The following is a 55,079-nucleotide window of genomic DNA, read 5'->3' on the forward strand; positions in this document are numbered from 1 at the left end:
GGTATCAGGAAGACACGGGCCTGGTGGCCATCGTTGGGCGCAAGCTCTTGAGCGACAAATACTTCCCGCTGGTGAACACCAAGCAGGCGCCCACGGAAACCCTGGCGGCCGACATCATCCTCAGCCAGAAACGCATCGGCGGCTTGCCGGCGGTACGCGTGCCCTACTTCCCGGACAACGCCATCCTGATTACCCGCTTCGACAATCTGTCGATCTACTTCCAGGACGGTGCGCGCCGCCGCCGCGTCGAGGATAAGCCCTCGCGCGACCGCATCGAGAACTACGAGTCGTCCAACGACGCGTATGTCATCGAAGACCTGGGCCTGGCCGCGCTGGTCGAGCACATCGAGCTGAAAGCCTAAGCCATGGGCAACCTGTCTCCTGCCCTGCGCCACCGCGCGCGCATGCTGGCCGAGCGCACGGCCGGCGCCGCCGAGCCGCAGGGCGTGACCACCGGCAGCGCGTATGAGCTGATGCTTTATAAATTGTCCGACGACCGCCGCCGCCTGAAATCCATTCAGTCAGTCGAGCGCAAGATCGAGGTCAAGGCCACCATGCTGGCGACCTATGCGCAATGGATCGACGGCGTGCTGGCCGGCGGCAAGGGCGCGCAAGACGATGTCGTGGCCACCATGCTCGTATGGCACATCGACACGGGAGAATATGACCGTGCCCTGGTGATTGCCGCCTACTGCATGGAACACCGCTTCACCCTGCCCGATGGCTACAGCCGTGACATTCCGACCATGATGCTGGACGAGTTTGCCGCCGCCTACCTGCAGGGCAAGCTGGGCGATGATCCGCAGCATGCCGTGGCCGTGCTGGGCGCCGTCGAAGCCATGACGGCCGCCAGCGACGCGCCTGACCAGGCGCGCGCCAAGCTGCACAAGGCCATTGGCCTGGCCATGGTGGCCGTACTGGACCAGCAGGACGCGACGGACATTGCCCCTGCCCTGCTGGAACAAGCTGGCGTGGCCATGGCGCAGTTGCAGCGCGCGCGCGCCTTGTCCGAATCCGTCGGCGTCAAGAAAGACATGGAACGGCTGGAGCGGCGCATCAAGCGCGCGGCTGATTCCAGCTAAAGAGCAGCCCCCGGCGCACAGGCGGCACGGGGGGATTCCGGCGAATTTACCTGCCTGATGAACCCCGTCCACCGCCTCCCCTTTCACCTCCACCGCAGACACCATGTCCTTTATCGCCCTTCCTCCCCGCGCACCAGGTGGCACCAGCACGCCGCCGGCACCCAGCCCCACACCCGGCATCGTGGAAAACGATGGCTGGTTTCCCGACATCCTGCTCACAGAAATGCGCGACGCCATGCGCCTGGACGGCACTGTCACCGATGCGCGCCTGGTGCAAGCCGTGGTCGATGCCATTCTGCAGGTCAACCGCGAGCTGGCCGGCTGGCAAAGCGTGCATGCGGCCGCCGGCATCGCCGCGCTGGCAAACGTACCCGCCAGCCGCATCAACCGCGAAAGCCGCTTGCTGGCGCAGTACCGGCGCGCCGTCTACAGCACGGCCAAGGCCGACTTGATCGAGCGTTACCGCGATTACGACACCACGGCCTCGTCGGCCAGCGACAAGAAAAGCATGGAATGGCTGGACGAAGCGCCCGGCGCGCAGCGTAGGAATGCGCAATGGGCCATCGCCGATATGGTCGGGCGCACGCACCTGACGGTGGAATTGATCTGATGCAGGTGCGCACGCAGCAGCACGACACGGTAGATGCGCTGGTGTGGCGCTACCTGGGCGACGGTGCCGGCTATGTCGAGCACACCCTGGAAATGAATCCCGCGCTGGCGCGCCACGGCGCCGTGCTGCCGGCCGGCCTGCTCGTCACCTTGCCGGATCCTGCCGCCAGCGTGGCCGCCATGGCGGACATTGTGCAGCTATGGGACTGACTTTTTTAACAACCTTCACTTATCCTCATCATGGAGAAACAAGCTATGTCCGCAGAATCGTTTGGTGGTTTCGCCGCCCTGGTCAAACTGTACGGCTTCAAGGCTGCGCTGGGCATGATCGGCGCCGCCATGCTGTATATCGTGCTGCCGCCCTTGAACAGCGACGGCACCTTCAACAAGGGCGAATTCGTCGCCCGCCTGGCCTGCGCCGGCGTGTTCTCTTGCCTGCTGGGCGGCACCGTGTACCAACTGCTGTGCGCGCAGCTCCCCGCCATCGGCGCCATGGTCAACGCTTCCGCCATCGACCTGATCGTGGGCGCGCCCGGCTGGTGGGTTTCGCGCGCCGTGGCCCTGTGGTTCCAGCGCCGCAGCGACAAGGACATCGCCGAGCTGGTCAAAGACGCAAAGGAACACTGATGGCCACCACCGACAACCCGCTGATCGCACGCGTCATCGACGCCATCCTGCGCGCCGAAGGCGGCTATGTAAACGACCAGCACGACAAGGGCGGCGAAACCAATTACGGCATCACGGTGGCGGTGGCGCGCGCCAACGGTTACACGGGGCCGATGCGCGAGCTGCCTGTGGCCCTGGCGCGCGCCATCTACACGGCCCGCTACATCACGGAACCGAAGTTCGACCAGGTGCTGGTCCTGCATGCCGGCATCGGCGCCGAAGTGATCGACACGGGCGTGAACATGGGGCCGCACCGCGCAGCCGAGTTCCTGCAGCGCTGGCTGAACGGTTTTAACGACACGGGCGCCCGCTATCCGGCCCTGTTCGTCGACGGCCGCCTGGGCGCGCAGTCGCTGGGCGCCCTTGCATCCTTCCTGAAATGGCGCGGCCAGGACGGCGCCACCGTCCTGCTGCGCGCCCTGAACGGCCTGCAGGCGGCGCGCTACCTGGACATCACCGAAGCCAACACGACCCAGCGTCGTTTTCTGTTCGGCTGGATCAAGGAACGGGTGGCCATGTGAGCAAGACTACCTGGCGCCCACTGGCCGCTGTTCTCCTGTGCGGCGCCATCGCGGGCTGGACGGCGCAGGGCTGGCGCAAGGACGCTGCCATCGCCGCGCTGCAGCAGGCGGCGGCAACCCAGGCAGCCACCGCCGCCACCGCGCTGGCCCAGGCCACCGCCCGCGTGCTCGCCCTGGAGCGCGCCGCCGGCGCCGCCCTAATGCTGCGCGCCGACCACCTCACCCAGGAGCAAACCCATGCGAAAACTGAACGCGACCGTTTCAATATTGATGTGCGCAGCGGCGCTGTGCGCCTGTCAATCCCCGTCACCAGCGGCCAGTGCGCCGCAGCTTCAAATTCCGCCGCTGCCGCAGGCGATCAGCTGCAAGCGCGCGCCGAACTTGACCCAGCGACTGCGGCAGCTCTTGACGCCATTGCCGGCGACGGCGACGACGCCACCCGACAACTGAACGCCTGCATTGACGCCTACAACCTAGTACGAGACACCTACCATGTACAAACCGAATAGCCTGCGCCAGCACCTGGCCGCCGCCATCCCCGGCCTGCAGCGCGACCCCGACCGCCTGCTGGTCTTCGCCGACGAGGGCAACGTGGTAGCGTCGGCCACCGCTTCCCTCTCCTTCGAATACCGCTTCAAGCTCAACCTGATCGTCACCGACTACGCGGGCGACGCGGACGCCATCATGGTGGCACTGATCGCCTGGCTCAAAGTCCACCAGCTCGACCTGATGGCCAACGAGGAAACGCGCAAGCACGGCATCGCTTTTGAGGTCGATTTTAACAACCATGAAACGGTCGACATTTCCATCAAGCTGGACCTGACCGAGCGCGTGGCCGTCAAGGCCGGCGAGGCGGGCCGCCTGGACATCAAGCACCTGGCCGAGATACAGCACATGCCGTCCTACGCGGACGAGTTCTGGAAACTGTACGCCGGCGAGACGCTGCTGGCCGAATGGTGCACGCCCGAGGCGACTCCATGAGCGACGACCTGCATGTGCTGGAAGCCTGGGCCGGCGCCCTGCTGGCCAAGCTGCAGCCAGCCCAGCGTCGCGCCATCAATCACAAGGTGGCCATCGACCTGCGCCGAAGCCAGGCGCAGCGCATCAAGGCCCAGCAGGGACCGGACGGCGCGGCCTATCCGGCGCGCAAGCGACGCAAGGAATTCAAGGGGAAGAATGGGCGGATCAAGCGCCAGAAGGCGGCCATGTTCGCCAAGATTCGTACCGCCAAACACCTGAAAGTAAAGGCGACCGGCGATCAGATCGAGGTCGGCTTCTCCGGCTGGGTGGCGCGCGTGGCGCATGTGCATCAGTTTGGCCAGCAAGACCGCGTTACCAAGAAAGGACCCGTCTACAAGTACCAGGAGCGCCGGCTGCTGGGCTTGTGTGAATCGGATCGGACGTTGATACGTGAATCCTTGTTGCGTCACATGGAAAAAAACTAAGATGTTTTAATGCAAACTTCAACTGACATTGGTTATCAAATGAGTTAGAGTCACATGATACTGACCGCAGGCCTTTTGTGTTGATAAGCTCAGGTACGTTGACATTTACGTAGAAATCCTGCAAACATAAACAGGCGAGAGGGTGCCACTATTAAACGATCACCTAATGCCTAGAGATCTGAGACCTCCCGAAATTGATGCCGCTCGACTCTTCCAGCGCAATAGTCCATTCGCGCCCATCGGTATGATGCAGCATAAGCCGTGCGATAGTCAAAAAATGATTCATATATACCAATATTCAGGAGATAGGTCATGTCGGAAGAGAACAAAGACGGTGTAGAGAACAGCATCAAGAAGTGGATCAAAGAGACAGGCTTCCCCTTAGAAATGCAGGCGGCGAACGTCTTTAACGAACTCGGTTACGATGTTCGGCAGTCATACGTAGTTAAAGATATCCAAGAAAACAAGCCGAGAGAAATTGACATATTGGCGACCTATCCGTTTGAATTGGACAGAGGTATCACAAGGATATTTTGCATCTTGGAGTGCAAATCATCTAAGCACCCATGGCTTGTTTTTGATGGCGAAAATACGCTATCAAGTTACAACATGCTCCACTCGTTTGCCATCATGTCACCTGACGCTTTGTCGGAGATTGGAGACGTTATTCTTAATGACAAAAGCCGTAAGTCATGGGAGATTTTTCAACACTCGTCAAAGTGCGGCTATGCACTTCGTCAGCCATTCTCTGACAAAGATACGGGCTACACGGCTGCAATGAACGTCCTAAAGGCATGCTGCAATGTGATTGAGCCTACACAAAAATACAGTCTTCCGCAAATCAATGTCGCGTTTCCTATCCTTGTTGTAGATAAGCCTATTTTTGAGTGTGCTTACGTGGAAGGAGAACTTACAGTCAAACAAGTCCCTCATAGCAAATTCCTTTTTTCATCCTACATTCCCAATTTTGCGATATCGCGCATAAACATTGTTCACATAGATCATCTAGATAGCTTCGCAAAGCACTACATAAACGTTGCTACAAAGCTGCGTGAAATACTGGAACCGATTGAGCAAAAGGCTATGGACAAGATAAAAGGTCAATCATGACCTATCGTATATTTTGCTTTGTTAAGTTTTTTGAGACAGAAGAGTGGGCAGACGATTTCATGCAAGGAAACTTGTATTGCAATACTTTGCAATATTTTCGTGATAGAGAACAAACGGAAGACTTCAGGGGTGACCCGTTTGAGGGTACGGTTAGTTTGATACAACCCGGGCAAGCAATCATAAAATTTTCATTCAACAGTGAAACAATTAATGACCTTACTATTGACCCAAAGGATCTAGTCGGGCCTGTCATCATTCATTCCACAGATACCTTAGAACATAACGTTTTTTGTCTTTACGCCATCTACATTGATGACGACTTTGAGGAGTTTTCAGACGATGAACTATCGGACGAAGAACTAGAGAATCGTATCATTTCGGTTAGCGAAAAGTTGAAGCTGCATGAGGACTGTTTCGGAATGGGACAGCATGTAGTATTGATTTACGCTGTTGAACCGTTCATAGAAGCCCTCAAGAAATACGAAAAAGAAAAAGATATGCGACTACGGCGTGCGCTTGTCAAATACTATGACGAAATGACCTATCACGGTGACTTCAAGGAAGCGGAAGCGATTTTTCATAAGCCCCATAAATACTCACATCAAAAGGAGTATCGCCTTGCTTTCCGCTCGCCCGACAAAGCAGCTTTTACTATAAGCATTGGAAGCATGGAAGCGTATGCGAAGAAGATGACGGCTGACGATATTAGAACTTTATCTTTCAGAGTTGAGCCGAAAGGCCACTAATAGACTACGCTAGAATCTTGGGCATGACGGCGTCTGCTGCGCGCCGCACTGCCATAGTCACTAAGCCGCATATCAACCCGCCCCCGCGTGCATCTGCACGCGGACTTCGGCAACATGCATTGCATGAACGCCGACCTGTCCGACCTCTCCCGCTTGCTGCAAAACCTAATCCGCCTGGGCACCATCGCCAAGGTCAAAGGGGCCAAGGCGCGCGTGCGGCTCGGGCCGACACTCACCACCGAATGGCTGAAATGGGCCACCCGGCGCGCCGGCAGCACCCGTACCTGGTCGGCGCCCACGGTCGGCGAACAGGTGATCGTCTTTTCCCCCGGCGGAGACCTGACGCGCGGCATCATCCTGCCCGCGCTGTACTCGCAGGCGTTTGACGCGCCAGAAACCAGCGACAGCATCCACGCCACGCACTACCCCGACGGCGCCGTGGTGCAGTACGACCATGCGGCCCACGCCCTGACGGCCACGCTCCCCGGCGGCACGGCCACCATCACGGCCGACAAGGTCACATCGAACGCGCCCAGCACCATTTGCACGGGCGACCTGACCGTCATGAAAAACCTGATCGTCATGCAATCGGCGACCGTAGAAGGCGCCACCACCCTGAACGGTGGCGTCAACGCCAAGGCCGGCGCCGCTGGCGGCGTGGCCATGGCCGTGCAAGGCACGGTCAAAGCTACCGACGACGTGCTGGCCGGCGCCATCAGCCTGGCCAAGCATACGCACGGCGGCGTCAGGGCCGGCGGCGACCAGTCGGGCGGGCCGCAATCATGATGGGCATGCACGCCGCCACCGGGCACAGCCTGACGGGCCTGGGCCACCTGCGCCAGTCCGTGACCGACATTTTGACCACGCCGATGGGTTCGCGCATCCGGCGCCGCCGCTATGGTTCCGAAGTGCCCGAGCTGATCGACCAGCCCCTGAACAGCGCGACGCAGTTGCGCATCTACGCCGCTACCGCCTTCGCCCTGCGCCGCTGGGAGCCGCGTTTGCAGCTTGCCAGCGTGCAGCTCACACGCGACACGGACGGCGCCATCGCGCTGCTGCTCGATGGCACTGCCAATGGCCAGGGCATTACCCTGTCCGTGCCGGTCAAGCAAGGGGGCGCCGTATGAGCACGCCTATCGACCTGACCCAATTGCCGGCGCCTAGCGTGGTGGAAGTGCTGGACTTCGAAGCCATCCTCGCCAGCCGTAAAGCGCATCTGGTCAGCCTGCTGCCGGAAGCCGAGCGCGCCGCCGTCACGGCCCTGCTGGAGTTGGAATCGGAACCGGCCACCAAGCTGCTGGAAGAGAACAGCTATCAGGAAACCATCTTGCGCAACCGCGTCAACGAGGCCGGCAAGGCCGTCATGCTGGCGTTTGCCCTGGATGGCGATTTGGACCAGCTGGGCGCCAACGTCAACGTGGCGCGCCTGACCATTACGCCGGCCAATCCCAACGCCCTGCCGCCCGTGGCCGCCGTCATGGAAGATAACGACGCCTACCGCCTGCGCATCCAAGAAGCGCCGGACGGCCTGTCCGTGGCCGGCCCGAAAGCGTCCTATGAATTCCATGCGAGAAGTAGTGACGGCCAAGTCAAGGACGCGAGCGCCACCAGCCCCGCGCCGGCCAGCGTCACCGTCACGGTGTTGGCCAACAACGCCACCGGCATCGCCGACGCCGAACTCTTAGGGACCGTGGCGCGCGCGCTCAACGCCGAGGAAGTGCGCCCCCTGGGCGACCGCCTGACGGTACAAGCCGCCCAGGTCATCGACTACCAGATCGAGGCCACCTTGTTTATCGGCGTCGGCCCGGAAGTGCCGATTCTGCTGGACGCCGCGCGCGCCAACGCCGTGCGCGTGTCGCAGCCGCGCCGCCCGCTGGGGCACAGCATCTACCGTTCCGCCTGCAGCGCCGCCGTCCACGTCGAAGGCGTGCGCAAGGTCGTATTGACCAGCCCGGCGGCGGACATCGAACTGGACGCTACCCAGGCCGCGAGCTGTACCGGCATCAATCTCAACGTGGTGGTGCTCGATGAATAAGATCGTGCCGACCCTGCCGCCGAACACCACGGCGCTGGAGCGCGCCATTGCCGTGGTCTGCGCCGAGCTGGTCAACGTGCCCGTGCCGCTGCGCGCCCTGTGGAACGCCGACCGCTGTCCTGTCAATCTGCTGCCGTTTCTGGCCTGGGCGTGTTCCGTCGACCGCTGGGACGATGCATGGCCCGAGTCGGTGAAGCGCGGCACCATCAAGGCGTCCTATTTCATCCACAAGCACAAGGGCACGATTGCCGCCGTGCGCCGCGTGGTGGAGTCGCTGGGCTATTTAATCCGCATCACCGAATGGTGGCAGACCACGCCACCCGGCACGCCCGGCACCTTTCGCCTCGACGTCGGCGTGCTCGATACCGGCATCACCGACGCCATGTTTCAGGAAATGGAGCGCCTGATTGCCGACGCCAAGCCCGTCAGCCGGCATTTGACGGGACTGGCGCTGTATCTGGAAACCCGTGGCCAGGTGCAGATCGGCCTGGCCACCTACCACGGCGATGCGATGACGGTGTATCCGTGGATCGCCGAAGAAATCGAAGTGCGCGGCACGCTAGTACAGGGCGGCGCACCCCATACCATTGACACCATGACCATCTATCCATGAGCACATACTTTGCCATTCTGACGCAGGTGGGCGAGGCCAAACTGGCCAATGCCATCGCCCTGGGCCAAACCCTGAAACTGAAAAAAATGGGCGTGGGCGACGGTAACGGCGTCCTGCCGATCCCCGACCGCGCACAAAAGGCGCTCGTGCATGAAGTGCGCCGCGCCGACCTGAACCAGTTGGCCATCGACCCCGCCAACGCCAGCCAGATCATCGTCGAGCAAGTCTTGCCCGAGGACGTGGGCGGCTGGTGGCTACGCGAAATCGGCATCTACGACGAGGCGGGCGACTTGTGTGCGGTTGCCAACTGCCCTCCCAGCTACAAGCCCTTGATGGTCGAAGGCAGCGGCCGCACGCAAGTGGTGCGCGTGGTGCTGATCGTCGCCAGCACGGCCGCTATCGAGCTGAAAATTGATCCGTCCGTGGTGCTGGCCACCCGCCAGTATGCAGACGACAAGGCCGCCGGGGCTGTCATGGCGCATGAGGCGAAGGCCAACCCGCACCCGCAGTACCTGAGCAAGATCGACGGCGACGCCAAGATCGCCGCAGCGATTGCCGCCCTGGTCGATAGCTCACCAGAAACCTTGAATACCCTGGCCGAACTGGCCGAGGCGCTGGGGCGCGATCCACATTTCGCCACTACCATCACCAATGCGCTGGCGTTGAAAGCCCCGCTCGACTCACCGGACTTCACCGGCACGCCGCGCGCGCCGACGATCCCCCACGGCGACAACTCCGTGCGCGTCGTCAATGCCCGCGCCCTGGTCGAAGCGACGCAGGGGCGCGCCGGCGTGCAGGGCCTGGCGGGCGCGAACAGCACCGCTTCGCCGGCGAACAAATTCACCGTGTCCGCGCTCGCCGTCACGATGCGCAACCCGGCCACCGGACAGGCCATCACGAAATATGCCACCGGCGCCTTGACGGCGGACGTGGCCGTGGTCGGCGCGAACGGTCGGGATCAAGCGGCTGTCATTGCCGGCACCGCGTCGGTGCATCTGCACTTCATCTTCAATCCGGCAACGGGCGTGACCGCCTTGCTGTGGAGCGCGTCGGCTGACGCCCCGACACTGCCGGCCGGATTCTCCTTCTTCGCCTATGCCACCACCATTCGCTACCAGGGGGCCAACGTCATCACGCCGATGATTGTCCGTGGCGCCAAAGTGTTCTATGCCAACGACTCCAGCGCAACCCGTGTGCTGAGCGGCGGCGCCGTAACCTCCCCACCCGCGCCGGTTGACTGCTCCCAGTACGTCCCGGCGAACGCGACAAGGGCAATCCTGCACTGCGAGCTACAGCTATCTAGCTCATCAACAGCGATGTTTTTGCTATCCATCGTCGTCTTGGGTATGCAGTTCGCGCCGGTGCAATTTTCCATCGCCACTCCCGACACCTACATGCAAGGCGCAGGGACTGTCGAGATTCCCCTCGACAGCGCCAGGCGCTTCAACTACGCCATCACGGCCGGAGCTAAGGGTGGCGCCTATATCGCCGTCATGGGCTATATCGTTCCCAATGGAGATTGCTAAGTGAAAAATTCTTTTCGTGACCCCGTCACGCACGTCCTCAAGGCCTGGGGCTTTGTCGATGCCAACGAAGTGGGCGACCTATCGCGGGCCGAACCCCTGAGCTTCAACCTGGTACCCGGCGACTGGCGCCTGGTCGATGACGTATGGATCGCCGTTCCTGCAGCTTTGCCCCCGGCACTTACCGCGCCTGACCCGCGCACCCCATCCACCGATCACCCAATTGAACAGGAGTAGCAAGAATGGCCACCGACTACCACCATGGCGTGCGCGTCATTGAAATCAACGAGGGTTCGCGCCCCATCCGCACCGTGTCCACGGCCGTGCTGGGCCTGATCGCCACGGCCGACGACGCCGACCCGGCCGCCTTCCCGCTCGACACGCCCGTGCTCGTTACCAACGTGCTGGCCGCCATGGGCAAGGCCGGCAAGACCGGCACCCTGTATCGCGCACTGGAAGCCATTGCCGCGCAGACCAAGCCCTTGACCATCGTCGTGCGCGTGGAAGATGGCGAGACGGAAGCGGAAACCACCACCAACGTGGTGGGCGGCGTGTCGCCGGACGGCAAGTACCTGGGCGTCAAAGCCTTGCTGGCCGCGCAAAGCAAGCTGGGCGTGAAACCGCGCATCCTGGGCGCGCCGGGCCTGGACACCAAGGCCGTCACCAACGCCCTGGCCAGCGTGGCGCAGCAACTGCGCGCCTTCGTGTATGCCTCCGCGTACGGCTGCAGCAACGTGGTGGCCGCCACCACCTATCGCGGCCAGTTCGGCCAGCGCGAGGTCATGATCATCTGGCCCGATTTTGTCAATTGGGATACCGCCATCGACGAGGAGGCGAGCATTTCCGCCGTGGCCTACGCCATGGGCCTGCGCGCCAAGATCGACGAGGAAACGGGCTGGCACAAGACCTTATCCAACGTGGTCGTGAATGGTCCGACCGGCATCAGCAAGGACGTGTTTTTTGATCTGCAAGATCCGGCCACCGACGCCGGCGTGCTCAACGCCAAGGAAGTGACCACTCTGATCAACATGGGCGGCTATCGCTTCTGGGGTTCGCGCACCTGCGAGGCGCCGGGCGGCTTCTTCTATTTCGAGAGCTACACGCGCACGGCCCAGGTGCTGGCCGACACAATCGCCGAGGCGCATTTCGCCTTTGTTGACCTGCCCTTGCACCCGTCCCTGGTGCGCGACCTGCTGGAAAGCATCAACGCCAAGTTCCGCGACCTGAAATTGCAGGGCTACATCATCGACGGCCAGGCCTGGTATGACGAGCAGTACAACGACAAGACAGGGCTGAAAGACGGCAAGCTGGCCATCGACTACGACTACACGCCCGTGCCGCCGCTGGAAAACCTGCGCTTCCAGCAACGCATTACCGACCGCTACCTGGCCGACTTCGCCTCGCGCATCGCCGCTTAACCGACCCCGTGCCCGCCGTGCGCGGGCGCAACTGACCACTGGAGAACGCTATGGGCATGCCCCACAAACTCAAGCAATTCAACGTATTTCAAAACGGCGTGCTGTTCATGGGCATGGTGCCCGAAGTCACCTTGCCGAAACTCAGCCGCAAGATGGAAGAGTACCGCGCCGGCGGCATGAGCGGCCCCGTGTCCGTGGACTTCGGCAACGAGGCACTGTCGCTGGAATGGAGCGGCGGCGGCCTGATCGCCGAAGCCTTGAAGCAATACGGCGCGCATGCGCACGGTGCCGTGATGCTGCGCTTCGCTGGCGCTTACCAGAACGACGAAGACGGCAACGTCGCCGCCGTCGAAGTGGTCGTGCGCGGTCGCTACAAGGAAATCGACATGGGCGGCGCCAAGATGGGCGACGACACCACGCATAAATACACCATGGCCTGCAGCTATTACAAGCTGATGATCGACGGCGCCACCGTCATCGAACTGGACTTCATGAGCGGCATCGAGAACATCGGCGGCGTCGATACCAATGCGGCCATCCGCAAGGCCAGCGGCCTGTAACCCTTTTTATTCACCACCACACCACAAGGAACACACCATGCACAACGATACCCAAAACCAAGCCGTCATCGAACTGGACGAGCCGATCAAGCGCGGCGATACCTTCATCACCTCGCTGACCGTGCGCAAGCCCAAGGCGGGCGCGCTGCGCGGCATTTCCCTGATCGAGCTGGCCAACCTGAATGTGTCGGCCCTGCAAATCGTGCTGCCACGCATCACCGAGCCGACCTTGACGGCGCACGACATCGCCAACATGGACCCGGCCGACCTGCTGGCCGTGGGCGCCGAGGTTGCCGGTTTTTTGGCGAGCAAAGCCGATCGCCTTTCGGTATCCCCGACGAAGTAGAAGACGCCATGGCCGACATTGCCGCCGTCTTTCACTGGACGCCGACAGCGATGGACGGTTTTACGATTGATGAACTGATGGCCTGGCGCGAACGCGCCAGGCAGCGAAGCGGAGCGGAATAGATGGCTGGTCGGGATTTGAAGTTGCAGGTAGTGTTTGCAGCGCTGGACAAGATCACCGGCCCGCTGAAAAAAATCATGGGCGGCTCCAGTGACACGGCCAAGGCGCTGAAAGCCACCAGCGACCGCTTGCGTGAACTGAACACGCAGCAAAGGAACCTTGGGAAATTCCGTGAACTACATAGCGGTATTCGAACAACGGGGGTTGAGCTGAAAGAAGCTCAAAAAAAAGTAAAAGAGCTGGCCGCAAGCATAAAACAGACCGAGTCTCCTACACGCGCCATGACGCGTGATTTGAAGGCGGCGACGAAAGTCACGCAGGCCTTGACGCTGAAAGGCCGAGAACAGAGCCAGCAATTCCGCGTCCTGCGCACCAGTCTGAAAGACGCCGGCATCGACACGCGCCAGTTGGGCAAGGCCCAGGAATGGCTAAAAAACAGTATCCAGTTGACGAACGTTGAACTGGCCTCGCAACAAAAGCGCCTGGCGGCATCCGCTGCCAAACAGCAGCGCGTCACCAACGCCACCCAGCATGCCGACAAACTGCGCAGCAAGGCTGGCACCATGGCCATCGCGGGCGCCGGCGCGACTGCCACCGGCGCCGTGGTTGCCGCGCCCGTCGTCAAGGGACTACACGAAGCGAAACACTACGAAATAGAAACGGCGCGCATCCGTGCGCTGGGCACACGCACAGCCAAGGAAAAAGAGCACGCGATTGCTTTTGCCAAGGAACTGAAGACGTATGGCGTCAGCCAGCTGGAAAAGACGGAAATGATCCGCGATTCCATCTCGATCTTTGCCGATGGCCACCACGCCGAAATGGCCCTGCCAAGCATGGCAAAGATGAAATTCATCAACGACACGCTCTATCCCGATTCGGCCGGCGAGCGCAATGCGCAACTGTTCGCCATGCAAAAGGTCATCGAGCTGCGCGGCAATGCCGGATCGGTCGAAGCCTTCAAGAGCGATGCGGACCGCATACAAAAGGTAATCGCGGCGACGGGCGGCCGGGTCGGCGGCGAAGACTGGCGGCAATTTACGATCCGCAGCGGCGTGGCCGGCAAAGGCCTGAACGACAATGCCTTCTTCAACCAGATGGAGCCCATGCTGCAGGAACTGGGCGGCTCGACTGCGGGCGTGGGCTGGCGTTCCCTGTACAACAACATTTACCAGGGCAAGGGCACGCAGCGCGCGGCCAGGGAAATGCAAAGCCTGGGCCTGTTGAGCGGCAAGCACATCAAGTATGACAAGGTGGGGCAGATCAAATACATCCAGGCCGGCGCGCTGCTGGAAGGGGAAATGTTCCAGAAAAGCCCGCTCGACTGGATTGAAAAAGTGTTCCTGCCCAAGCTGGCGGCCAAGGGCATCACCGACAAGGACGAGATCAACAGCAAAATCGGCGCCCTGGTTTCCAACAGCAACGGCGCCGCCTTCCTGATGCGCATGGTCGATCAGCGCGCGCAGATCCGCAAGAGCGAACGCCTGAACCAGAATTCGGAGGGTATGGACGATTTGCACGTCCGCGCGCGTGGCCTTGGGGCCGGCGCGGAACGGGAAGCGCTTGCCAAGGTCTCCGACCTGAAGCTGGTCATGGGTGAAAAAATCCTGCCTATGTACACGCAGGGGCTGGAAATGGCGATTGCCGCCATGACGCGCCTGAACGGCTTCATGGAGCGCAACCCGACCGTGGCCAAGGTCATGATCGCTGGCTTTGCCGTGCTGGCCGGCCTGCTGCTGGTACTGGGGCCGCTGATGCTGGGCATTGCCGCCCTGATCGGCCCGTATGCCATGCTGCACGTCATGTTCGCCAAGATGGGCGTAACGGGCGGCGTGCTCACGCCCATCATGCGCGGCCTGGGTGGGGCCTTCATGTGGGCCGGCCGGGCCGCGCTGGGGTTCGGTACAGCCCTGCTGACAACGCCGGTAGGCTGGGTCATCTTGGCCATTGCAGCCATCGCCGGCGCCGCTTACCTGGTCTACAAATATTGGGAGCCAATCAAGGCGTTTTTCACAGGCATCTGGTCGCACATCAAGACGGCCTTTGCGGGCGGCATTGGCGGCGTCAGCGCCCTGATCGCCAACTGGTCACCGCTGGGCCTGTTCTATCGCGCCTTCGCGGGTGTGCTGGGCTGGTTCGGCATCGCGCTGCCAGCCAAGTTCACCGACTTCGGCGCCAGCATCCTGCAGCGCATTACCGCATCCTGGGCGCCTATTTCCGCCTTCTTCGCGGATATCTGGGCGCGCCTGCGCACCGTCTGCGCTGGCGGCATGGGCAGCATCACTGCCCTGATTATCAACTGGTCACCCGTCGGCGTGTTTTACCAAGCGTTCGCGGGCGTCATGAGCTGGTTCGGCATCGAGCTGCCGGCCAAGTTCACCGACTTCGGCGCCAACATCCTGCGCGGCCTAGTCAACGGCATCACGGGTTCCATGGGCGCCGTGAAGGAAGCCATCAGCAATGCCGGTTCCAGCACCATTGCCTGGTTCAAGGAAAAGCTGGGCATTCACAGCCCAAGCCGCGTGTTTGCCCAGCTCGGCGACTACACCATGCAAGGCCTGGCCGTGGGCCTGGACCGCAGCGAGGGCGCGCCGATTGCCAAGGTTTCCGGCCTGGCGCAGCGCCTGACGCAATTGGGTGCCGGCATTGCCATCGGCACGGCCACCGCCCTACCCGCCAGCGCCTTCGATACGCGCGCCCCACTGTCACAGGGCGCGTTCGGCGCCGGCATGACGATTCAGGGCGACAAAATCGAAATCACGATCCAGGCGCAAGCCGGTTCCGATCCGCAAGCCATCGCGCGCGCCGTGTATGCGGCAATGGAGCAACGGGACCGCGAAAAGGCGGCGCGCATCCGCTCGTCCCTGCGCGACCACGATTAAGAAGGAATAGCCACCATGATGATGATTTTAGGAATGTTCGTGTTCAGCCTGCCGACCTTGGCGTATCACGAGCTGCAGCGGCAAACGGAATGGAAGCACGCCAGCACGGCCCGCGTGGGCATGCGCGACGCGCACCAGTATGTGGGGCCAGGTGACGACACGATTACGCTGTCGGGCTGGGTGGCGCCGGAGCTGACCGGTTCCCTCTATTCCCTCGATGCGCTGCGCATGATGGCCGACACCGGCAAATCGTGGATTCTGATCCAGGGCACGGGCCGCATTCTCGGCTCATACCGCATCACCAGCATGACGGAAGGCCGCACCATCCTGGACGGCAGCGGCGCCGCGCGCCGCGTCGAGTTCTCGATTGCGCTCAAGCGCGACGACGACGGCGTGCTGGCCATGGTCGGCCTGGGCGACATTGGCGACCTGAAAAACATGCTCAGCATCGACGGCATGACCAGCAGCATTGCGGGCGCGGCCAAGAATGCCGTGGGCAGCGTAGTAGGCAATGTGGTCGGCGGCATCACGTCGAAATACGGCGGCGTGGTCAGCGAGATGAAAGACAAGATCGGCGGCAGCATCAGCGGTGCCATCGGCAGCGCGGCGGACAAGTTCAAATGAGCGAGCATATCCCCGCCTTCAAGGTCAGCATCGAGGACAAGGATTTGACGGCCATCGTCTCGCCGCGGCTGATCAATCTGACCCTGACGCTGTGCCGTGGCGACGAGAGCGACCAGCTCGATATCTCGCTCGACGACAGCGACGGCAAGCTGGCCATGCCGCCGCGTGGCGCGCAGATCGCCCTGGCGCTGGGCTGGCAAGCGTCTGGCCTGGTGGACATGGGCAAGTTCACGGTGGACGAGGTGGAGCACAGCGGCGCGCCCGACACCATCACCCTGCGCGCCAGATCGGCCAACCTGATCGACACCTTTAAACAGCAACAGGAACACAGCTTTCACAAGACCACCCTGGGCGCCATCATTGAGGCGATTGCCTTCCGCAACGAGCTGGCGTCGGGCGTGTCGGCACGCCTGCGCGATACCGCCATCGAGCACATCGACCAGACGCACGAAAGCGATGCGGCCTTCCTGCGCCGGCTGGGCAGGAAATACGACGCGGTGGCCACCGTCAAGAACGACACCTTGCTCTTCATCCCCATCAACGACAGCCGCACGGCCAGCGGCAAGGCGCTGCCGGTCATCCCCATCACGCGCGCCCTGGGCGACGGCCACCGCTACCACAGCGCCGAGAGCGACGCCTACACGGGCGTGCGCGCCTTCTGGCACGACGAGCGCTACGCGCACCGCCGCAGTGTCGTGGCCGGCGTGCCCGGCAACAGCAAGCGCCTGCGCACCACCTTCGCCAATGAAACGGACGCGCGCGCAGCGGCCGTGGCCGAATGGCAGCGCATCCTGCGCGGCCTGGCCACCTTTGAAATGAGCCTGGCCCTGGGCAACCCGGCCATGTTCCCGCAATCGCCCGTGACCGTGACAGGCTTCAAACCCGAGATCGACGCCACCGAGTGGCTATCGGTCAAGGTCACGCACAGCCTGGGCGGTAGCGGCTTTACCACGCGGGTGGAGTTTGAAACGAAAACGGAAGCGGTCGAGGCCGAACGCGAGGACGAGAAAGACCCGGACGAAGGCATCACGGGCGTGGTGGCCAAGTGGAAGGACGTGGCGGCGAAGAAGAAAAAGGCGGGGCAGGAGCAGGCCGGGGCCAAGGGCACGCTTAAGACGCTGGAGCATGTTTACCAGAGCAAGCACGGCGCCAAGCGGGCGGCGAAACTGGCTTGGGAGCACATCAAGGAGGTGCGCGAGATCATTCGGGAAAATAGCGAGGAACCATGGAAGCCGGCAGAGGCGGCTTCAGTAGCGTAGTTGTGCCGAATTACGGGAGGCTCACAGACTTTACCAAGCCGAAAACAATGCAACTGCTGTCGTTAATGCGCTCGATTAGCGGGAAGCCACATAGCCGGCAAATCGCCAGTGGCGCCAACGCATTCAACGGGGACGCTTCCCCTAGATTTTTCAATATGCCCCGTCGAGTAGGATTTTCCGGCAATGTAGCACTTACTATCTACGGAAGAAGGGCTTAACTCCCCGCTTACAGGAGACTTGTATAGAAGCCAGCCGCACGCAGCTAAACACATGCTAAGCAAAATCAATCGTACCCTTGCAGTTCGTTGAAGTTTGCTGAGGTTAGCGGCTCGCTCCTCACATACTTGGCAGGAATTCTCAGCATTGCCTGCCACAACAAGTCGCGGTGAGGCAGGAATTTCTGAAAGTGCTTCGCCTTGATCTGTAGGGATATCGGCAGACTTGGCATCTTTTATCCAAGTCTCCAATAGATTTTTTACTTCCGAGTACCTCGCAAGTGGTAGCTCTTTGATTTTCTTTAAACCGAAGTCAGTAATGATGATTCTGTACACGTCCAAGGGATGGTCACCTGTAAGTGCAGACAGGTCTTTCACCAGAGCATTGATACGACGTCGTTGGAAATCGGTAATTAATTCAACGTCAATTTTTTCTGCGCCCAAGTGCAATGTAACTACATTGTTCAGCCGAGGGGCTTCAACAATATTTCCAAAGACATTCTGCCCAACATCGCCGCTAAATTCTGGTCTATCCATTCCGAAATCCACATCTTTACAACTTATAATTTCAATTTAACAACATTTAACGCAAAATAAAGCCTACTCTCACCGACTATTGGTGAGGAAAAGCATCCCATTCAAATGGGTTTCTTCTTACGCTTATCGGGCATTTTTACTGTATTTGGCCCGGTGATATTGCCGTAGATATTTTGTCCAATATCACCATGGTGCACTGGCTGCACAAGGTTCTGTGGCTGATTCATTCCACCGATTAAGCCAAGCACACCAGCCTTTCCGCGAATATCCATCTTGCGGTATCCAGCAACAACTTCACTCTCGTCCGCGCTCAAGTTCCCAGGCGTGAATTGACCCGTCACAACATAGAGCACATCAACCCCGATTGCCGAAACAGCAGCTAGAAACTCCGCGTTTGGCACTTGCTTCCCTTGCTCCCAATCGATCTGCGTGCGCTTTGATGCCCCACCTATTGCCGCAAAATCAGCCTGGTTATAGCCAAGTCGTTCCCGCTCAGCCTTAAGACGCACTCCAATTATTTCACGCAATTTCTCACCTTTTACTTTACAAGTGCGGTTTTTCGCACTATATTTACGTCATTACCATGTGACGTATACAAATCATACCTTATGACAACTATCGCCCCAGTGACGCGGCAGCCAAAGAACCCACTTTCGCAGCCCATCCCTATTCGTTTGCTCCCTCCTGAGATTGAGCGTGTAGAAAAGTTTGCGCAGCAGGATTCCCGTTCACGGGCGTCTTTCATGCGCTTGATGCTGCTGCGTGGCCTGAACTCTTACGAAGCCGAACTCGTCCAATTGTCCGTTGTCCATCACGCTTAACTGCACAGGAGCAGGCCCATGTACCCCGATGCAAAACGTATCCGCAAACATAAAGTCATGCTGCGCCTGGACGACTATGAGCACCAGCTCGTTTCCTCGATCGCCAATTATCAGGGCGAAGAATTAGCCGTTCTGGTACGCCAGATCGTCATGCGTGAAGCGCTTGCCGCCATTGCTACTGACGACATCGACAGCGTACAGCGTCGCAGCGCTTAAACCGAGTCCCTGAATAGTAACTTTTGAGTAACTGAAAAGCTGCCGAACATGCCCGATCACGAAATTCATATCAATGACGAAGAACTTGCAGCGTTGGAACTCGTGCGTCAACGGCAAGGACTGGCAAGCATTGAGCAAGCGGCTGAGTGGCTCGTCAAGTCGCGCTTACGCAAGCAGTCAAAAAGCATGACGGGTCGCGGTCGCGCCCTATACCAAGTGGAAAGAAAGCTGAAATGAGAGTCATCGGCCTGCCCTGCCCGCACTGCAGCTATACCGTACGCGCTGTCAAAAGCCGCACGATGTCTGCCATGTTCAAGGAAATAACCTACATGTGCCAGAACCCCGACTGCGGGCACTCCTTCGTGGCAGGCCTGGAAGTGCTGCGCACCCTCTCGCTGTCCGCCATGCCCAAGCCGGACATCCGCATCCCGATGTCCCAGCATGCGCGCGCGGCAGCCACCAGCCAGCTAGCCCTGGACCTGACGGCGGGCTGCTGATGACTATCCCGATCCTCGCGCCGCCGTAGCCCGGCCGCCGTAACTCCCCTCTTTTGCTGTGCCCTGCAGCGCTCCCTTTTGAGCGTGCGGGATTCGTTCAACCTGAAATAAGGAAAACCGATGGAAAACACGTTGCACGCCACCAGTCATGCCGACCAATCCATGGCGCCGGCCACGCCCCGCCCGGCCCTGCAACAATGCGTTGTTCCGGTGGCTCCGGCTTGCTTCCTGCTGCAAGCCAGCGCTGGCGCCTGCATCGACGCGCTGTCGTACTCCGTACACCAGATTGCAAAAACCTATCATGCCTTCGGCGCCGCCAACATCACCTTCATCATCAGCGATGCAAATGCACTGAACGTCGCGGGCTTCTTTACCCCTGCGCACCAGCGTGTGCTGGTCGGCGGCATACCCATCGAGCTGCACTACATGTTTGCCACAGAACAAGGCGTCCGGCACAGCAATGGCTCCTCGCGCACGCTGTCCTATTGGGCAGAGTACTTTTCAAAGCAAGAGGCACGCTGATGCTGCGCCTGGCCAAAACCTGCGGCATCTGGCTGCTGTCGCTCTTGATCGTCATCGCCCCTGCCGTGCTGCAGGCCATCGGCGCTATCAAGGACTGAACCATGCCGGCGTCCCTTATCGACAACCACCTGTCCTTCCAGCCTGCCGCCGAGATTTTGGCTGCGCGCGACAAGGTTTTGAGTGTGTTGAACTCGTTCAAATCAAGAAAGATAAAATTAATGAAAGAGAATCTGAAAACATTCTGCAGCGGTCTGCTGGCCGGATTGGTCATGTTCGCGCCAGTGTTGATGTCTGCCTTTGGCTGGATCAGGGAGTGGTGATGCGCAGCATAGCCAATGAATTGGCAGCCGTCGCAGCAGTCGCCGGCCCTACTCTAACCAAACAAGAGCTGGAAACCAGGGCGTTTCTGGCCGAAATGGACGCTGTGTCCGCGCAGATCAATGCAACACCACGCGAACAGCGCATGGAACGCTCTGCGGCTGTGCTGGCGATGATCGCCAAACCGGCAGACGTCGAGGCTATCCGCGCCGCCTACTGGACGCGTGTACCGCTGGCCGCTCGCATGGTAGCCGTCATGTCGGCGCGCATGCCAAAAGAGCGTGCACGCGACGCCCTAAATAAATTCAATGCATTGGAGCGCGGCCGCATCTGGGTCGAACTGGACAAGCTGCAAGGCAATCTCAGTGTGGTCAAGAAATGTATGAATGGCGGGCGCATGCCCGAGACAAGTGGGAAGGTGCATTGATGCTTTCCATGGGCATACCGTCACGCATGGCCGCCGCCGTGCAGAGCATGTTCGGCGGCTTGAACGTGCTGCGCCAGCGCGTAGTCGATGCTGTGCTGGCCGACGATCACCGCCTGCCGCTGGCCGACAGCAATGGCGCCATGACCGGACCAGGTGCAATATCGGTGGCCGCCTTGCAGGCCGCCCGCGAGTGCTACGAGGTCTGCGCACGCCTGCATGATGAGCACGCCATCAAGGCGGCAATTGATGCGATATGCGCCAGGCGCGGCGTGCTGCCGCCTGACGATAAGAAGACGATAGGCGGCTACATCGCGCGCGCAGCAGATCACGCATGGTGGCGCCGCGCACTGCGCAAGGAATTGATGCGTCGCTTTGAGCACACGTCGATCCAGCTGGGCCTGACCTACGTGCGCGCTGATCCGTATGTCAGCCGTGAAACGTGCCTGGCACAAGCGGCGCAAAACGAGGCAAACCAGAAGGCACTGGCAGCCGTCTCGGCCATCAACGAGCACGGCGACGTCTACAGTCTGGCCGAACTGGCCGCGCTGGGCATGGGCAACAAAACCCTGCGCCGAGGCGAATTGATGCTGCGCATACGCGGCTTCGAAGAAGTGGCCGACAAGATGCGCCACGTCGGCATGTTCTGGACGGTCACTTGTCCCAGCAAATACCACTCGGTGGGCGGCACGAACGCGAAGTACACGGAATTCGGCAGCCCGACGCCGCGCGCGGCGCAGGCCTATCTGGCGGACGTATGGAAGCGTATCCGGTCATCGCTGCACCGTCGCGGTATCCGCCCCTACGGCTTCCGAATTGCTGAGCCGCACACGGACGGATGCCCGCACTGGCACATGCTGCTGTTCGTCGCGCCTGAGCACCAGACCGCGATGGAATGCGTGATAAGCGCCTACGCCATGCATGAAGACCGTGACGAGCCAGGCGCCATCAAAAACCGCGTCAAGCTGGTGAGGATCGAGGCCGGAAAAGGCACGGCGGCGGGCTATATCGCCAAATACGTCAGCAAGAACATCGACGGCGCCGGGGTGGGGGATCACAAGGTATTCGAAGACGGCAGAACCTACGTCATCGCGCCCGATATGTTCGGCAATATGGAATTCACCGCCTCCCAGCGCGTCACGTACTGGTCGCAGGTGTGGGGCATTCGCCAGTTCCAGCAGATCGGCGGCGTGCCGGTGGGCGTGTGGCGCGAGTTCCGCCGCCTGTCGGAGGAGTCGGTGCGCAATGCGCCTGAGCCTATCCGCGAAGCCTATCGGGCCGCGCAGAAAGTGGAGTCCGACAATCCGGCCATCGCCCAGCGCGCCGACTTCGCCCGCTTCATACGGGCCATGGGCGGGCCTACCGTGGGCCGCCAGGCCGCGATACAGCTTGCCAAGCGGGCAGAGGACGTCGAAGGGCGCTATGAGCAGGTGGAGGCGCACAGGCCCGTAGGTGTGTATCTGGCGGCGCAGCCGCATGCGGTCTACGAGTCCACCCGGTACCGCTGGACGATAGACCGGGCCGGGGTGGCCCTTGCCGTTCCTCGGACTGGTGTAAATAAGTATACGCAGGCAACGAAAGCGCCGACGGACGTAGTGCCAGAAAACAAAAAATTCACTTCGTCTTTCAACGCTGGACGGAGTTTTGATAGGGAGGGCGCGCCATGCGCCCGGATTAATACCGAAGCCATCTACCTGCACCACAAAAAACGGCCACCAGGCGGGCCAAGCGCGCATTTGGCGCATCTGCAACGCAAATATAAAAAGGAGTGATATCCATGCTAACAACTGAAATTTCTCAGCCAGTCTCAATTGGTGACCGAGTGACCTTCGATACCGACGAAGGCTACCAGGCCGGCACCGTCAACGACCTGCGCCGCGACGTGGGCAATGGCGAATTGCACGCGTGGGTCGAGCTGGATCACCAGTGGCCGGGCATGTACCGGGCCGTGCCGCTGGCGACGCTGCAGTCCGTACCGACGCGCACGAACAAACAGTCAACTGAGGTAAACAATGAAAATGTTTCTTGATATGGACGAGCTGCGCGAACTGACCGCACGCCAGCAACACAGCGCGCAGGCGAAGGTTATGCGTGCCATGGGCATCGAGCATCGTGCGCGCCCTGATGGCAGCCTTGCTGTGCTGCGCTCGCACGTCGAGCAAGTACTCGGCGCCGCACCAGGGCAGCGCCGCCAGCGCTCCTCCGTTGAACCGAACTGGGGAGCACTCAATGCCGCGCGCGCGTAACAAGGAAAATCAAGGGCTGCCACGCCGCTGGCGCCATACGCATGGCGGGTACTATTACCAAGTCCCCCCTGGCCATGAAGGCGCCTGGGATGGAAAGAAGACGTTTCGTTTGGGTCGTACTCTGTCAGAGGCGTACACGGAATGGGCCAACCGTATCAAGTACATCGATGACGCGAAAACCATTGGGCAGTTGATGGAGCGGTACGCCCTGCAAGTCATCCCTGAAAAGAAGATCACAACGCAGACCCACAACAAAACAACGTTGAAGCCGATCCAGGCAGCCTTCGGCGCCATGGGCCTGCTGGACATCAAGCCTCGCCACATTTACCAGTTCATTGATCGTAGCGAGGCCAAGACTGCAGCCAGACGCCAGATGGAAGTGCTTTCCCATGCATTGACTAAGGCAGTGGAATGGGGACTTATTGATCGACATCCATTTAAAGGTGAGGTACGCTTAAAAGGGGAGAAGGCGCGTACTAGATATGTCGAGGACTGGGAGATCTTGGAATGCTTGTCACTTGACTCGAAGAGAAAAGTTGGGAGCATTCTGGCCGTCCAAGCATACATACGCATCGCTTTACTAACCGGCATGCGGCGTGGAGATTTGCTGCGTCTTACGGTAGCTGATTTGAAGGAAAATGGCGTCCACGTCACACCAAGAAAAACACAAGATTCGACAGGTAAGAGTTTGATCATTGAGTGGTCAGATGAGTTGCGCTCCGCGATTGGTAGCGCCCTTGAAGCACGCCCCGTCAAGCTGACTCCCTACATCTTCTGCAATCGTAATGGTGAGTGCTACTTTGACGAGCGTAGCGGTCGGGCCGGTGGGTGGGAATCGCTGTGGCGCGGGTTCACAGAGCGGGTCATGAAAGAGACAGGAGTGGTCGAAAAATTTACAGAGCATGACCTACGTGCAAAATGTGCTAGTGATGCATCCTCTCTGGAGCATGCTAGAATACTCCTCTCACATGCAAACGTTCACATCACGGAACGCGTCTACAGACGAAAGCCAGAGCTTGTACGTCCAGTCCGTTAAAGCTTGGGGTTTTTTTTGTCGTTACGTATCGTGCGCTCTTAGGCCAACTTATGAGCGATGATTGCCGCAGATCATAAGTAAGTGTAACTGCTGTAAAGTTTTACGAAAAAAGTAGTTTTTCTAAAGTGTTTGAATAATACTAGTGATGTTGTTAGTACTTGAGTAGACGCCCTAAAATTTTGCATTCAGGAAATTTTAGCCTATACTTAAATTACCCCCACCCCCTGAGGAGCATGTATGTTAGACAAGAAACCGGATGCTTGATTGCTATTAGTCAAGAGTAGATCGCAAAGATATATAAAAAAACGCAACGAAAATCGTTGCGTTTTTTTTTAGCCAACCAGTGCGATGAACGCGTCGAGTGTCTTGACACTATCGAAATCTGAGTCAGTCCTCGCGTCCTCACGCATTTCCGCACTCACTTGCACGGCCTTCGTCAAATACTCACAGCACTGATCGGGCAAGCTTGCTAGAGCAGCATAACAAGCCGCATTGTAGAGCCAGGAAACATGTGGATTCTCACCTGCTACCGCCAACGCACGTACCGTTGTCTCATAGGCGAAAGCAAACTCCCCTAATCGTTTAAGCACATAAGCCTTACGAATGAGCAATATTGCAGTTAAGTAGCCATCCATCAAGTCATCTCCTGGCCCGCACACTTTATCAACACGACTAACTACATCGCGGTAAAGGTCCTCTTTCACGGCTTCGCTGATATGTTCCCGTTCAGACCTGTCAATGACATCCCATATCAACTGCGAGGCAATAAGCGCTACCGCATTACGATGCATGCGGCTTGTAAACTCCTCAACCATTTTTTGCATTTGTGTTTCATGGTCAGTTTTCACTGCCTGCATCTGCAACTGATGATCTCCCTTTACCGCCTGCATCTGCGCATCAAGATCATTTTTGTGCGCACGAACAATCTCATCAAATTTATTCTTTTGCTCTTCGATGTGTCCCGCATGTGCAGTCTCCAGCCTCTCAAGCTTATCTTTTGTTGGCTTAATTACTGCCTTCCACTCTCGGAATCCAAAAAAAGCCACAAGAGCACCCAGTGCACCGAAGAAGTACATCAGCATTTGCATTCGGTCAGCAGATGCTTGAGAGTGCTCGCGTGACGTATCTAATACAATTCTTGACAATGCCAGAATATCTCCTGGGGTGACCATTGCAGGAGGAGCAACGCCAGTCGACGTAGCAATGACTGGTGCAGGCGCCACTGCAGGAATAGCGGGCGGCAACGCGTTCAATTGCGTCGCTGAATTAGGCGGTTGCTGCTGGGGTTTTGCTACTTGAGGTGCACCTGCTGGAGGCGAGCTAGCTTGAGCAGCACAAATAGATTGTGCTAAAGCCAGACTCAAGAAAACCCCGCAACGAAATACTACGTTTCTTAAAATCATTAATTTGCCTTCCAAGTGGTTGCAGTCTAAACAACAAGGCTACCACAAAATAAAAGACAAAGTTCCTAGGGGAAACTAAATAAAAAGATATTTCCACTACACAAGTGTGAAAAAAATAGTACAACTTCGATGAATAGCACAAAAAAAAGCGGCTCCCTTTGGGGAGCCGCTTATATCCTTGGCGGAGAGAGGGGGATTCGAACCCCCGATAGGCTATGAACCTATACACGCTTTCCAGGCGTGCGACTTCAACCACTCATCCACCTCTCCTGCAGGCAATGCGTCTACTTGCTCGCATTGCGTACTATTTCTCGCTTGTCGCGAAGCCGCAGATTATAGCAAAGATTCTACGGACTGCCAAAGTTATTTACCGTGGGGTAAAAGTAGCGCGATACAGCAAGCCGGTAAGGGCCGGGGTCGGTCCCTGAGGTTCCGACCCCGGTCGTTGGTTTGGGTTTCGGCTACCGAAACAACATCAGGACGCTTCCTTCAACTGCTCCAGGATGGCCGGGTTTTCCAGGGTCGAGACGTCTTGCGTGATCGTCTCGCCCTTGGCCAGCACGCGCAACAGGCGGCGCATGATTTTGCCGGAGCGGGTTTTCGGCAGGTTGTCGCCGAAACGGATTTCCTTCGGCTTGGCGATCGGGCCGATTTCCTTGCCGACCCAGTTGCGCAGCTCCAGGGCCAGCTTCTTCGCTTCCTCGCCGGTCGGACGCGCCTGCTTCAAGACGACGAAGGCGCAGATCGATTCACCGGTCGTGTCGTCCGGACGGCCCACCACGGCCGCTTCGGCCACCAGCGGGTTGGCCACCAGGGCCGATTCGATTTCCATCGTGCCCATGCGGTGGCCCGACACGTTCAGCACGTCATCGATGCGGCCCGTGATGGTGAAATAGCCCGTATCCTTGTTGCGGATGGCGCCGTCGCCTGCCAGGTACATCTTGCCACCCAGTTCTTCCGGGAAATAGCTGGACTTGAAACGCTCGGGATTGTTCCAGATCGTGCGGATCATCGATGGCCATGGGCGCTTCACCACGAGGATGCCGCCCTGGCCGTTCGGCACGTCCTGGCCCGCTTCGTCGACGATGGCGGCCATGATGCCCGGCAATGGCAGCGTGCAGGAACCGGGGACCATCGGCGTCGCGCCCGGCAGCGGGGTGATCATGTGGCCACCCGTTTCCGTTTGCCAGAAGGTATCGACGATCGGGCATTTCTCGCCGCCGATGTTCTTGTAGTACCACATCCACGCTTCCGGATTGATCGGCTCGCCGACGGAGCCCAGCAGGCGCAAGCTGCTCAAGTCGTAGTTGCTTGGATGCACTTTCGGGTCGACGTCGGCCGCCTTGATCAGTGAACGGATGGCCGTGGGGGCCGTGTAGAAAATGCTGACATTGTGCTTCTTGATGGTTTCCCAGAAACGGCCCGCGTTCGGGTAGGTCGGGATGCCTTCGAACACCACTTGCGTGGCGCCCACGGCCATCGGGCCATACGCGATGTAGCTGTGGCCCGTCACCCAGCCGATGTCGGCCGTGCACCAGAAGACGTCGTCGGGCTTGATGTCGAAACTCCACTTCATCGTCAGCGCGGCCCACAGCAGGTAGCCGCCGCTCGAGTGCTGCACGCCCTTCGGCGTGCCGGTCGAGCCGGAGGTATACAAGATGAACAGGGGATGCTCGGCATCGACCCATTCCGGCTCGCATTGCGCGCTCTGGCCTTCGACCAGGTCGTGCAGCCACGTGTCGCGGCCGGCCACCATCGGCAAGTCGCTGCCCGTGCGCTTGTACACGATGACGTTCTTCACGGAATCGCAGCCACCCAGCGCCAGCGCTTCGTCGACGATGGCTTTCAGCGGCAGTTTCTTGCCGCCACGCAATTGCTCGTCGCCCGTGATGACGGCCACGGCGCCCGCGTCGATGATGCGTTCCTGCAAGGACTTCGCGGAAAAGCCGCCGAAGACGACGGAGTGCGTGGCGCCGATGCGCGCGCAGGCTTGCATGGCGGCAACGCCTTCGACGGACATCGACATATAGATGATCACGCGATCACCTTTGCTAATACCTTTGGCTTTCAGGCCATTGGCAAATTTGCAGACCTGGGCGTGCAATTCCGTGTAGCTGGCCTTGGTGACGGTGCCGTCGTCCGCTTCGAAGATGATGGCCGTCTTGTCGCCCAGGCCATTTTCGATGTTGCGGTCGAGGCAGTTGTACGACACGTTGAGCTGGCCGTCTTCGAACCATTTGTAGAATGGGGCGTTGTCTTCGTTCAGGGTGCGGGTGAACGGCTTCTTCCAGCTCAGGTTTTCGCGCGCCAGCTTGGCCCAGAAGCCTTCGTAGTCGCGCTCGGCGTCGGCCACCATGGCGCGGTAGGCGTCCATGCCGGAAATCGTTGCCTGCGCGGCAAACGCTGCCGATGGGTTAAATACGCGCGACTCTTCTGGTCCCTGCTGTTCCGTGCCCTGCCCTTGGTTTTCTGTACCGGCCATGCTTGTCTCCAGTGTAGTAATTGTTTGCTAACACGATAAGCGCCCTGTCTTACGGACGCCTTACATTGCGCGTTTTATGCTGCGTTTTGCTCTGTCCATACTAACCATAAGCGCCTTCGGCAATAGGAGTCAAGGGGACGCCGTACAGTATTTTCGCTGGGAAAATGCCTGTTGCGCCGAAGGTTCAATACCACTTTGTATTTCATCAAACCCAATAATCCAGAGCAAGGCCATGCGCAGTGATCGGTAGCAAGTGTAAAATGTCGGGCATGCCAAAAATTGGTATTTACTCCCCCAGGAACCTCCACATGATCGACCACCTACCACCGTCTGCCAAACATACCAAGCTGCGCCCACTGTCCGCCTTCATCTTCATGTCGCGCTGGCTGCAGTTGCCGCTGTACCTGGGCCTGATCCTCGCACAATGCGTGTATGTATTCCATTTCTGGGTGGAATTGTCCGACCTGATCGGCGCCGTGTTCGGCAATGATGCCGCCTTGCAGCACGTGCTGACGGCCGTTGCCGTGCCGGGCAGCGCCCTGCCGACCAAGCTCAACGAAGCGACCATCATGCTGGTGGTATTAGGCCTGATCGACGTGGTCATGATTTCGAACCTGCTGATCATGGTCATTATCGGCGGCTACGAAACCTTCGTTTCGCGCATGCACCTCGATGACCACCCAGACCAGCCGGAATGGTTGTCGCATGTAAATGCTTCCGTGCTGAAGACGAAATTAGCGATGGCCATCATCGGCATCTCGTCCATCCACCTGCTGAAGACGTTTATCAACGCCAACTCGTACAAGATCGAAGTGATCATCGCGCAAACGGTGATCCACATGGTCTTCATCCTGTCGGCGATGGCGATTGCCTACACGGACCGCATCATGACGGTCACGCAAAACCAGGCACGCAACCATTGAGCCAGAAGCCCATGACTGCCAACGGCGGTCGTGGGTTTTGTCACTCCGATGCAGTAACCGATGCAGTAATTAGTAAAGAGTCTTACCCTTCTTATCTACCGCGAGAACACCATGACTGTCATAAAGCAAGAAGACCTGATCGAATCCGTCGCCGCAGCGTTGCAGTACATTAGCTACTACCACCCTGCAGATTACATCGAGCACCTGGCGCGCGCCTACGCGGCCGAGCAAAGCCCGGCGGCAAAAGATGCGATCGCGCAAATCCTGACCAACTCGCGCATGTGCGCGGAAGGCAAGCGTCCTATCTGCCAGGACACGGGTATCGTCAACGTCTTCCTGAAAATCGGCATGGGCGTGCGCTTCGAGGGCTTCTCCGGCACGGTCACCGACGCCGTCAACGAAGGCGTGCGCCGCGCGTACAACTTCGACGACAACAAGCTGCGCGCCTCCATCGTGGCCGACCCGCATTTCGACCGCAAGAACACCAAGGACAACACGCCAGCCGTCGTGCACATGGAACTGGTCGAAGGCAATACCGTCGACGTGAAAGTCGCTGCCAAGGGCGGCGGCTCGGAAAACAAATCCAAGATGATCATGATGAACCCGTCCGATTCGCTGGTGGACTGGGTCATGAAGACCGTGCCGACCATGGGCGCCGGCTGGTGTCCGCCTGGCATGCTGGGTATCGGCATCGGCGGCACGGCCGAAAAAGCCATGCTGATGGCGAAGGAAGTGTTGATGGAAGACATCGACATGTTTGAGCTGAAACAACGCGGCCCGCAGAACAAACTGGAAGAATTGCGTATCGAGCTGTGCGACAAGATCAACTCGCTGGGCATCGGCGCGCAAGGCCTGGGCGGCCTGACGACCGTGCTCGACGTGAAAATCATGATGCACCCGACGCACGCCGCGTCGAAGCCGGTCGCCATGATCCCGAACTGCGCCGCCACGCGCCACGGCCACTTCGTGCTCGACGGCTCGGGTCCGGCCTATATGGAACCGCCATCGCTGTCGTCGTGGCCGGAAGTGCACTGGACGCCGGACACGGAAAAATCCAAGCGCGTCGACCTCAACACGCTGACGAAAGAAGAAGTCGCTTCGTGGACGCCGGGCCAGACCCTGCTGTTGAACGGCAAGATGCTGACGGGCCGCGACGCCGCGCACAAGCGCATCCAGGACATGCTGGCCAAGGGCGAGGAATTGCCCGTCGACTTCAAGAACCGCGTCATCTACTACGTCGGCCCGGTCGATCCCGTGCGCGACGAAGCCGTCGGCCCGGCCGGTCCGACCACCGCCACGCGCATGGACAAGTTCACCGACATGATGCTGGAAAAAACCGGCCTGATCGCCATGATCGGCAAGGCCGAGCGCGGCCCCGTCGCCATCGAATCGATCCAGAAGCACCAGTCGGCTTACCTGATGGCCGTCGGCGGCGCCGCCTACCTGGTGTCGAAAGCCATCAAGCACGCCAAGGTGCTGGGCTTTGCCGACATGGGCATGGAAGCCATCTACGAATTCGACGTCGTCGACATGCCGGTGACGGTGGCCGTGGATGCGAAAGGTACTTCGGTGCACAACACGGGTCCGAAGGAATGGCAGGCGAAGATCGAGCAGCTCAATAGCAGCGTCAGCCAGATCCCCGTGACGGTCGCTTAAACAGGCACTACCCTACGCCGCGCGGCAATACCAGCGCGGCGTTTTTCATCCTCTTCGGTTTCCTATGACTTCTACTGCAAGCAATGCCCACGCCAGCGCCCCCATCGGCATTTTTGATTCCGGCGTGGGCGGCCTGTCCGTGCTGCGCCATATCCGCGCGCAGCTGCCGCAGGAAGACCTGATCTACGTTGCCGATTCCGGCTATGCGCCGTATGGCGACAAGACGGAACAGCAGGTCGTCGACCGCTCGCTGGCGATTGCCGCCTATTTGCTCGGGCATGGCGTCAAGGCGCTGGTGGTCGCCTGCAACACGGCGACCATCGCCGCCATCAAGGCCTTGCGCGCGCGCTACCCGGAACTGCCCATCGTCGGCGTCGAGCCGGGCCTGAAACCGGCGGCGGCCATCAGCCGCAATGGCAAGATCGGCGTGCTGGCCACCGAGCGCACCTTGCGCGGCGACAAGCTGCTGGCCCTGCGCGAGCAGGTCAGCGCCGCCACGGGCGCCACCTTCATCCTGCAACCGTGCATCGGCCTGGCCGACCGCATCGAGCAGTGCGAGCTGGGCAACGACCCGTTGGACGCCACCAGTGCCATGCTGGAGCGCTACATCGCGCCCGTGCTGGCGCAAGGCGTCGACACATTGGTGCTCGGCTGCACGCACTACCTGTTCGTGCAGGACGCTATCGAACGCACGGTGCGCGCGCATACATCGCAACAGATCACCCTGGTCGACACCGGGGAGGCCGTGGCACGCCAGCTGACCCGCTTGCTCGACGCGGCAAGCTTGCGCCGCACCGGCAACGATGCGCCGCAGCTGCAGGGGTACACGACGGCCACGGTCGAGTCGCTGGCGCAAGCCTTCGCCGGTTTGCTGGACTTGCACCCGCCCGTCACCCACCTGTCCGTGTGAGGGAAATCGGGCGTTTTCAGGCAATCTTTCGATTCTTTAAAAAAGACTGCATTTAGATTTGCCACTTTGCCGAGTTCTTTGTATAATTCGGCACCTGTTCAGCAAAACAGCTAAACAGGTAAGTAAGACAGTGGTGGCTGTAGCTCAGTTGGTAGAGTCCAGGATTGTGATTCCTGTTGTCGTGGGTTCGAGCCCCATCAGCCACCCCACAGAATACGTTTCTTGAAATAGGTGCTTGATTTCCTAGGGAATCAAGCATTTTTTTCGTCATCAAGCTTCTTTTTTGCTATACCGTCTGTCACACAACAAGGTGCAACAGACATGAAAGCAATCTTCGAACATATCTATGAACGCGGCAAAAGCGGCAAAAAGTACGTGCGCCGCCGCATTCCTGCCGCCCTGCGGGCGGCGTATCCCCCAAAAAAGAAACATATCACCCGCAGCCTGGGAACATCGGACATCCGTGAGGCCAAGGTCCGAGTCCACGCAGAATTGGCCAAAATCGATATTGAGTTCGCTCAAGCGCGTGAACGCCTGGAGTTGAGCCGAGCATCCCTTGCGGCAAAGCGCATTAGCACGCTGAGCGACGATCAGCTTCAGAGCACCGCCAAGTTCTGGGCGCGACAGGTGCTTCTGTCTGACGACAAGCAGCGCGAGGATGGACTTGACGACGAAGAGTTTGACGAACTCGGGGAAAAGCTGACCTCTCAGCGCCAGGAATTCGGCCGTATGCTTGCACAGGGAAACACCGCTCCATTTTTTCCTGCCCTCCAGGGCTTTCTGCATCTGTGCGGGCTTGATTTTGATCCGGACCAAGCCGAGGCTAAACGTGCGTCCTATGCCTTCTTGCGAACCATCGTAGAAACGTTAGACCTCCAGTTGGCGCGGCAGCGGGGTGAACCGGTACAAACTGATGTCGTCGCACCAACCGTACCCCACCCTCTGCAAGTCATCGCTCCGGAGCGCGCCCCTACCAGTCCAGATAAGCCAGATTGGGACGCTATCTTCGAAGTTTGGCGAACATACGTGGATAACCGTCCGAAATCTACAGCCATCGCGGCGCAAACGCCCTGGCGCGATCTGCGGCGGTTCCTGACGTCAAAGGGTCGCAACCTCTCGCCAGCCGAGGTCACGCCGAGGGACATGACCGACTTCGCGGAAAGCATGCAAGCGCGAGGCCTGGCCGTTGATACGATTAACGAGCGCATCTCCAAAATCAAAGCGATTTACCGGATTGCCGTCGGCAAGCACAAGCTCGAATCAAATCCTGCAGAAAACACGCTTGGCTTCAAAGAAAACAGCGTCAAGAAACGACGCAAGAAACGCTTACCGTTTGATGCATCAGACCTGAATCTGATTTTTGGTTCGGACATTTTTATGCAACACCACCGCTCACGAGGCCAGTCCGGCGAAGCCAGCTACTGGATTCCTCTCTTGATGTTCTACACTGGCGCGCGCCCGGAAGAAGTGGCAGGTCTCGCGTTGAGCGACCTGCAGCGCGATGACGCCCTGGGATGGTACCTGGTCGTGATCGATAGGCCATCCGACGAAGACAGCGATCTTTTCGATGAGCGCGTGCCAGCAAGCCATCGCCGGACGTTGAAAAACGCTCAATCGGAACGACGACTTCCAGTCGCGTCCCAGCTGATCGAACTTGGTTTGCTTCGCTATGTTGAATGGCTTCGCACCAAGCGGGAAACGATGTTCTTTCCCACTCTCAAAAAAGATTGGCACGAAAAATTATCCGGTTCGTTCTCGAAGTTCTTCGGCCGTTACGTCCGGGCGCTGGGAATCGAAGACTCACGCAAGGTGCTGTATTCCTTCCGTCATACGATGAAAGACATGCTCGAGACCGCCGGCATACCTAGCAAGTATCTGCAACGTGTTATGGGACATACAACGGGAGATGGCCCCATTACTGATGGGTACGGGTCAGATTTACCATTCAAACTGATAGCTGAACATTTCGACAACATCAAGTTTCCGACAATTCCTGCTTTACCATGGCAACCCGGTGGCAGCTCGGTCATGCTGAAGAAAATGGGGACTGTACAAAAGCATAGAGAGGGATAGCACACAACTTCTTCGACAACCAGGGTGGGCACTGCGCCCCCCCCCTGATGATTTCAATAATAATTTTTTGAAAATATGCAAGAAAGTGAGGCTAGTTATCAAGAGCGAGAAATTGCAGAGCCCCGCCCCGATTTTACCCATAAAACTTCATTACGCCGCACAAGTCTCCGTGTTCATCTGCGACGCGCTGAAGGCATGTACTCATTATTCACTCAACATGAGAAGGTCGTACCGTCACGCTTACGCCGCGCTCAGCGATAAAGCAAGGGGCGTGCTCGGCAGCATAAAGGACAAATGAAGTTCTATGCATTAGGGCACATATTGAACGCCAGCCCATCGTATTTAAATCGCTGACGTCGGGCATTTCCCCCGCTTGCAACATGTGATGTTTAAGATTCACGTAATACACCAAGTCCATGCTATGGCGACTGTCGGCGAGGTAATCGTCACCCAGCTCGGCTAAATGAGTGCGGACAAGGTCGCACAACTCAGCAGGAGTGATGTCTTGGGGAGTGTACAGCGTTACCAATTCTTGCGGATCGGAGGCATTCTGGGCTTTGGCCAGCTCACGCTTGTATTCGTCATGTCGCTTCCTGCCCCGATCAAGAATTTCCTTGACCTCAAAACGTGCACTTGAGAATTCAACATCTGGCGGATCAGTATCCGGCGTTCGAATGTCAGCTTCCTCAAACGGCACATCCAAATTCATCAAGAACTCTTTGCAGACCCAGCGCTCACGCTCGGACTTATACTTGTTGCCGAAATACCTGACGGACTCCTTCAGGGCCGCCACGCGGTCAGCAATGAACTCCCTATCGTCCACTCAACTCCTCCGTATCAATCTATTCGTGGACCGGCAACCCAAACGTACCAGTGACCCTTTTCCCAATTTTTCGCGCCGGATGCCCGCTGATTCAAGACAGAGAGTTGAAGAGGTCATCAACTGAAGCGTCGAGGACATTCCATGAGGTCTTGCAAGTCGCTTGGTCGAAGTTCGCACGGGTCATTACTGCCTGCCATGGATGCACTACGTTACGGGAGTCCCTCAGAGCATGGCTGAACTTGCTTCGGTCTATTTTCAGCCAGCCCAGGTCTGCAGCCACATCAATCAGTGTGCTGAGAGTCCAATCATGGATGGCAGGGGTCTTACCAGCCTTGTCACGCGGCGCCTTCTGTGACTGATAGGCTGCGGATGGAGACAGCTGCGCACGTGCAAGCAGCAAGCCCTCAAGGATGCTTCCCATAAGAATGACAGCACCAGTATGGGCTTCTACATGAGCGCAACGCTGGGCCTCACGCCACCGTTTCTCCAACTCTTCTTTCAGGCCTGGCACTGTGTTGGTCAGCCGCGTGAAATCAGGTGGCGCATGGATGATTTTCTTCGGTTTTTCAAACGCACCAGTATTGGCAAACTTAAGCGCGCTCTGAATATACCTGGCAAGCGTTTCCAGGCGAATACGTCGACTGTTAGCCTGGAAGTCGATGTCATCGTTCATGCTAGCCAGCAGCGTTGATGGAATACCGTCAAGCCCCTCCAACACCATACGGACTTCGCGCACCTTGGCGTCCACGTCACGAAGGCTATTAAAACGGTCGGTTGCGGCCAAACCATCCGACATAGTTATCTCGGTCAGAATGCCTTGAAGCAGTTTCACCGCTTGCACCTTGTCCATTCTCGCTCGCTGAAGTTATTGTTTATCTATCCAGTGTACCACCATAAGTTTGCTGCAAACACATCGCAAAAGCCCATTGAAAGGTGCCCTGCCAAAGGAAAGCTTGTTTGCAAGAGCGAGCATCTAAATAGCCTCGAAAATGGCAAGTGAATGCCTTCAAGATTGCACATATCCACACACCATCTGGCGCGGCACATTTCTTCGGAACGCCAACTACTCGCGTTGGGGGAGCCGCTTTGCCCTCTCTGACCGCAAGCCGGGAGCGCAGCGGACAGGCGGCCAGAGAGGGCGAAGCGGGGGCGGCAGCCCCGGTCCAGGCGGCAGCCTAGTGGGGGAGCCGTCGAGTTTTTTGCCGCAAGCCGGAGCCGCAGGCGACAGGCGGCAAAAAAGCTCGATGGGGGCAAAGCCCCGCCTCCCGACCCGGTACGGGGGCGGGCAAGGTGTTTTTGCTGCACCGTAAGGTGCAGGCCGAGCACAGCTCGGAGCCGAGGCCCGCAGGGGCGAGTGCCGAAAACGCCTTGCCCGCCCGCGAAGCGGTCCCCGCAGGGGAGGCCGGAGGCCGCGGGAGGCGCCCCAAGTCCCCCGTAGGGGGACGCTGGAGTCCGACACGCAGTGCGGACGTGAAGGCAAGCCCGGCAAGGAGTTTTGCTTGCAAAACGACCCAGGGTGCGCAGGCTCTCCGACCTCAGGAGGAGCGCCGTAGTGCTGTTGTTTATTGCGGCCCTTTGCAATAAACAACAGCATAAACACTCCGCGCCTATACTGTACATGACTACTCCACATGAACAGCGGCGGCTGAACGACGCAAATGGGCTTCTCTTCGTATATCAGTTCGGGTGGCTGCGTACTGCAGAACTGGGCAAACTTTTGTGGCCTGATAGCCCTGCCAGTCGGCAGTCGGCAGACCGCTTGGCGAGGGCTTGGATTGAACGCCAACTTGTCATCGTCCGCAAACTTCCAGACGGAGCCGGACGAGCTCTCGTTCTGGCTACCGCTGGAGTACGCCTTTTAGCCGAAAACAATATTGCAGCGGGGATCGGGAAAGACATCGGCCGCCACACTGCCGATGGCTGGTTGCCACCTGCTTCGTGGCGTCACGATCTCATCGCACACGGCGCACTGTGCGAGCTTCATAGGCTTGGCTACCAAGTATATCCAGAGATGGAACTGCGCCGCCACGCCGGCAATCATCCAAAAATTCCCGATGGATTCGCAGTCAAAGGCGGTGAAGGAATCTGGCTGGAAGTCGAGCACGCACGTAAGTCAGGCAAAGAAATGCGCCGTCTCGCAGATGCTCTAAGCATCGCCGCTGACGGCCAGGCCGCATCCATCGCCGGACTCAAGCCAAATGCTGCAATGGTGGCATTTCTTCCTTCAGCAGTTGATGAGCGTGGACATATTTTAAGCCATCAAACAAGAGTGCGTAATGCCATCCAAGCCGTAGCCAAAAACGACCTGAGCATCTACTGGGCTAAATGCACTCTAATCGGAAGCGCTGGAGTGGGCAAAGTCGACATCCAGCAAGAACGGATAGGCGCTGACTATACAAACCGCATTTTGAAGATTCTGGATGCCCGGGGATGGCATGAAAACCAAGATGGGGATGGCGTGTATTCGACCTACAATAAGCATATCACCTACGTTTGGGAGGATGAACATGGCTGGTGTTATTCAGTAGACACTATCGACGGAAAGCCTATCGAAGCAAATCGTGCGGATAACATAACCTCGGCCAAACGGGCGGCAGCTTCTGTGCTTGCACAGCTGTGAATCACTATCACCACGCCCATCGGATTCGCGACTTGGCACGGCATTGATCACTCGGTGCCGAACCCACCAAAGTCTGGTGTGAAGTCACCAAACCCAGGTGTGCTGAAATCTGCTCCAGTGTTGGTAAGGTGTGTATCGACAGCGTACTCGTAATGTATGTCGTAGAACATGTCATCAACGCCGCTCGTGCCGAATACATTGCCATGAACATCAAGGGCACCATCGATCATCGGCAGACCCGTTGCCGGGTTGATGACTGGCACCGCGTCGTAGGTTGCAGCGACGGCAGAGAGAGCAGCTCCGGCGCCAACCGCAGCCGCTACGTTATACTGAGTTTGTACGTTGCCGTTTGCTGGAGCAGCGTCTTTCCTCGCACCTGCCTTGCGAGCACGTTCTTCAGCCTGGTCACTCTCGTAGATTCGGTTTTCAATAGCGACCCACAGTTTCAAGTCTTGACACATCTTGAGCACCAAAGCCATCGTCACTTCCTCTGGGCGAAGGTCAAATTCGTTGCACATGAAAATCGTGAAAGCAAAGCGCCCACCGTCACGTATGTGCATTTTCATGCCTTGGGCACGAATCGCACGCATGAGCATCTTGTTAAACAAAGCCATCACGGGCAGTGCTACAAGAAAAACAACGAATGCGCCGGTGAAGCCTAATTTGATGAAAGCGATGGCCACAAGGACCAGCGGCAGGAACACCGCAAGTTGACGCACCTCTTCGAAGACGACGCGGTCCGTTGGACGCGTAGGTACTGGAGTCGTATTCCAGTAAGAAAGGTCTTGGCGCGCGCTTGTCAGGAGGTCTGCTGCAAGGCGAAGGTAAGTACCAGCCACCACCTCCGTACGAGGATCACGATGGCCAAAAGGTAGTGTCGTATTCATGATGCAGGTCTCAATTCTTACTTAGCAGGATATTGAAAAAGAAAACTCTTCTAATAGCGAGCCGAAAAGCCCGACACAGGCGTAGCACGCATCACGCAAAAAATTCAAGAAGAAGAAGATCGGTATTGCAAAAAAAATAAAACCTCAATCCACATTTGAGAACTCACCACCATGCAGTAACTTATTAAAAGCTTGTCAATACTGCGAAGACAGCTGTGATACCGGTACCTGCAAGGATTGCTACAACCGCCATGCCGAAAGCAACGTCTAACGTTAAAGCATCCATAAAATACATAAACACCATCATAAACACCCATCCGAAAGTCGCTAACCCGAATCCGGCGGGACAGCACGCCAGAAAACGGATCAGCAAACTGACTTCCAAGTCCCAGCACATCCGGAATGGTGACAAGAAAAAGCTATACACACGTCGATTCAGCGGCGTCTTAAATTGCGATATTGGCAATTCTCTCATCTTCATAACGTATTGTTCCTCTATCGATTTTTTCTATGCGCCGCATGAATTTTTCAGATTGCCATGTCCATATGCCTCGCTGAGTCCATGCTGAAATGACTGTCTGCAAATATGAGATTATTGCCCAACCAGGCCCGGCAAGCCGGGCAATGCCTTCCTCAATTCAGGAAGTGACGCTCCGATAAAACTTCCAGCTTTCTTGTCTGTTTTTGCCAGTAGAACCATGCGTTCGATGACCTGCGGCATCCATAACGGCATCTTGTCTGGTGGCGTTTCCAGCATGTCGCCGGCCTGGAAAAACGTGTGCATGTCCACTTGACGATTACCAAAAAACGGTTTGCGAGTCGTTGGCGTGCCTGCGCGAAGGATCGCCTCAGCCTCCTTACCTGCGCAGATTTTGCGGCTCACGACAACGACGTAGCCGGCGATCTTGTCGGGTTCTGGCGGTAGGATTACGACTTCATCGCTGCGACGAACCTCTTCCGGCCAAGTTCGTGTATAGGGGACTAACACGCCGGCATACGAACACTTTCCATTGCCATCCTCACGCCAATACTCACGGTGCAGCCTGAGCTCTACAAAAGCATCTTTTTCGAGTGGTACGGCCGTTTCGCCGGTCGGGTACAGCGTGATGCTTGAAATCAAGATGGCGGCCAAGTAAACCACATTCAGAATGTCTAACACTTTTATCCCGAATTCATGCGGAAGGCTTGCAAGCCTTCCGGTCAGTACTCATCCAAAAATAACTCTTTCAGTTTCCATAAGGAAATATATATGAAAATTCTCAAAATGTCACTCATAGTTTTCAAATAGTCTCTTGTCGTTGGTGGACTGCAATAGCTCATAAGATGAAGCTTGCAGTCATGAAAAAACCAAATCAACCACATCTGTCCGCACGTGAAATATTCGGGAAAAATCTGCGGAGGACCCGCCGCCTAAAAGAAGTAACACAGGAAGAATTAGCGTTGCGTGCCGATCTCAGTCGGACTTATGTGAGCGAAGTGGAACGTGGCGCCAGGAACATATCTATCGACAACATGTTTCGCCTGGCAGAGGCACTGGGCGTCCCACTACGTGACTTGGTTGACCCTACACTGTTTGATGTCTTGAATGACCTATCTGAATAACGCACATGTCGGGCGAGCGCCCGGTCATCGATTACACCGGTCATGCCATTGGCATACTCAGTAACGGCAGCGGCGAAGTCCACAGCGCCCAGATGCTAGCGGCCGTGATATGCGCGTCCAACGACTTGATCCTTGGCGGGTACACTGCATATGGTGCCCGACAACCTGCGCAGCGGCGTCTTGAAGGCCTTACGCTGAGAACCAGACATCAATCCAACTTGCACGACCTAGCCGTGCCAACGCGGCACGTAGCCTCGCTGATCGGCCTGTTCAATGAACCAATCGTTGAACGCGGGAATCGCCGTGGTGAACAGTTTTTGCATGGGCCTGGGCGCTCACTGTGTGAACCAGTTATGCGTGCTGGCGCAGATAACCGCAGAACTCTCCGAGGTCGGTTTGCAGGCAATTGCGCATACCGGTGAGCATGAGCACCACCAGGGCAGGCAACGGCAATTTTCGCCTTCGCTGAAACGCTGCAGGGTACTCAGGATGACGCGCGCTGTCACGAAACTAGTCGGTATACCGGTGGTGGGCAAAATCGAAGAGAAGGCGGCTGGCGACATGGTGAGCGAATGAAGATCAACAGACCTTCACTGGCCGCGCAAAACCAGTGCCGCGTCAAGCACTAATGCATCGATTTGCCAGTAAATACGCCGGTTCGCTTGTTAACTTGGGTGGATTGGGTAGGCCCCGAACGGCGTTTCATTTCTTGGACAATAATGCAATACAAGAAGCCCACCATTCAGATAAAGCTAGCACTTTGCACGTCAATGAACTATTCAAGGCGTTCCTCCCGTCAATCATCAGAGCTCTTACCTGGCCCTTCCCTGAGGAGCCCCTTACTGGGAGGAGTTCTTTGCGGAGGGCAGAGCCCTCCGCCTTGGTAGTGCTTTTAGGGAGGGGCCCCTACCTGAGAGGGAAGGGCCCAGCCTCCTAGGCTAAAGTCGAAACTTAAGCAGGATCGCCCCTTCCCCCTCAGCCCCCGCACTAATGGGGTAACTGAAGCCCGGCAGTCTTGCGCGCAACGAACCACTACCTTCGCCAGTTCGGGGAATTATTTCATGCGCTTTCCCGTGGTATTCCCGTTTCCCTGTGGCCCCACCGTCTACTCGCCCGTCGACCACAGCGGCACGTTTCACAGAGCGATCCGCAGCTATCTGCAGGATTCGTCGAGCAAACTCTTTCATAAAGAAAGATCAAGGATCGATTAGTCGCTGTGCGTTTGAACTCTGGACGAAGTAGTCGTCCATTGTCATGCTGCTCGCCAAGGAGCAAACCTTTCGGTTCCGGGGCATTTCGCGTCACCGTGCATTTTGCAAACTGTGCCATTAGTATAGGGTAAAACGATGGTAGTAAAAAAGCCCTCTAATGTATGGTAGATTTTAGAAAGATGTCCAGTCTTCACAATTACGCTACCAATTCGCAAAAGAACAAACATGAGATACGAGCACTTTGGGTTCGCTCACTTAATTCGATCCCCCTGCCGCGCTCTTATCGGCATGTGAGCCTTACGTGCGCGAACGGCAACCGGGTTAGATACCGGCCAGTGGCTGCTCCGTGAGGGTATGAAACGGAGCTACTAGGGCCTGAGCTGGCTGAGCGCATTCATGCGCTCAAAGCGTCCGGCATTTATGGGGCACTATTGCATTTGTATATATCTCCCGGAATTTGCACTAAATTGAATGCGGGACCCAATTTCAGGATATGTCATAGCTGATATATATTTTTCAACCTCAATTTTGTAGGGGCCGTAGCTAATTTTAATAATTCCATCATCTGAATTAATCTCATAAACAATGCCAGAATATGTTCCATTACCCAGCTTTATATTTGCCACTTCAGCAATGGAACCACCTGAGCTTGCTATATTTTTATTCGGAATGCTCCGACTTTCCCTCCTCGCATTTCTTTCTTTTGCAAAAGTCTTTTTACCACTTACTCCTAACGCATCAAATTTTGATGCTCCGCCAGGAAACTGCTTATCATTCAAGCTTTGTAAAATTCTTCGAGTTACTTCTGGGTCGCGATTCCTCTTTAACGGCAAGTTTAGATCGGTAATTATCTTAATTGAAAAATCAAATGCTGTTTTAAATTCTTTGTCAATTATGGCAAGAGTACTGAGAAATTGCCTATCACCGAGATTCGATTTTTTTGATAGCAGTGGTGCAATCTGCTTTTTTACCAAAAGAGAAACATGAAAAGCCCATTCCTTCATGGTCGGAGTGCTTGCAATTGAAATCTTTACTTTTGAGGCAAGATGATGAGCTGCAAAATATAAGCCGGCATAATCCGAATCTGAAAATAGCTCACTGAACTTATCTCGGTTATATTGTTCAAGTAGCGTACCATAATAGTAATGGACTTTATGCGGCTCCTCCAAAACAACTGAGACAAATGACTTAATTAGTGCAGGCGCAGTTACTATTAAATTATGCCGAATATCTTGATGATCATATTGATGTGGGCGGCGTTCATAATAGTACTCGTAATTGGAATTTCTCATTGCGGCAAAAAAATCTTCTAGCTTGCGATGATATGGTTTTATGGTAGCAAATGCTTCCTTTACCACAAGAGATTGGCTATTAGTTGTCGAAATAATCTGCCCACTCAAATCAACATCTGCTGTTTCGATTACTTTGACTGTCAAATACATATCACTACTCAACGCATCTTTATTTTTGAACAAAACGTGGCTAGTTTGGCAGCCATTGACAACTTGGAACTGAGAAATCTTGAAAAAATCTCCGGACGGAGTTACTTTTTTCGCCACAATTGTGACGCCATTATTAAGAATCGCAAACCTGTCTCTCTCATCCGGCGAATTTATTGTCGTTGCTATATCTTCATTTACAGGATTGTTTATACCAAGAAAATCCCTTACATTTTCGAAAAATAACCCTTTGTTTAGTTCTTCATTTTCTTTTTGAATTAGCTTTACGTAATCTAGGCATTTCACCACTCCAATATATGCTGCACTCGCTCCTTTTATTCCTGGAAGAGCAACATGTCGTTGAAATGAAATTTCCTTTTGTATGTCATTTTGGGTTTCACGGTAAAGTTTCGCCAGTTCCTCGCCATCACTTACCCGCCAATTGACGTGAGAAGATAAATATCGCACAGCACGAAGAGACTCTATTTCATTCTCAATTAATGGTGTAGCTTGCGCCGTGGCTTTATTAAAGGTTCCGGGAAACGCATAACATAATTCAATGGTCGGAAGTGTTGCCATTTTACCGGCACGACTATATATGACAGATTTTATTTCAAAGGCCCTCTTTAATTCATTCGGTATTACCGAAGCATCCAACCCAAAGAAAAGCTTAACCGTGCCCGAAAACTTTAAAAAATCACCAAGATCGAAACTAGAAGATGTTTTAGCTTGAGTAAAGTAAAATTTGGCAGAGAATTGATTTTTTGTAAATTGCTCAACATCATCAACCTCATCAATCAATACTCCCCCTATAGATATTCCAACTCCATCTATCCCCATGCATGCGCCAGTATCCACTTTTTCAAAATCAAACGAATCATAATGATCTGCTTTTAACAGGCAGTAATTAGTAAATTTCTCAAATTGCTTATCATCCTTATCTTGTTGCAAATCATGGCGAATTACAAATTCCTTGAGCATACCACTTAGTATTATATTATCCATAATCGCCTTAATTTAATTAATTTCTGTTATATTTAAAAATTATTTCAATAAAAATTACCACAATGGATGTATTATTATTTTATAATTTTATTCTCCGCTGTTCAATTTCCGCCGTGCGCTGCTAGACTTTAAGGATGAAAAATTATTCGCGTGGGATTTTCACAAGTCATCGTAGGTCGGTGAATTTCCGCTTCTTTCCTTTAGCGGCATCTGAGCATAGCGGATTGCCGGGATGAAAAACTCACAAATTGTCACATTAAGGCAACTCACAATACAAATGAGCGAGTCTCTTTTAATCCTTTGCGCAACGGCACACTCGCCTCCCGCACCGCCCGCACCGACATTACAGGCCTAGGCCTCGCAGGCACCGCACTTTTTCACCCAATAGCTTACGAGAATTGAAATCTCGATTTTACTTACAGTTAGCGGCCTAATTGTTCGACATTAAGCACCAGGGTGTGGCACAATCTGACACACAGACGCGTGTAGCAATGCAAAAAAGCACTGTAGAGATACGAATTTTTGGTGGCAAATGGTCCCCCATCAGCCACCCCACAGAATAATGAAGAGCCCGGTTTTCGAACCGGGCTTTTTCTATTCCAGCGTCGCTTTTCTTCATTCTCCGATACCGGCTCCGGTATCGCTTCCCGTAAAAAATTCATTAGTGCAAATTTGACCATCGCCCTACTCTGGCTTGCGGCCTGGACCGCCCTATAAAAACAGTACGGAGACAACGATGAAGCAAATCCTGGCAGCACTCTGCCTGATGTTCTGCGCCCACGCGGCGCAAGCGATCAACCTGACGGGCGTGCCGAACGCACACGACCCCGGCACCCTGAGCCGCGATGGCGACACATATTTCAACTTCACCACCGGTACGGGCATCTGGTATTCCAGCTCGACGGACCTGCTGAACTGGTCGGCCGGCCCCGCGCCCGTGTTCGGCACGCCACCGGCCTGGATCGCCAATAAAATTCCCAACTTCAGCGGTTCGTACTGGGCGCCCGACGTGATCCACATGAACGGCTACTATTATCTGTATTACTCGGTATCCACCTTCGGCACCTCCATGTCGGCCATCGGCGTGGCCCGCTCGGCCTCGCTGAAGAACCCGAACTGGACGGACCTGGGCATCGTCGTGCAATCGTATGGGGGCAGCGCGGAAATCAACGCCATCGACCCGGCCCTGTTCCGCGACCATGACGGCAAGGTCTACATGTCGTATGGCTCGTTTTTTGGCGGCATCGGCGTGGCCGAGATCAACCAGGCGACGGGCAAGACGGCGGGCAACGTCACCACCATCCTCGGCGGTGGCGGCAAGGATATCGAAGCGCCCTACATCGCGCGCGATGGCGAGTATTACTATCTGTTCGTCAACCGCGGCAAATGCTGCCAGGGCGCGGCCAGCACATATTACGTGGAAGTGCAGCGCGCCACCAGCGTGACGGGGCCGTACAGCGGCACGCGCACGGTCTTGCCGAATCTCGATGGCAAATACAAGGGACCGGGCCATATCGGCGTGCTCAAGCAGGACGGCTGCAACTACGCCTCCATCCACTATTACGACGTCAACGACAATGGCGCGGCCAAGCTCGACATATTAAAGATGACGTACAGCGGCGGCTGGCCCAGCCTGACGCGCAATTTTGCGCTCGCCAGCTGCGGCGGCATCTCGGACGGCCCCACGGTGCTGCGCTCGCGCCTGAGCGGCAAGGCGCTGGCCGTGGCCGGCGCCGGCACGGCGAACGGCGCGCTGGTGCAGCAGCAAACCTATACAGGAGGGAAACACCAGCAATGGTATGTGGTGGGACATGGCGATGGCTATTACAGCCTGATCAACGCGAACAGCCTGCTGGGCCTGGATGACTACAACAACTCGACCACGGCCGGCACCAACATCGCGCAATGGAGTTATTGGGGCGGACTGGGCCAGCAGTGGCGCTTCGCCAGCCCGGCGGCCGGCTACCAGACGATCACGAATCGCTACAGCAACCTGACCCTGGACGTGCTGAACCTGAGCACGGCGGAAAATGCGCAGATCATCCAGTGGAACCTGACCAATGCGAACAACCAGCAGTGGTCGCTGAGTCCGCCATAAAGCGGGGAAACTAGCCCGCCAGCACCGACTGCACCGTCGTCGCCAGGTCTTCCATGCGCACGGGTTTCACGAGGAAGTGGCGGAAGCCCACGGCCAGCGCGTCGTCCATGTACATGGGCAGGCTGTGGCCGGTGACGGCGATCAGCACGGCGTGGGCCGTTTCCGGATGGTTGTGCAGGCGGCGGCCGATCTCGATGCCGCTGATGCCTGGCATCTCGATGTCGAGGTAGACGGCGTCAGGCACGCACAGCTTGACTTGCTCGACGGCCATCTGCCAGTTGCGCACCACCACCGCGTGGTGGCCCAGCGCTTCGAGCAGCATGGCCAGCGATTCGCCCACTTCCTGGTTGTCGTCGACCACCAGCAGATTCAATTTGCGCGCGGCGGCGGCCGGCTGCTCGCCCTGGCGGCGCTCCACAGGCGAGTTGCCCGGCGCCTGGTGTTCAGTTGTCTGGCTCATTGTTCGTTCACGTCTGACGGCTGCAAAGACGGCAGTATACAAGAAGCGCGCCCAATGCCGCCGCACCCCAGCACTGTAGCCAGGCGGCAATCCGGACGTCGGCTGTACCGCCCCAACAACACTTCAGCGCCCTGGCATGGGCAAAGGCGGCGCTACGCAGTTTGCGCAATTGACGGATAAAATGAGAATCATTATCATTCTTATCCCCTTGCGCCGGATGCCCACGCCACGATGTTGTCGCGCCGCCTTACCGAACGCGCCAACATTGTCATTACGGAGATCCATGCATGGCCGCCATACATTCCCCCCTGCCTTTTTCGCTGCGCCCGTGCGCGCTGGCCATCGCCCTCGCCTGCCTGGGCGCCCCGCTGGCGGCACAGGCACAGCAAGCCAACACGGCCGACAATGCCGGCCCCATCCTCGAAACGATACAGGTCAGCAGCAACCTGCTGGGCACCAGCATGGCCGCCAGCACGAAGAATTTCGCCGGCGCCCGCACGGTGGTGCAGAAGGACGATATCGAGAACTCGGGCGCGGCCAGCCTCAGCGACGTCATGCGCCGCATTCCCGGCGTGCAGATTAGCGATAACTCGGGCAGCGCCGGCAGCGCCATCTCCCTGAATATCGGCGTGCGCGGCCTGGCCGGGCGCTATTCGCCGCGCAGCACGGTCTTGCTCGACGGCATCCCCATGTCGGTGGCGCCGTATGGCCAGCCGCAACTGTCGTTCGCCCCCGTCAGCCTGGCCAATGTCGAGACGGTCGACGTGGTGCGCGGCGGCGGCGCCGTGCGCTTCGGCCCGCAAAACGTGGGCGGCATCATCAACTTCAAGACGCGCCGCGTGCCCACCACGCCGGGCGTCACGGGCGACGCCACCGTGCGCTACAACTCGTACAGCGAAGTGGGCCACAATACGCAGGCCAGCGTCTTTGCCGGCACCCAGCTCGACAGCGGCCTGGGCCTGGCCGTGCTGTACTCGGGCATCCGCGGCAGCGACTGGCGCGTGGGCAGCGATGAAAAAGTCAACGACTTCGCCCTGAAGCTGCGCTACGACCTGAGCCCGACGGCCGAGGTATACGCCAAGCTGTCCTACTACGACGTGACGTCGCGCACGCCGGGCGGCCTGACGGCGGCCCAGTACAGGCAGGACCCGTTCCAGAACACGCGCCCCACGGACTTCTGGAGCGGCGAGCGCAAGGCCTTCGACATCGGCTACCTGAACGCCATTTCCAGCACGCAGGAAGTGGAAGTGCGCGCCTATTACAACAAGAGCTCGCGCGAAAGCACCCTGATCAACGCGAACCGCACGGGCCTGGGCCACCAGCCGCGCAACTACGAGACGACGGCCATCGAGCCGCGCTACACGCAGCGCTTCATCACGGGCAAGGTGTCGCAGGACGTCACCGTCGGCTACCGCTACCTGGCCGAGCGGGCCGATGAAACCATCTACAACGTCGTCATCGCCAGCGGCCTGCAGCAAAAGCCGACGCGCTTCGCGAACAACGCCACCGACGCGCAAGCCGTGTATATCGACGACAAGATCGCCATCGGCGCGTGGCGCATCACGCCGGGCGTGCGCTATGAGCACATCAAGACGGAGCGTTTCAACCACTTGCCGACCGACCAGAAGATCGAGTTGCTCAACAACAAGGCCCTGCCCTCGCTGAACGTGGCCTACTTGCTCAACAACAACGTGACCCTGTTCGGCAACTACAACAGCTCGTTTGGCGCCGTGCAAAATACCCAGCTCAATGCGCAGTCGGACAAGAATCCGCTGCAACCCGAGCTGGCGAAAACGGCCGAGCTGGGCGCGCGCTGGAAGAGCGGCCAGCTGTCGGCCGAAGCAACCTTGTTCAACATCAAGTTCGACAACCAGATCCAGTCCGTCGGCAGCGGCGACAGCGCCGTCTTCTACAACGTGGGCGCCACGCACCACCGTGGCCTGGAATCGGCGCTCGACTACCACTTCGACAAGTCCGGCCCGCTGGCCGGCTTGAACACCTACGTCACCTACACCTACACCAAGGCCACCTTGCAGGATGGCGCAAACGCGGGCAACGACGTGCCGTTCTACTCGCGCAACACGGATACCGTCGGCGCCCACTACCAGCTGGGCGCGTGGGGCTTCGACCTGTCGAGCAGCCACCAGAGCCGCCAGTTCGCCGATGAAGCCAATACGGTGGCGGAAAACGCGGCGGGCAACCTGGGCGTCATTCCCGGCTACCGCACGTGGAATATGCAGGCGAAGTGGAAAGTGCCGGGCCAGGCTGGCCTGGAACTGGTCGCCGGCGTGAATAATCTGAGCGACAAGCGCTACTTCACGCGCACGTCGGACGGCAACCTGGGCAAGATGGTGGGCGCGCCGCGCATGGTCTACCTGCAAGGCCGCCTGGCGTTCTGATGTCCAGATACCCGCGCGCGGCAGTGCCTATCGACTCGATATGCTGCCGCGCACGCTTGCCGCATGAAGAAACCTGCCTCGTTGTTGTAACGATGCAGGTTTTTTTACGCCCGCGATGTCACAAAAATACTCTGGTGCAAGCAGCGCCAAGGCGCGCTTCGCCTTGGGGTGGCATTGCAATTAATTCATCATGGAAATCAATTGCCGCAAGGATATAAATGATTTCACAATTGCATTTATTTTTATCGAGCGCTTGTTCTTTGTGTGAGTTTTGGTGATATTCTTTAAATGTCATTTAGGAAATCAAATTAACTTTTAATCAACGGATAACACATGAAAAAGCCTGCCACTCTCCTCACGATCGCCGCACTGGCCGCCCTGGCCACCGCTGGCGCCGCCAACGCCGCGACCGAACTGGTGGTCAACGGCAGTTTTGAAAGCAACGTCATTGGCTCGCCCTACGCGCAGTTGAGCGCCGTCACGGGCTGGACCTCGTCCGTCAGCGGCAACACGGCTTTTGAAATCCAGAAAGGCGCCACGCAAGGCGGCCTGAGCGGCTTCAACCCCGTCGCCGCCGACGGCACGCAATACCTGGAACTCAATACCGAAAGCCTGTCGTCGCTGTCGCAAACGATCGCCACCACGGCTGGCGGCACGTATGCGCTGTCGTTTGCCTACTCGGGCCGTCCCGACACGCCGGGCGGCGCGAACAGCCTGATGAATGTCTACTGGGGTTCCACCCTGCTGACACCCACGGCCCTGGTCGGCAACACGGGCGGCGTCTGGCAAAGCTACAGCCAGCACCTGACGGCGCTCGGCAGCTCGACGGTGCTGCGCTTCGAATCGATCGGCCCCGTCTCCGCGCCCACGTACGGTTCCTACCTGGACAACGTCTCCGTGATGGCCGCCGTGCCGGAACCGGAAACCTACGCCATGATGCTGCTGGGCCTGGGCTTGCTGGGCTTCATGGCGCGCCGCAAGCCTGCCGCCTGAACCTGATCGCCACGCCGGCAAAGCCGCCCCGCTGCAAAGCCGGGCGGCTTTTTCACGCCTGCAGACGCATATAAAGTTCCATGAAATGTTGCCCAAAAGAATTAAATTGCGACTACAATAGCATGACGTAGATCAAGCAATGCCCAGCATCGCTCCGCCAGGGCCGCCACCCCGCCCTGATCACCAGCACGCATTTATTGAACAGGATGGCTGGCGAGGCCGGGTGCGTTTCCGCTCCTGGCACCGCCACCAAGCACGCACCATGTCTGAAGAAAAAACCATCACTGAAACGAGTTCCTACGGCAAGGAAACCCCTGTGGGCAGGCCCGACGTCGATGGCCGCGCCGGCATTTTCGTGCCCACGGCGGAATTTGACATCGACAACACGACCACCATCCGCAAGGGCGCTGGCATCGTCGGCTTCGGCAACCTCGACGGCACCCTGACCGTGTATTTCGAGGCCAACCGCTTCGACGAGAGCAATCTGCACAAGTGGGAACACAAGGCGCGCAAGGCGTATGACCGCATGGTCATGGGCGCGCCCACGGTGTCGAAGGCGAAGATCGATGCGCGCATGCTGGAACAGGTGGGCATCATCGATGGCATGGGCATCAATATCAAGCACCCGGAACGCCTGACGCAATGGCTGGCCATGTCGAACGTGCTGGACACGGCGCCGGAAGCGTCCGTGGTGCGCTGGAAGAATCGCTGAATCGGCCGGAGAACGAGGCGTGGCGCCAGCGACGAGGCATTGTCCTACAAAGTGTCGGACAGTCATCTGATGCCCTTAAGCATCAACTCATCCTATGATGAAAGCATACCAACACACCTCATACCACTCAGGAGTACGACATGTCCCGCCTCATCCCGATCAGCTTTGGCGCCTTGCAAATAGGTCTGGCAGCGGCGGCGATGTATATCCTGTGCTCGGCGGACGTGCTGCACCAGACGGCCGTGTATTTCCACTGATTCCACTTCCAGGCAAACACGCAGCCGAGGGCAAGGGACGTTCCCGCCCGCTGCCCCCAAGGTGCGGTCAAATTGCTGCGATGTGACTAGCGTCGGCCGTGGTAGCGGCCATGCCCGCCCCAGCCGCCGCGGTGTCCACCGTAGCGCCCAAAGCCAAACACGAAGTCCAGCCCGATCGACACGGGCGGGTTGTAATAATACGGTTGCGGCGCATACACGGGTGCCGGCACATACACGGGCTGCTGCACATAGACCGGCTGTTGCTGCACATACACTGGCTCATTCGTATATTCGACGCGCGGCTCGCTGATGACGCGGCCGGCCTGCACCGGCTCGGACGACACGGTATGCCACTCGTACGGGTTATACGCCCCCTGCGGCGCGCGCGTGCCGTAATAGGCGGGGCCGGGCGGGGCCACGGCGCAGCCACCCAGGGCGGCCAGTGAAATTACTGCCAACAGGGTTTTCATCGCAATTCTCCTGATATGTACCACTACTTAATTAAGTACTATAAGAAATAATGAGGCGCTTTGCTGCCCTTTTACCGATTGTTACACCCCGAAGCACGCCGCAACATGGAATGTGGCAAAGCCGCCACAGCCGGCCCGTGGCGCATGATTCCTCAAATAAATGGAATAGCGCACGTATCGATCACCTTGCCCGCCGCATCGTAGCGCTGCACGCACACCTGGTAGCGCACGCCGTAATCGAGGTCGACTTGCTCGACCTTGCCATATTTCAATTTCCAGCTGGGCTGCACCTGTTGCTTGCCGGCCAGCGCCGCCACGTCCTGCGGAATGGCCATGGCCGTTTGCACCTCGCCCTGGCGCGCTTCCTGGCGCCGCGCCACCTCGATGGACACGGTCAGCGCCACGTCGACGCCGCCATCGGCATACGCCAGCACGGGCGCACTGCGCTGTGCCCGCATCACGCCCCAGGCGCAAGCCTGGCCAGCGGACTCGCAGCGTTTCAATTGCGCCAGCGGAAAATACTCGGCAGCAATCTTGCCATCCTTGATGGGCCAGCTCGTGCGCACGCCGTCGCGCTTGCCGGTCAGGGGATTGTCCCAGCTCAGGCTATTGACGACGGCCACCGTCTGTCCCGGCTGCAAGCCGGTGGGCGTGCCCAGCCCGGCGCAGGCGGACAACAGCATGGCGCTGGCGGCAACGGTGGAAAGTGTCAGGATGCGCTGCATGGTAGGCCTCTTTGATGGGGGAGCCCGAAGGTATGCTTCGAGGGTAACAGAATGGGGACGGCGCCGCCGTGGGGTGGCGCACATAACAGTACGGGCAGCGCCTTCGCAAGCGCTGCCCGTCATGGGTGAAGCAAAGTCCGGGAGCCAGGCTCCCGGCTAGGCCAGGATCAGTCCAGCTTCCAGGCGTAATCGACCTTGGTCCAGGTTTGCGCCGCGGCGCCGTCCTTGGTGCCCGGCTTGAACTTGCACGCGGACAAGGCCTTGATGGCGGCCTTGTCCAGGTTCTTGAAGCCGCTGCTCTTGTCGACTTTCGAATCGGCAACAGTACCATCGGCATTGACGAGGAAGGACATGGAGACCGTACCCTGCTCCTCGTTCATCAGCGAGGCTTTCGGATAGTCGGCCTTGCAGGTCTTGGCATCGAACGACGCCGGCACCTCGGCCGCAAATGCCGCGGAAGAGACGGAAACCAGCAAGGCTGCTGCAACACTCACATAACGCATACTTTTAGACATTTGCTTCCCCATAATAGATCAGAATCAGACAGAGTTCACAGCTTCCAGGCGTAGTCGACCTTGGTCCAGGTCTGCGCCACGCTGCCATCCTTGGTGCCCGGCTTGAACTTGCAGGCGGAAATGGCCTTGATGGCCGCCTTGTCCAGGTTGCGGAAACCGCTGGATTTCTCCACCTTGGAATCGACGACCTTGCCGTCGGCGGCCACCAGGAACGACATCGTGACATCTCCCTGCTCTTCATTGATCAGGGAAGCCTTCGGGTATTCCGCCTTGCAGTTTTTGGCATCGAAGGTCGCCGGCACTTCGGCGGCCAGGATGGTGGCGCTCACGCCGGAGAGGAGTACAGCTGCGATAACACTACGCTTATTCATAGTTACACTTTTACACTTTTCAACAACGTTAAACAAAATCGTAAAACCGGCTGCACGCGTTGCCGTGCGCAGCCCCTGGATCTACCACCACCTGCCTTAAAACTCTTCCCACTCGTCATTGCTGCTGGACGCAGCCGCCTTGCGTGGCGCCGGAGCGGCCACGGGTGCGGCCGCTTCCGCCTTGCGGGCCAGCGACTTGACCGGACGCAATGCCGGCGCCGGCTTGCGCGCGGCGACCGGTGCGGCCACGGCAGGCGCGGGCACGTACGCCGGGGCTTTTTCCTCGCCTTCGACCAGCTTGAAGATGCTGACCACATGGGCCAGTTCGGCCGCCTGGTCTTGCAGGCTTTGCGCGGCGGCGGCCGCCTGTTCCACCAGGGCCGCATTTTGCTGCGTCATGCCATCCATCTCGATGATCGACAGGTTGACCTGTTCGATGCCGGCGCTCTGCTCCTGGCTGGCGCTGGCGATCTCGCTCATGATGTCGGTGACGCGGCGCACGCTGTCGACCACTTCACCCATCGTCACGCCGGCCTGGCCAACCAGGCGCGTGCCGCGTTCCGTCTTCTCGGCCGAATCGTCGATGAGGATCTTGATTTCTTTCGCGGCGCCAGCGGAACGCTGGGCCAGGTTGCGCACTTCCGACGCCACCACGGCAAAGCCACGGCCTTGCTCGCCGGCACGCGCCGCTTCCACGGCCGCGTTCAGCGCCAGGATGTTGGTCTGGAAGGCGATGCCATCGATCACGCCGATGATGTCGACGATTTTCTTCGCCGACTCATTGATCGAGCTCATGGTATCGACCACTTGCGAAACGACGGAGCCGCCCTTCAGCGCCACGTCCGATGCGGTGGCGGCCAGCTTGTTGGCTTCCCGCGCATTGTCGGCATTCTGTTTCACGGTCGAGGTCAGCTCTTCCATGGCCGACGCGGTTTTTTCCAGCGCGCTGGCCTGCATTTCCGTCCGCGACGACAGGTCGATATTGCCGTCGGCAATCTCGCGCGAGGCCGTGCCGATGGTTTCCGTGCCGACGCGCACCTGGCCGACGATGCCCACCAGGCTGTTGCGCATTTCCTTCATTTCCGCCAGCAGGCTGGAATTGTCCGATGGCTGCGTATGGATGCCGATCGACAGGTCGCCATTGGCGATGCTGCCGGCGATCGACGCCGTGTAATCGGGTTCGCCGCCCAGCTGCTTCAGCAAGCCGCGGGTGATCACCAGCGCCGCCGCCACGCCCATCGCCACGGCCAGTACGCCGAGGATGATCATGAACAGGCGCGCGCTGTCGAAGGCCTTGCGGGCATCCGATTGCATCTGCTCGTTCAACTTGTCTTCCAGCGTGGCCAGCTGCTCCAGCGCTTCCATCCATTTTTTCTGCACGGGACGGATTTCCTTGATCATCACGCGCGTGGCGCCTTCCGCATCGTTGGCCATCCACAGCGCGGATGCCTTGGCGATGGCCGGCATGGCGGCCGCCTCGTATTCCTTGATCGAGGCCAGCAAGGTTTTTTCCTCAGGCGTCGACTCGATGGCGAATTTCTCTTCGAGCTTTTTCTGCGTTTCCTGATAGGTATTCGTTTGCGTCTTGATACGCGCCATTTCCGGCTCCATATCGCTTGCGTCCGTCATCAGGGTCAGGATGCGCAGCGAGGTGATGCGGTCGCTGACGTTGCCACGCATATCGATCACCAGGCGGGTGACGACATTGTTGACATTGATCACATGATCGAGACGTTCCTGGATTTGCGCCATGCGCGCGATGCCGAGGACGGTCACGGCCACCAGCAGAACCAGTACCAGGGCGAATCCCAGGCCCAGGCGAGTACCAACCTTCATTTTTGCTAAATTCATTTCGGCTCTTCGTAAATGAAACTATTGATAAGAATTTTTGCCCGGCACGACAAGACGAAGGCTGCGGGACGCCGGTTTCCGCCGCTGCCGATTGGTCAGCTGGTGGTATCCGGCCGCACGCAGCCTGGGGTACTTCCTGGTCTGCAGCTGCCCTGAAACAAGCGGTGACTGCGCATGCAAATTTGTTCCACACACTGCTGTTTTTACACTGTTGATGGTGAGATCAACATCAAACATTCATATGAGAAATATTTGTCTATAATCAATTATAGGTGTAAATTTTGCCTCAAAGCAAGCAATAAGTGCCTGAATAAATTGCAGATTAACTTTCTTCGGGGAAATGGCAACAAAGCCGTTTCTTGCCTTCTAGAAATGCCCCATGGCAGTGCGGGCGTGCGCCGAAACAGCGCATTTACAACACATGGCATAACCATATGACATCGTTCTGGAAGGGCGACTCAGAGGAAGGGGGAGTACGGACAATACCAGTGCGCCGGGACACCGGTCTAGACAAGTTGGATCAGCTGTCCCAACTGCAATGCATGACATAGGCGTGGCCGTCCACGCCAAAGACAAAGACGCTCCAGATGGCGCCCAGTTGCCCGCCCAGGCTGCGCTGGCCCGATGATACCAGTTGATACCAGTGCGGCTTGCTACCGAACAATTCAAGCAGTTCGCGCGCGAAACCGTCATATAAGCGGGCGTCGAGCGGCTGGCGCTCCGCCTCGCTTATCGGTCGCAGGCGCTCGAGCAGCCACTGGCGCGGCGTGCACAAGGCGCCGCTGCACGCCACCATCTCGATCGGC

General features: G+C 57.9%; 63 protein-coding genes and 2 tRNA genes (2 of these 65 only partly in view). 46 read left to right on the plus strand and 19 right to left on the minus strand.

Annotated features, from left to right (window positions below; translation table 11 throughout):
- The 24 genes from YQ44_RS21145 to YQ44_RS21250 form a co-directional block, all read left to right on the plus strand.
- Window positions 1-362, plus strand: the end of a protein-coding gene (locus tag YQ44_RS21145) for a phage major capsid protein, P2 family (RefSeq protein WP_071325071.1). 655 nt of this gene lie to the left of the window's left edge; 362 of the gene's 1,017 nt are visible here — the last part of the coding sequence; its start codon lies beyond the left edge, outside the window; the stop codon is at window positions 360-362.
- 3 nt (window positions 363-365) lie between these two features.
- The gene (gpM, locus tag YQ44_RS21150; protein WP_071325072.1) at window positions 366-1,082 is read left to right on the plus strand and encodes a phage terminase small subunit; all 717 of its coding nucleotides are present in this window, start codon (window positions 366-368) and stop codon (window positions 1,080-1,082) included.
- Between the two features lie 103 nt (window positions 1,083-1,185).
- Window positions 1,186-1,692, plus strand: a complete 507-nt coding sequence (locus YQ44_RS21155; protein WP_071325073.1) for a head completion/stabilization protein — start codon at window positions 1,186-1,188, stop codon at window positions 1,690-1,692.
- Window positions 1,692-1,901 carry a tail protein X gene (locus YQ44_RS21160; RefSeq protein ID WP_071325074.1) on the plus strand — a complete coding sequence of 70 codons (210 nt, stop codon included), beginning with the start codon at window positions 1,692-1,694 and terminating at the stop codon, window positions 1,899-1,901. The genes YQ44_RS21155 and YQ44_RS21160 overlap by 1 nt, the downstream gene beginning before the upstream one ends.
- A 45-nt stretch (window positions 1,902-1,946) precedes the next feature.
- Window positions 1,947-2,318 carry a hypothetical protein gene (locus YQ44_RS21165; RefSeq protein WP_071325075.1) on the plus strand — a complete coding sequence of 124 codons (372 nt, stop codon included), beginning with the start codon at window positions 1,947-1,949 and terminating at the stop codon, window positions 2,316-2,318.
- A complete protein-coding gene (locus tag YQ44_RS21170; RefSeq protein ID WP_071325076.1) occupies window positions 2,318-2,878 on the plus strand; it encodes a glycoside hydrolase family 108 protein in 561 nt (186 codons plus the stop codon). The genes YQ44_RS21165 and YQ44_RS21170 overlap by 1 nt, the downstream gene beginning before the upstream one ends.
- Complete coding sequence (locus YQ44_RS21175) at window positions 2,875-3,387, plus strand: lysis system i-spanin subunit Rz (protein ID WP_071325077.1); 513 nt, start codon at window positions 2,875-2,877, stop codon at window positions 3,385-3,387. The genes YQ44_RS21170 and YQ44_RS21175 overlap by 4 nt, the downstream gene beginning before the upstream one ends.
- Window positions 3,371-3,859: a phage tail protein gene (locus tag YQ44_RS21180; RefSeq protein ID WP_071325078.1), complete on the plus strand. Its 489-nt coding sequence runs from the start codon at window positions 3,371-3,373 to the stop codon at window positions 3,857-3,859. Before YQ44_RS21175 ends, YQ44_RS21180 begins: the two co-directional genes overlap by 17 nt.
- A complete protein-coding gene (locus YQ44_RS21185) occupies window positions 3,856-4,323 on the plus strand; it encodes a phage virion morphogenesis protein (RefSeq protein WP_071325079.1) in 468 nt (155 codons plus the stop codon). Before YQ44_RS21180 ends, YQ44_RS21185 begins: the two co-directional genes overlap by 4 nt.
- Window positions 4,324-4,635: 312 nt before the next feature.
- Window positions 4,636-5,433 (plus strand): hypothetical protein, encoded by a 798-nt coding sequence (locus tag YQ44_RS21190; protein ID WP_071325080.1) that lies wholly within the window; start codon window positions 4,636-4,638, stop codon window positions 5,431-5,433.
- Window positions 5,430-6,179 carry a hypothetical protein gene (locus tag YQ44_RS21195; protein WP_071325081.1) on the plus strand — a complete coding sequence of 250 codons (750 nt, stop codon included), beginning with the start codon at window positions 5,430-5,432 and terminating at the stop codon, window positions 6,177-6,179. Before YQ44_RS21190 ends, YQ44_RS21195 begins: the two co-directional genes overlap by 4 nt.
- Before the next feature lie 114 nt (window positions 6,180-6,293).
- Window positions 6,294-6,965 (plus strand): phage baseplate assembly protein V, encoded by a 672-nt coding sequence (locus tag YQ44_RS21200; protein WP_232250956.1) that lies wholly within the window; start codon window positions 6,294-6,296, stop codon window positions 6,963-6,965.
- Window positions 6,962-7,306 (plus strand): GPW/gp25 family protein, encoded by a 345-nt coding sequence (locus tag YQ44_RS21205; protein ID WP_071325083.1) that lies wholly within the window; start codon window positions 6,962-6,964, stop codon window positions 7,304-7,306. The genes YQ44_RS21200 and YQ44_RS21205 overlap by 4 nt, the downstream gene beginning before the upstream one ends.
- Window positions 7,303-8,214 (plus strand): baseplate assembly protein, encoded by a 912-nt coding sequence (locus YQ44_RS21210; protein WP_071325084.1) that lies wholly within the window; start codon window positions 7,303-7,305, stop codon window positions 8,212-8,214. The genes YQ44_RS21205 and YQ44_RS21210 overlap by 4 nt, the downstream gene beginning before the upstream one ends.
- Window positions 8,207-8,827: a phage tail protein I gene (locus YQ44_RS21215; protein WP_198043788.1), complete on the plus strand. Its 621-nt coding sequence runs from the start codon at window positions 8,207-8,209 to the stop codon at window positions 8,825-8,827. Before YQ44_RS21210 ends, YQ44_RS21215 begins: the two co-directional genes overlap by 8 nt.
- The gene (locus tag YQ44_RS29595; RefSeq protein ID WP_071325085.1) at window positions 8,824-10,353 is read left to right on the plus strand and encodes a phage tail protein; all 1,530 of its coding nucleotides are present in this window, start codon (window positions 8,824-8,826) and stop codon (window positions 10,351-10,353) included. The genes YQ44_RS21215 and YQ44_RS29595 overlap by 4 nt, the downstream gene beginning before the upstream one ends.
- Window positions 10,354-10,587 carry a hypothetical protein gene (locus tag YQ44_RS29135; protein ID WP_156894944.1) on the plus strand — a complete coding sequence of 78 codons (234 nt, stop codon included), beginning with the start codon at window positions 10,354-10,356 and terminating at the stop codon, window positions 10,585-10,587.
- A gap of 5 nt (window positions 10,588-10,592) precedes the next feature.
- Window positions 10,593-11,768 (plus strand): phage tail sheath protein, encoded by a 1,176-nt coding sequence (locus YQ44_RS21225; protein ID WP_071325086.1) that lies wholly within the window; start codon window positions 10,593-10,595, stop codon window positions 11,766-11,768.
- A 50-nt stretch (window positions 11,769-11,818) separates the two neighbouring features.
- A complete protein-coding gene (locus YQ44_RS21230; protein ID WP_071325087.1) occupies window positions 11,819-12,328 on the plus strand; it encodes a phage major tail tube protein in 510 nt (169 codons plus the stop codon).
- 37 nt (window positions 12,329-12,365) lie between these two features.
- Window positions 12,366-12,674, plus strand: a complete 309-nt coding sequence (locus YQ44_RS21235; protein ID WP_071325088.1) for a phage tail assembly protein — start codon at window positions 12,366-12,368, stop codon at window positions 12,672-12,674.
- A gap of 8 nt (window positions 12,675-12,682) precedes the next feature.
- Window positions 12,683-12,796: a GpE family phage tail protein gene (locus YQ44_RS28405; RefSeq protein ID WP_083411985.1), complete on the plus strand. Its 114-nt coding sequence runs from the start codon at window positions 12,683-12,685 to the stop codon at window positions 12,794-12,796.
- Window positions 12,797-13,075: 279 nt separating this feature from the next.
- On the plus strand, window positions 13,076-15,673 hold the full coding sequence (locus YQ44_RS21240; RefSeq protein ID WP_071325089.1) for a hypothetical protein: 2,598 nt from the start codon (window positions 13,076-13,078) through the stop codon (window positions 15,671-15,673).
- Window positions 15,674-15,688: 15 nt separating this feature from the next.
- Window positions 15,689-16,297 (plus strand): phage tail protein, encoded by a 609-nt coding sequence (locus YQ44_RS21245; protein WP_071325090.1) that lies wholly within the window; start codon window positions 15,689-15,691, stop codon window positions 16,295-16,297.
- Window positions 16,294-17,556 carry a phage late control D family protein gene (locus YQ44_RS21250; protein WP_071325091.1) on the plus strand — a complete coding sequence of 421 codons (1,263 nt, stop codon included), beginning with the start codon at window positions 16,294-16,296 and terminating at the stop codon, window positions 17,554-17,556. The genes YQ44_RS21245 and YQ44_RS21250 overlap by 4 nt, the downstream gene beginning before the upstream one ends.
- 62 nt (window positions 17,557-17,618) lie before the next feature.
- On the opposite strand, the gene YQ44_RS29140 is transcribed toward YQ44_RS21250, so the two are convergent.
- Window positions 17,619-18,308: a hypothetical protein gene (locus tag YQ44_RS29140; protein ID WP_156894945.1), complete on the minus strand. Its 690-nt coding sequence runs from the start codon at window positions 18,306-18,308 to the stop codon at window positions 17,619-17,621.
- A 101-nt stretch (window positions 18,309-18,409) separates the two neighbouring features.
- Window positions 18,410-18,835 carry a helix-turn-helix domain-containing protein gene (locus YQ44_RS28410; protein WP_083411986.1) on the minus strand — a complete coding sequence of 142 codons (426 nt, stop codon included), beginning with the start codon at window positions 18,833-18,835 and terminating at the stop codon, window positions 18,410-18,412.
- A 312-nt stretch (window positions 18,836-19,147) separates the two neighbouring features.
- Between YQ44_RS28410 and YQ44_RS28415 the strand changes: the two genes are divergently transcribed.
- The 10 genes from YQ44_RS28415 (at window position 19,148) to YQ44_RS21295 (ending at window position 24,388) form a co-directional block, all read left to right on the plus strand.
- Window positions 19,148-19,345: a hypothetical protein gene (locus YQ44_RS28415; RefSeq protein ID WP_083411987.1), complete on the plus strand. Its 198-nt coding sequence runs from the start codon at window positions 19,148-19,150 to the stop codon at window positions 19,343-19,345.
- A 48-nt stretch (window positions 19,346-19,393) separates the two neighbouring features.
- Window positions 19,394-19,582 carry a hypothetical protein gene (locus tag YQ44_RS28420; protein WP_083411988.1) on the plus strand — a complete coding sequence of 63 codons (189 nt, stop codon included), beginning with the start codon at window positions 19,394-19,396 and terminating at the stop codon, window positions 19,580-19,582.
- A gap of 71 nt (window positions 19,583-19,653) precedes the next feature.
- Window positions 19,654-19,842, plus strand: coding sequence for an ogr/Delta-like zinc finger family protein (locus tag YQ44_RS21260; RefSeq protein WP_232250957.1), 189 nt, complete (start codon window positions 19,654-19,656; stop codon window positions 19,840-19,842).
- 120 nt (window positions 19,843-19,962) lie between these two features.
- Window positions 19,963-20,364, plus strand: a complete 402-nt coding sequence (locus tag YQ44_RS21265) for a hypothetical protein (protein ID WP_071325094.1) — start codon at window positions 19,963-19,965, stop codon at window positions 20,362-20,364.
- Between the two features lie 101 nt (window positions 20,365-20,465).
- Complete coding sequence (locus YQ44_RS21270; RefSeq protein WP_071325095.1) at window positions 20,466-20,684, plus strand: hypothetical protein; 219 nt, start codon at window positions 20,466-20,468, stop codon at window positions 20,682-20,684.
- Window positions 20,684-21,109, plus strand: a complete 426-nt coding sequence (locus YQ44_RS21275) for a hypothetical protein (RefSeq protein WP_071325096.1) — start codon at window positions 20,684-20,686, stop codon at window positions 21,107-21,109. The genes YQ44_RS21270 and YQ44_RS21275 overlap by 1 nt, the downstream gene beginning before the upstream one ends.
- Entirely contained in the window at window positions 21,109-22,878 is a 1,770-nt protein-coding gene (locus YQ44_RS21280; protein ID WP_198043792.1) for a replication endonuclease, read from the plus strand. The genes YQ44_RS21275 and YQ44_RS21280 overlap by 1 nt, the downstream gene beginning before the upstream one ends.
- Before the next feature lie 50 nt (window positions 22,879-22,928).
- A complete protein-coding gene (locus YQ44_RS21285; protein ID WP_071325098.1) occupies window positions 22,929-23,135 on the plus strand; it encodes a hypothetical protein in 207 nt (68 codons plus the stop codon).
- On the plus strand, window positions 23,119-23,352 hold the full coding sequence (locus YQ44_RS21290) for a DUF4224 domain-containing protein (protein WP_083411990.1): 234 nt from the start codon (window positions 23,119-23,121) through the stop codon (window positions 23,350-23,352). The genes YQ44_RS21285 and YQ44_RS21290 overlap by 17 nt, the downstream gene beginning before the upstream one ends.
- Entirely contained in the window at window positions 23,336-24,388 is a 1,053-nt protein-coding gene (locus YQ44_RS21295; RefSeq protein WP_083411991.1) for a tyrosine-type recombinase/integrase, read from the plus strand. The genes YQ44_RS21290 and YQ44_RS21295 overlap by 17 nt, the downstream gene beginning before the upstream one ends.
- A 332-nt stretch (window positions 24,389-24,720) precedes the next feature.
- Here YQ44_RS21295 and YQ44_RS21300 read toward each other — a convergent pair whose 3' ends face one another.
- The 3 genes from YQ44_RS21300 to acs all read right to left on the minus strand — a co-directional run bounded on the left by YQ44_RS21300 (window position 24,721) and on the right by acs (window position 28,273).
- Entirely contained in the window at window positions 24,721-25,806 is a 1,086-nt protein-coding gene (locus tag YQ44_RS21300; RefSeq protein WP_156894946.1) for a TPR end-of-group domain-containing protein, read from the minus strand.
- Between the two features lie 164 nt (window positions 25,807-25,970).
- Window positions 25,971-26,061, minus strand: a tRNA-Ser gene (locus YQ44_RS21305).
- 205 nt (window positions 26,062-26,266) lie between these two features.
- A complete protein-coding gene (acs, locus tag YQ44_RS21310) occupies window positions 26,267-28,273 on the minus strand; it encodes an acetate--CoA ligase (RefSeq protein WP_071325101.1) in 2,007 nt (668 codons plus the stop codon).
- 308 nt (window positions 28,274-28,581) lie between these two features.
- Here acs and YQ44_RS21315 point away from each other — a divergent pair, with 308 nt between their 5' ends.
- The 5 genes from YQ44_RS21315 (at window position 28,582) to YQ44_RS21335 (ending at window position 33,835) form a co-directional block, all read left to right on the plus strand.
- Window positions 28,582-29,196 (plus strand): YqhA family protein, encoded by a 615-nt coding sequence (locus tag YQ44_RS21315; protein ID WP_071325102.1) that lies wholly within the window; start codon window positions 28,582-28,584, stop codon window positions 29,194-29,196.
- A gap of 111 nt (window positions 29,197-29,307) precedes the next feature.
- Complete coding sequence (locus tag YQ44_RS21320) at window positions 29,308-30,852, plus strand: fumarate hydratase (protein WP_071325103.1); 1,545 nt, start codon at window positions 29,308-29,310, stop codon at window positions 30,850-30,852.
- A 64-nt stretch (window positions 30,853-30,916) separates the two neighbouring features.
- Entirely contained in the window at window positions 30,917-31,762 is an 846-nt protein-coding gene (gene murI, locus YQ44_RS21325) for a glutamate racemase (RefSeq protein WP_071325104.1), read from the plus strand.
- A gap of 133 nt (window positions 31,763-31,895) precedes the next feature.
- A tRNA-His gene (locus tag YQ44_RS21330) sits at window positions 31,896-31,971 on the plus strand.
- Between the two features lie 112 nt (window positions 31,972-32,083).
- Entirely contained in the window at window positions 32,084-33,835 is a 1,752-nt protein-coding gene (locus YQ44_RS21335) for a DUF6538 domain-containing protein (RefSeq protein ID WP_071325105.1), read from the plus strand.
- Between the two features lie 208 nt (window positions 33,836-34,043).
- On the opposite strand, the gene YQ44_RS21340 is transcribed toward YQ44_RS21335, so the two are convergent.
- Both YQ44_RS21340 and YQ44_RS21345 read right to left on the minus strand, forming a co-directional pair.
- Entirely contained in the window at window positions 34,044-34,658 is a 615-nt protein-coding gene (locus tag YQ44_RS21340; RefSeq protein WP_071325106.1) for a DUF1780 domain-containing protein, read from the minus strand.
- Between the two features lie 91 nt (window positions 34,659-34,749).
- Entirely contained in the window at window positions 34,750-35,508 is a 759-nt protein-coding gene (locus tag YQ44_RS21345) for a hypothetical protein (protein ID WP_071325107.1), read from the minus strand.
- A gap of 702 nt (window positions 35,509-36,210) precedes the next feature.
- Here YQ44_RS21345 and YQ44_RS29145 point away from each other — a divergent pair.
- Complete coding sequence (locus YQ44_RS29145) at window positions 36,211-37,278, plus strand: hypothetical protein (protein WP_156894947.1); 1,068 nt, start codon at window positions 36,211-36,213, stop codon at window positions 37,276-37,278.
- Between the two features lie 47 nt (window positions 37,279-37,325).
- Here the strand turns inward: YQ44_RS29145 and YQ44_RS21360 are convergent, their stop codons facing one another.
- The 3 genes from YQ44_RS21360 to YQ44_RS21370 all read right to left on the minus strand — a co-directional run bounded on the left by YQ44_RS21360 (window position 37,326) and on the right by YQ44_RS21370 (window position 39,324).
- Window positions 37,326-38,165, minus strand: coding sequence for a hypothetical protein (locus YQ44_RS21360; RefSeq protein WP_071325110.1), 840 nt, complete (start codon window positions 38,163-38,165; stop codon window positions 37,326-37,328).
- 184 nt (window positions 38,166-38,349) lie between these two features.
- Entirely contained in the window at window positions 38,350-38,646 is a 297-nt protein-coding gene (locus YQ44_RS21365) for a hypothetical protein (protein WP_071325111.1), read from the minus strand.
- A 111-nt stretch (window positions 38,647-38,757) separates the two neighbouring features.
- Window positions 38,758-39,324, minus strand: a complete 567-nt coding sequence (locus YQ44_RS21370) for a hypothetical protein (RefSeq protein ID WP_071325112.1) — start codon at window positions 39,322-39,324, stop codon at window positions 38,758-38,760.
- Window positions 39,325-39,503: 179 nt separating this feature from the next.
- On the opposite strand from YQ44_RS21370, the gene YQ44_RS28425 reads away from it, so the two are divergent.
- Entirely contained in the window at window positions 39,504-39,767 is a 264-nt protein-coding gene (locus tag YQ44_RS28425) for a helix-turn-helix domain-containing protein (protein WP_083411992.1), read from the plus strand.
- A gap of 273 nt (window positions 39,768-40,040) precedes the next feature.
- Window positions 40,041-40,343, plus strand: coding sequence for a hypothetical protein (locus tag YQ44_RS21375; RefSeq protein WP_156894948.1), 303 nt, complete (start codon window positions 40,041-40,043; stop codon window positions 40,341-40,343).
- A gap of 1,063 nt (window positions 40,344-41,406) precedes the next feature.
- Here the strand turns inward: YQ44_RS21375 and YQ44_RS28430 are convergent.
- Window positions 41,407-43,422, minus strand: a complete 2,016-nt coding sequence (locus YQ44_RS28430) for an AIPR family protein (protein ID WP_083411993.1) — start codon at window positions 43,420-43,422, stop codon at window positions 41,407-41,409.
- 736 nt (window positions 43,423-44,158) lie between these two features.
- Between YQ44_RS28430 and YQ44_RS21380 the strand changes: the two genes are divergently transcribed.
- Window positions 44,159-45,520 (plus strand): family 43 glycosylhydrolase, encoded by a 1,362-nt coding sequence (locus tag YQ44_RS21380; RefSeq protein ID WP_071325114.1) that lies wholly within the window; start codon window positions 44,159-44,161, stop codon window positions 45,518-45,520.
- Window positions 45,521-45,530: 10 nt separating this feature from the next.
- Here the strand turns inward: YQ44_RS21380 and YQ44_RS21385 are convergent, their stop codons facing one another.
- Window positions 45,531-45,980 carry a response regulator gene (locus tag YQ44_RS21385; protein ID WP_071325115.1) on the minus strand — a complete coding sequence of 150 codons (450 nt, stop codon included), beginning with the start codon at window positions 45,978-45,980 and terminating at the stop codon, window positions 45,531-45,533.
- A gap of 287 nt (window positions 45,981-46,267) precedes the next feature.
- Between YQ44_RS21385 and YQ44_RS21390 the strand changes: the two genes are divergently transcribed.
- Window positions 46,268-48,379 carry a TonB-dependent receptor family protein gene (locus YQ44_RS21390; protein WP_071325116.1) on the plus strand — a complete coding sequence of 704 codons (2,112 nt, stop codon included), beginning with the start codon at window positions 46,268-46,270 and terminating at the stop codon, window positions 48,377-48,379.
- Between the two features lie 118 nt (window positions 48,380-48,497).
- Here the strand turns inward: YQ44_RS21390 and YQ44_RS29150 are convergent, their stop codons facing one another.
- Window positions 48,498-48,674: a hypothetical protein gene (locus YQ44_RS29150; RefSeq protein ID WP_156894949.1), complete on the minus strand. Its 177-nt coding sequence runs from the start codon at window positions 48,672-48,674 to the stop codon at window positions 48,498-48,500.
- Between the two features lie 38 nt (window positions 48,675-48,712).
- Here YQ44_RS29150 and YQ44_RS21395 point away from each other — a divergent pair, with 38 nt between their 5' ends.
- Together YQ44_RS21395 and YQ44_RS21400 are read left to right on the plus strand one after the other, a co-directional pair.
- The gene (locus tag YQ44_RS21395) at window positions 48,713-49,372 is read left to right on the plus strand and encodes an FxDxF family PEP-CTERM protein (RefSeq protein WP_071325117.1); all 660 of its coding nucleotides are present in this window, start codon (window positions 48,713-48,715) and stop codon (window positions 49,370-49,372) included.
- A 262-nt stretch (window positions 49,373-49,634) separates the two neighbouring features.
- On the plus strand, window positions 49,635-50,084 hold the full coding sequence (locus YQ44_RS21400) for a hypothetical protein (RefSeq protein WP_071325118.1): 450 nt from the start codon (window positions 49,635-49,637) through the stop codon (window positions 50,082-50,084).
- Window positions 50,085-50,427: 343 nt separating this feature from the next.
- On the opposite strand, the gene YQ44_RS21405 is transcribed toward YQ44_RS21400, so the two are convergent.
- The 6 genes from YQ44_RS21405 to YQ44_RS21430 form a co-directional block, all read right to left on the minus strand.
- Window positions 50,428-50,811, minus strand: coding sequence for a hypothetical protein (locus tag YQ44_RS21405; RefSeq protein ID WP_071325119.1), 384 nt, complete (start codon window positions 50,809-50,811; stop codon window positions 50,428-50,430).
- Between the two features lie 152 nt (window positions 50,812-50,963).
- A complete protein-coding gene (locus YQ44_RS21410; protein WP_071325120.1) occupies window positions 50,964-51,536 on the minus strand; it encodes a hypothetical protein in 573 nt (190 codons plus the stop codon).
- Between the two features lie 167 nt (window positions 51,537-51,703).
- Window positions 51,704-52,039: an energy transducer TonB gene (locus YQ44_RS21415; protein ID WP_156895065.1), complete on the minus strand. Its 336-nt coding sequence runs from the start codon at window positions 52,037-52,039 to the stop codon at window positions 51,704-51,706.
- A gap of 47 nt (window positions 52,040-52,086) precedes the next feature.
- A complete protein-coding gene (locus YQ44_RS21420) occupies window positions 52,087-52,422 on the minus strand; it encodes an energy transducer TonB (protein WP_071325121.1) in 336 nt (111 codons plus the stop codon).
- A 96-nt stretch (window positions 52,423-52,518) separates the two neighbouring features.
- Entirely contained in the window at window positions 52,519-54,273 is a 1,755-nt protein-coding gene (locus YQ44_RS21425) for a methyl-accepting chemotaxis protein (protein ID WP_232250958.1), read from the minus strand.
- Between the two features lie 520 nt (window positions 54,274-54,793).
- Window positions 54,794-55,079, minus strand: the 3' portion of a protein-coding gene (locus YQ44_RS21430) for a hypothetical protein (protein WP_071325123.1). 179 nt of this gene lie beyond the right edge of the window; the window shows 286 of its 465 coding nt (coding positions 180-465); its start codon lies off the right edge, out of view — the gene reads right to left on this strand; the stop codon is at window positions 54,794-54,796.

It is taken from the genome of Janthinobacterium sp. 1_2014MBL_MicDiv (assembly GCF_001865675.1).
Classification (GTDB): Bacteria; Pseudomonadota; Gammaproteobacteria; order Burkholderiales; family Burkholderiaceae_D; genus Janthinobacterium.

Excerpts from the sequence above, each read along its gene's own strand:
- gpM (WP_071325072.1), top strand. The coding sequence starts at position 366 with ATGGGCAACCTGTCTCCTGCCCTGCGCCACCGCGCGCGCATGCTGGCC.
- YQ44_RS21155 (WP_071325073.1), top strand. The coding sequence starts at position 1,186 with ATGTCCTTTATCGCCCTTCCTCCCCGCGCACCAGGTGGCACCAGCACG.
- YQ44_RS21160 (WP_071325074.1), top strand. The coding sequence starts at position 1,692 with ATGCAGGTGCGCACGCAGCAGCACGACACGGTAGATGCGCTGGTGTGG.
- YQ44_RS21165 (WP_071325075.1), top strand. The coding sequence starts at position 1,947 with ATGTCCGCAGAATCGTTTGGTGGTTTCGCCGCCCTGGTCAAACTGTAC.
- YQ44_RS21170 (WP_071325076.1), top strand. The coding sequence starts at position 2,318 with ATGGCCACCACCGACAACCCGCTGATCGCACGCGTCATCGACGCCATC.
- YQ44_RS21180 (WP_071325078.1), top strand. The coding sequence starts at position 3,371 with ATGTACAAACCGAATAGCCTGCGCCAGCACCTGGCCGCCGCCATCCCC.
- YQ44_RS21185 (WP_071325079.1), top strand. The coding sequence starts at position 3,856 with ATGAGCGACGACCTGCATGTGCTGGAAGCCTGGGCCGGCGCCCTGCTG.
- YQ44_RS21190 (WP_071325080.1), top strand. The coding sequence starts at position 4,636 with ATGTCGGAAGAGAACAAAGACGGTGTAGAGAACAGCATCAAGAAGTGG.
- YQ44_RS21195 (WP_071325081.1), top strand. The coding sequence starts at position 5,430 with ATGACCTATCGTATATTTTGCTTTGTTAAGTTTTTTGAGACAGAAGAG.
- YQ44_RS21200 (WP_232250956.1), top strand. The coding sequence starts at position 6,294 with ATGCATTGCATGAACGCCGACCTGTCCGACCTCTCCCGCTTGCTGCAA.
- YQ44_RS21205 (WP_071325083.1), top strand. The coding sequence starts at position 6,962 with ATGATGGGCATGCACGCCGCCACCGGGCACAGCCTGACGGGCCTGGGC.
- YQ44_RS21210 (WP_071325084.1), top strand. The coding sequence starts at position 7,303 with ATGAGCACGCCTATCGACCTGACCCAATTGCCGGCGCCTAGCGTGGTG.
- YQ44_RS21215 (WP_198043788.1), top strand. The coding sequence starts at position 8,207 with ATGAATAAGATCGTGCCGACCCTGCCGCCGAACACCACGGCGCTGGAG.
- YQ44_RS29595 (WP_071325085.1), top strand. The coding sequence starts at position 8,824 with ATGAGCACATACTTTGCCATTCTGACGCAGGTGGGCGAGGCCAAACTG.
- YQ44_RS21225 (WP_071325086.1), top strand. The coding sequence starts at position 10,593 with ATGGCCACCGACTACCACCATGGCGTGCGCGTCATTGAAATCAACGAG.
- YQ44_RS21230 (WP_071325087.1), top strand. The coding sequence starts at position 11,819 with ATGGGCATGCCCCACAAACTCAAGCAATTCAACGTATTTCAAAACGGC.
- YQ44_RS21235 (WP_071325088.1), top strand. The coding sequence starts at position 12,366 with ATGCACAACGATACCCAAAACCAAGCCGTCATCGAACTGGACGAGCCG.
- YQ44_RS28405 (WP_083411985.1), top strand. The coding sequence starts at position 12,683 with ATGGCCGACATTGCCGCCGTCTTTCACTGGACGCCGACAGCGATGGAC.
- YQ44_RS21240 (WP_071325089.1), top strand. The coding sequence starts at position 13,076 with ATGACGCGTGATTTGAAGGCGGCGACGAAAGTCACGCAGGCCTTGACG.
- YQ44_RS21245 (WP_071325090.1), top strand. The coding sequence starts at position 15,689 with ATGATGATGATTTTAGGAATGTTCGTGTTCAGCCTGCCGACCTTGGCG.
- YQ44_RS21250 (WP_071325091.1), top strand. The coding sequence starts at position 16,294 with ATGAGCGAGCATATCCCCGCCTTCAAGGTCAGCATCGAGGACAAGGAT.
- YQ44_RS29140 (WP_156894945.1), bottom strand. The coding sequence starts at position 18,308 with ATGGATAGACCAGAATTTAGCGGCGATGTTGGGCAGAATGTCTTTGGA.
- YQ44_RS28415 (WP_083411987.1), top strand. The coding sequence starts at position 19,148 with ATGTACCCCGATGCAAAACGTATCCGCAAACATAAAGTCATGCTGCGC.
- YQ44_RS28420 (WP_083411988.1), top strand. The coding sequence starts at position 19,394 with ATGCCCGATCACGAAATTCATATCAATGACGAAGAACTTGCAGCGTTG.
- YQ44_RS21260 (WP_232250957.1), top strand. The coding sequence starts at position 19,654 with ATGTTCAAGGAAATAACCTACATGTGCCAGAACCCCGACTGCGGGCAC.
- YQ44_RS21265 (WP_071325094.1), top strand. The coding sequence starts at position 19,963 with ATGGAAAACACGTTGCACGCCACCAGTCATGCCGACCAATCCATGGCG.
- YQ44_RS21270 (WP_071325095.1), top strand. The coding sequence starts at position 20,466 with ATGCCGGCGTCCCTTATCGACAACCACCTGTCCTTCCAGCCTGCCGCC.
- YQ44_RS21275 (WP_071325096.1), top strand. The coding sequence starts at position 20,684 with ATGCGCAGCATAGCCAATGAATTGGCAGCCGTCGCAGCAGTCGCCGGC.
- YQ44_RS21280 (WP_198043792.1), top strand. The coding sequence starts at position 21,109 with ATGCTTTCCATGGGCATACCGTCACGCATGGCCGCCGCCGTGCAGAGC.
- YQ44_RS21290 (WP_083411990.1), top strand. The coding sequence starts at position 23,119 with ATGAAAATGTTTCTTGATATGGACGAGCTGCGCGAACTGACCGCACGC.
- YQ44_RS21295 (WP_083411991.1), top strand. The coding sequence starts at position 23,336 with ATGCCGCGCGCGCGTAACAAGGAAAATCAAGGGCTGCCACGCCGCTGG.
- acs (WP_071325101.1), bottom strand. The coding sequence starts at position 28,273 with ATGGCCGGTACAGAAAACCAAGGGCAGGGCACGGAACAGCAGGGACCA.
- YQ44_RS21315 (WP_071325102.1), top strand. The coding sequence starts at position 28,582 with ATGATCGACCACCTACCACCGTCTGCCAAACATACCAAGCTGCGCCCA.
- YQ44_RS21320 (WP_071325103.1), top strand. The coding sequence starts at position 29,308 with ATGACTGTCATAAAGCAAGAAGACCTGATCGAATCCGTCGCCGCAGCG.
- murI (WP_071325104.1), top strand. The coding sequence starts at position 30,917 with ATGACTTCTACTGCAAGCAATGCCCACGCCAGCGCCCCCATCGGCATT.
- YQ44_RS21335 (WP_071325105.1), top strand. The coding sequence starts at position 32,084 with ATGAAAGCAATCTTCGAACATATCTATGAACGCGGCAAAAGCGGCAAA.
- YQ44_RS21345 (WP_071325107.1), bottom strand. The coding sequence starts at position 35,508 with ATGGACAAGGTGCAAGCGGTGAAACTGCTTCAAGGCATTCTGACCGAG.
- YQ44_RS21360 (WP_071325110.1), bottom strand. The coding sequence starts at position 38,165 with ATGAATACGACACTACCTTTTGGCCATCGTGATCCTCGTACGGAGGTG.
- YQ44_RS21365 (WP_071325111.1), bottom strand. The coding sequence starts at position 38,646 with ATGAAGATGAGAGAATTGCCAATATCGCAATTTAAGACGCCGCTGAAT.
- YQ44_RS28425 (WP_083411992.1), top strand. The coding sequence starts at position 39,504 with ATGAAAAAACCAAATCAACCACATCTGTCCGCACGTGAAATATTCGGG.
- YQ44_RS21375 (WP_156894948.1), top strand. The coding sequence starts at position 40,041 with ATGAACCAATCGTTGAACGCGGGAATCGCCGTGGTGAACAGTTTTTGC.
- YQ44_RS28430 (WP_083411993.1), bottom strand. The coding sequence starts at position 43,422 with ATGGATAATATAATACTAAGTGGTATGCTCAAGGAATTTGTAATTCGC.
- YQ44_RS21380 (WP_071325114.1), top strand. The coding sequence starts at position 44,159 with ATGAAGCAAATCCTGGCAGCACTCTGCCTGATGTTCTGCGCCCACGCG.
- YQ44_RS21385 (WP_071325115.1), bottom strand. The coding sequence starts at position 45,980 with ATGAGCCAGACAACTGAACACCAGGCGCCGGGCAACTCGCCTGTGGAG.
- YQ44_RS21390 (WP_071325116.1), top strand. The coding sequence starts at position 46,268 with ATGGCCGCCATACATTCCCCCCTGCCTTTTTCGCTGCGCCCGTGCGCG.
- YQ44_RS29150 (WP_156894949.1), bottom strand. The coding sequence starts at position 48,674 with ATGACATTTAAAGAATATCACCAAAACTCACACAAAGAACAAGCGCTC.
- YQ44_RS21395 (WP_071325117.1), top strand. The coding sequence starts at position 48,713 with ATGAAAAAGCCTGCCACTCTCCTCACGATCGCCGCACTGGCCGCCCTG.
- YQ44_RS21400 (WP_071325118.1), top strand. The coding sequence starts at position 49,635 with ATGTCTGAAGAAAAAACCATCACTGAAACGAGTTCCTACGGCAAGGAA.
- YQ44_RS21405 (WP_071325119.1), bottom strand. The coding sequence starts at position 50,811 with ATGAAAACCCTGTTGGCAGTAATTTCACTGGCCGCCCTGGGTGGCTGC.
- YQ44_RS21410 (WP_071325120.1), bottom strand. The coding sequence starts at position 51,536 with ATGCAGCGCATCCTGACACTTTCCACCGTTGCCGCCAGCGCCATGCTG.
- YQ44_RS21415 (WP_156895065.1), bottom strand. The coding sequence starts at position 52,039 with ATGCGTTATGTGAGTGTTGCAGCAGCCTTGCTGGTTTCCGTCTCTTCC.
- YQ44_RS21420 (WP_071325121.1), bottom strand. The coding sequence starts at position 52,422 with ATGAATAAGCGTAGTGTTATCGCAGCTGTACTCCTCTCCGGCGTGAGC.
- YQ44_RS21425 (WP_232250958.1), bottom strand. The coding sequence starts at position 54,273 with ATGAATTTAGCAAAAATGAAGGTTGGTACTCGCCTGGGCCTGGGATTC.